Origin of the sequence: Leptospira andrefontaineae (genome assembly GCF_004770105.1) — a bacterium.
Taxonomy (GTDB): Bacteria; Spirochaetota; Leptospiria; order Leptospirales; family Leptospiraceae; genus Leptospira_B; species Leptospira_B andrefontaineae.
On record NZ_RQEY01000012.1, the window covers coordinates 228,291 to 285,961 of the forward strand.

Genomic DNA, 57,671 nt, shown 5'->3' on the forward strand with positions numbered 1-57,671 from the left:
AGATACTTGGAAAGTTTCTTCTAAGGGCGAAACATTCAAAATTTCTTATCTAGTTTATGGGTTCGAGCACACTGTAAGAACCAATTATTTCACCAGTGATTTTATTTTAGTACATCCTCCTGCAACATTCTTATATCCGAAGGATCGTTTAGATCTGGAACCTGAGTTAACTTGGAAGAATCTATCACCTTTTCGTTTTTGTTATACAGGATTAAAGAAGAAGGAAGGTTCCAAACAAACCTGGAAAGCAAAGAACTTCGACGAATTTTTCGACTGTCCGATTCTTCTTACAAATGAAAAGCAGATCAGTTTTAATGTGGAAGGATGTGAATTTGATCTAGTTATCCTGGGAGATATCGAAACAAAAGACAAGAAGAAGATCTCCAAGGACCTGGCTACCATTGTAGAGACCCAGATCAGACTTATGGCCGGAACGGAGAATAAGTATTATTTATTCGTTTTAGACATGAGCGATAATCTATACGGTGGATTGGAACATTTAAACTGCAGTATCAATCAATTCGATCCGAATGGATGGTCTAATCCGGATAATTACAGAACTCTTTTAGAACTTTTATCTCATGAATATTTCCATCACTGGAATGTGAAAAGAATTCGCCCGATCGCACTTGGACCTTTCGATTACCAAAAACCGAACTTAACAAAAGAATTATGGATCGCAGAAGGGGTTACAAGCTTCTTCGATGCATATTTTCTACTTCTTTGCGGGAGCTATTCTCCCCAACAATATTTGAATAAACTTTGGAAAGATATACAAGAGCTGGAAGAATCTTTTGGAGAATCCTGGATGAGTCTGGAAGATTCCAGTTTTACCGCTTGGACCAAATATTATAATCGCCCTTTCGATCCTAATTTTTCAAATACAGGGATCTCTTATTATACAAAGGGTGCGATTCTATCATTAAGTATGCATCTTCATATCCTCAAAGAAACCAAAGGCAAAAAATCCTTGGTGGATATAATGATCGCCTTAAATAAACAGTACCATCAGGAGAAAAAAAGAGGGTTTACCAAGGCAGAATTTTTCCAAACCGCGAAGAAAGCTACCGGCCTGGATCTGAAATTGGAATTCGATCCTTATATTATTGATCCGAAACGTATTCCTATCGAGAAGTATCTACATTTGATCGGAGTAGAAAGAACTGCTTCGAAACCTAAAATAGAATTAGGATTTAGGGTGAAGGAAGAAAGAGGAAGAATGATCGTAAGTAAAATTCTTCTCTCCAAATCCGTAAAAGAAACTGATATCAATCTAGGCGATGAATGGATCGCGATAGGTGATAGAAGAATTCTTCCAGGTAACTTTAAAGAATTATTAAATCAGTACCAGCCTGGAAAAAAAGCAGACCTTCTTCTTTCCAGAAGAGGAAAGATCTTAAAAAGAAAGATCAAATTTGATTCTTCTCCTTCCGGAAATGAACTTTGGATTGATGAAAAAGCAAAAGATTCGGTTAAAGAATTGAGAGAAGTATTTTTGAATTTGGGAAAAGAACCTAAAGTTTCGAAACCTTCTTCTAAGAAGACTAAATCGAAGTAATTCCTCCGTCAACAGTCCAGTTTGCACCATTGATATAACCGGACTCGGAAGAAATTAAAAAAGACACAACTCTTGCAATCTCTTCCGGAGAAGCGATCTTCTTAACAGGTGTCATCTCTATTATCTTTTTGCGATGATCATCTACCTGATCTTCTTGGATCCCCATTTTGGTTTCCATATAACCTGGACTTACTGCGTTAGATGTGATCCCTTTTTCTCCCCATTCAGCAGCGATAGATTTCATAAAACCTATGACCCCATGTTTGGAAGAAGAATAAGCAACAGACAGCGCACTCCCTTGCACAGACAAAGAAGAAGCTATATAAACAAATCTTCCGAATTCTTGTGCGCTGAAAATCGGAAGTAACGATTTTGTAATTTGAAAAGCGGAGCGAAGGTTGATGGAAAAGATCCTGTCCCATTCTTCCAAAGAAACTTCGGTGATTTTATGATAAGGGCCGCCGTAACCCGCGCAATGTATAAATCCTCGGATAGAAGAAGAAGTTTCAGACTTCAGACGATTGCAAGCATTCTCCAATTCATCGGAAGAAGTCAGATCTATTTTTTGGAATATTTCGTTTGGATGAAGTTTGTCCGGAGAAACTAGATCCCAATTTAGGATCTTATATCCAGAATTTCCTAATTCGGAAACAAGAGCGCGGCCAAGGCCCCCACTTCCTCCAGTGATTAAAATTGTAAACATTTCCGAATCGACGTACAAGTGGGGAACGATTTCTCTGTTTGGTATGGAACATTCCTTTGAGAGGGTCAACAATATTCTGGAGGCCCTTCCCTATATTACAAAATACTCCGGGAAAACTGTGGTCATCAAGTATGGTGGAGCCGCAATGGCAAAGGCAGACTTAAAGGAATCCTTCGCAAAAGATATCGTTCTTCTAAAATATGTAGGCATCCATCCAGTCATCGTTCATGGAGGTGGGCCGGAGATTAACAGGCTTCTAGACAGCCTGAATATTCCAACTGAGTTTGTTCATGGTCATAGAGTCACAAACGAAGAGACTATGGACGTGGTGGAGATGGTTCTCACAGGAAAAGTTAATAAACAGATCGTTTCCATGATCAATAAAGAAGGTGGAAATGCTGTCGGGCTTTCTGGAAAAGACGGAAATCTAGCGGTCGCCTCGAAGACAAAAATAGAAATAGATGTAGAAGGAAAAAAATCCGAACTAGTCGATGTAGGTCTTGTGGGTAAGATCGACAAAATAGATCCTACAGTCATTTTATCTCTCCAGGAAAAAGGTTTTATCCCAGTCATTTCTCCTGTGGCTGAATCTGCATCAGGAGAATCTTTAAATATAAACGCGGATACTTTTGCGGGAGAATTGGCGGGCGCTCTCAAAGCAGAGAAGCTGATCCTTCTTACAGATACGAGTGGGATCCTGATAGACGGGAAACTTGTAACAGGTTTGAACCGGGCCTTAGTAAAAGATTATATTCGAAAAGGAGATATCACCGGAGGAATGATCCCTAAAGTAGAATGTTGTCTTTCTGCGATCGATCAAGGAGTGAGAAGGACTCATATTATTGACGGAAGAGTCCCCCATTCTATCTTAATCGAAATCTTTACTGATCAAGGGATCGGTTCCTTGATCGAATAAAAGGAAATTCCGAATCTCCTTGACAGGAGTTGGATTTAGGCTGGAATAAGCCCTCCCGATTTGAAAATCTCTCAAAAAAAGAAGTATTCCCGGACCAAATGAGTTTCAAACAGCTCTCCTTAGCTCTTATTTCAGACATTACCGCCAGGATCAACTCCACCGACGATCTGGAAGAACTTTTGGGAATTATTATAGAGACCACAAAAGATGTACTCAATACGGAAGGATGTTCCCTTCTGCTCTATGATCCAGACGAAGATTGTCTAGTATTCCAAGTCGCCAAAGGTGATAAGGGGGAATCCCTTACCGAATTAAAAGTCCCTAGAGGAAAAGGGATCGCTGGAATGGTGTTAGAAAGTCTGGAACCAGTCATCGTAAACGATGCAGAAAACGATCCTAGAATTTATAGAAACATAGACGACGCAGTTGGATTCACCACAAAGAACCTGATTTGTGTTCCGATGAAGGCACAGGGTGAGATCCAAGGAGTTCTGGAAGCGGTAAACTCTTTAGAAAGGCCTGAATTTACTAATAAAGACATTAAAATATTAGAATATCTTTCTGATCTTGCGGCAATCGCGATCAGGAACAGAAGGTTGATCCGCGACTTAAAAGACCGTGCAAGAGAATTAGATTGTCTTTACCAGATCAGCCAGGCGATTTCTAATATTAGTGAGTTGGATCAGTTCTTAAATCTGACTGTTAACTCAATTTCCGATGTTTTAGGTGCGGAAAGAGTTTCTTTGATCTTCCAAAATCCTAGGACAAAAGCGTTCGAACTTTCTAAATCCATTGGTTTCAGTTTGGAAGAAGAATCCCATTTGGTGGATGAGTCTCGAGGGATTTTAAACGAAATCTTATCCCAAGGAAAAGCAATCTTAGTACAAGGGCAAACGGATATTAATCCGGACCTTCTCACACCGAATCGTTATAAGACTAGATCTTTCGTCTCTGTTCCGATCCGTCAGGATGGTACAATCATAGGTGTCTTGAATGCTGCGGATAAGATGAGTGGAGATAGTTTCTCTCATCAGGATCTTTCTATCTTAAGCACAATTTCCAACCAGATCGCAGAGGCTTATAATAGTCTTTTGGCAAAAAACCAAAAAGAGAAGTTAACCTCTATCCGAAGAGATATGCAAATTGCTTCTCAAATCCAGATCAACTCTCTGCCGAATATTCCTAAGAAGATGCATCTACTGGAGATTGAAACTTCTTACACTGCATCCAAAGAGATCGGTGGGGACTTTTATGATCTGATCTATCATAATCCTGACGAAGTAAGTATCTTAATCGCAGACGTTTCCGGAAAAGGGATCGCGGCTGCTCTATTTATGGAATTTTCCAAGACGATTATCGCCGGTGAAGTGGCACGTAACTCTTCTACAAGCATCAGTCTTATGGGAGCAAATCGGATCATCCAGGAGAAGTCCGGTTATTTTATGTTCGTCACTGTGATGCTCACTCGTATCAATATGCTCAAAAAAAGAATACGTTATTCTAGTGCGGGCCATAACGAGCAGCTATTATATAAAGCTAAGGAGAAGAAGGTACTACTTCTCTCCGGAAAAGGAATGCCTTTAGGTATCAAAGAGTCAGAGATAGAAGAACATGAAGTAGAATACCAGCCTGGTGACCTTCTCGTTCTATACACTGACGGAGTAAGCGAGACTACGAACAAAGACGGAGAAATGTATTCTCTGGAAAATCTCGCAAAATTAATAGAAAGAAACGGGGATATGCCCGTGGAAAATCTAAAAGAGCTGATCTTAGATACTACCGACGCATTCAGAGGAGAAGCAGATCCTCATGACGATTACACTTTAGTAATGGTCCGACTCAATTAGGATTTTATAATCCGATCATCCTGATATCTATTTGATCTCGGAACTTCTCCGACTATAGTACTATTCCGCCACCATATGAGCTGGTTGCCCCGTAGAAGCCAGTAATGTTCTCCATAAAGTACTTTTGGTAGGCTGAAGAACCTTTCTTTCTTGGATAGCTATATCGATCGGAAGATGGGTAAACACATTATTCCACATGCCGATCACTATATCCGTTTTACCTGCCATTGCCGCATGCACTGCATTCTGGGCCAAAAATCCGCAGAATATAGAATCCTCAGGGTTTGCAGGAATCGAACGAATGATATAACTTGGATCTATATATTTCACATTCACTTCTATCTTCTCTGCTTTGAAGAAGTCCTGGATGGAATTTTTGAGATACACTCCAATATCGCCTAATTTTAGATTTCCGGAAGCGTCTCTTTCTTCGTTTTTGCCGAAAAACTTTTGGCCCGCACCTTCTGCCACAATGATCACTGCGTGTTCTCTCGTTAAGATCCTATTTTTTAAAACATCTAAGAAGGAACCTTTTCCTTTCAGATCAAAATCGACTTCAGGGATCAGGCAATAGTTCACGTTTTGAGAAGCCAGAGCTGCGTTCACTGCGATAAAACCGGAATGCCTACCCATCAATTTTACTACACCGATCCCATTTGGTGCACCTTTCGCTTCCACATGAGCACATTCTACAGCTTCCATCGCTTTGGAGAAGGCGGTAGAAAATCCGAATGTTTTTTGAACATAATTGATATCGTTATCTATAGTTTTGGGAACCCCAATGACGGAGATCTCTTCCCCCCTTCTGTCTATCTCACTTACGATCTCTTTGGCTCCTCTTAAGGTTCCATCTCCTCCGATGCAGAATAACATCTTAACTCCATACAAAGAGAGTCTATCTACCATGTCGGAAGGGTCTTGGTTTCCTCTGGAAGATGCGAGAATGGTACCTCCGTCCCTTCCGATATGAGCTACATTTTCCGGATTTAGCTCGATAGGCTTATGATCAAATTTTTTGACAAGGCCTTGGTAACCGTAAGGAAATCCAAGGATACGTTTAACCCCGTATCTATAATTTAATTCCATTACGATGCCTCGGATCACGTCGTTGATCCCTGGACAAAGCCCTCCACAGGTCACGATCCCGGCAGTCACTTCTTTTGGGTCGAAGTAGATCTTCTTTCGAGGACCCGCTTGTTCAAAAAATTCGGCTCCTTCTCCAATATATTCCTTCCAGCTCTCTTCCGTTTCGAATACCGTCTTGAAAACTACCTTGGATTCGTCTCCGGTGTAATATTCATAAGCGGCAGGACTTTCAATTTTGCAAGGTCCGAAATTTCTGATCTTTGTGTTCATTTATACCGATTCCAGGTGAATTATAGAAGGTCTTATTTTTTGGGAAATATGACGGAATTTTCATTGGCAAAGCAGATTATTCCGTCATATATCAATAAATATAGGATGAGAACCGAGAAGATGACATATGATTCCAAATCTCTTCCTAAACGTAAACGCTCGTTCTTTAGAAAGACCTTCCCTTCCCTCTTGCAGGTGATTTTTCCTTTTGTAGCGAGCCTGTCCGTAATATACGGAGAGAACAGTTCTACTTTTTTCTGGGATTCTTTCGACAACTTTTCTAAAAATACGGCCCTATTTTCCCAAAAGGAAATATCTGAAGGCAAAGTCGAGAAGGAAGAACATAAGGTCCAATTTTTCTCTTCTCTTACATTCAAATATCCTTATGAAATGAAAGTGTTTCAGGAATATATACCGACCGAATCTTCATCCGCATCTTTCAATTCTATTCCAGGACTTCCTAATAAATTACCAAACCAACCTAGGATACTTTTACAGAAGAGGGAATTTTTCGCTCTTTATCCTTCTCTAGGAAGAGAAGAAGTTTTTGTAATGGCGATGAGTATGGGCCAAAGCAAGGACAATAAATCCGAGGCTTATGTAGGAGCTAATACTGAAAGAAGAGCGTTCGATTCTCTGACAGACGTGAGAGCCACTTCTTCCGTTATGCCTGGTCTAGGTTCTAACCTTTCTAGAGGTTTGGACAACCAAGCTGGGAATTTACTCTTCGGATATTTACTCGGAAGAGCGGGGATCCAAATGGACTTGGGCTGGAGAATGGCAGGAAATAACGTAGGTTTGGCGATCCCAGAGTCTGCGAAATCTTCCATCGGGATCAGCTATTCCTTGGTCTCGAATTCCAGCAGCTTGAACAAGATGGACTTCTTCCTACAAGTATCCGGGATCAAAAGATTTAACGACAAAAGTCTTTTGCAGATCGATACTCCTCAAGCTTTCAGAGGATGGCAACAAGGTTACGAGTATTATGTGAACCCTGGATTTTCGATCTCTACAAAAAACTTAAGTTTCGAAGGTTTAGTACGTTTACCTCTTCACCAACCATTTCCAAATACGGACGGACTCTTAACACCTGAAATCCAAGGTATGCTCGGGGTAAAATACAAATTCTCGGACAGTTCTCCTAACCTACAAAAATAAAAATTAATTTTTTATAATATAATCTTACCGGTCCCCAGTAAATCTTCCAAAGCCAGGAGAAAGGCCTATGAAAAAAATCAAGTTCCTAATCTTATTCTGCGCCGCAACTGCTATATTCGCCGATGAAGTAGTTTATACCAAAACAGGAAAGAAAATAATCCTTAAAGAAAATTTCACCTGGCAATACGCACCTGAACAAAAAGTAGATCCTTCTAAAAAATTAAATACAGGCAGATCTATCCTGAAGGGCGCCGATCAAACAAGTCTGATCAAAAGTAAATCAGGAGTATATTCCGTTTTTTATAATTCAACTCTTTGGACAAGCGTGACCGAAAATCATGAATTTGCGGAGTTTCATTTCGTAAACCAGGCAAGAACTGGAAACGCAATGGTTATTTATGAAGGATTAGAGATCCCATTAGAATCATTTCCTGAATTAGTTTTATTAAATGTAGTAAAGACAGATCCGGATGCGAGGATCATTAATATTGAAGATTGTTCCGTAAACGGAGTCCCAGGAAAGATCGTCACTTATACCGCTCAAATCAAAGGCCTTAGATTTATTTTTTATTCTTTTCTATCTAGCGGTAATTTCGGTTCCATTCAGTTCTCTACTTTTACTTTGGAAAGCCAATTCGAGAAAGAGAAGGCGAACTTTGAAAAGGTGATCTCTGGGTTTGTTTTGAACTAGGGTTGTAGTAACTTCGACGAGAATTAGAAGCACGCGATCCAATATAGATCGCGGAATTTGAATTCAGGTCTGAATTTTGTCGAAGATACTACAAAATTTGCATTTTCTGAAAGGAAAGCTGTAGATCTAACTTGTTAATTTGCTCTTTCTTTCTGCCAAATCGCAGAAAGGAAGTAGTTTTGCCGGATGTAGTATCTATGACCTCGACCCGAGTCTCCATCACAGGACAGGCAACCTCTTCGCAGCTGATCTCACTCAGCTTTAAGCGTAGATCTTCCCTGCCAAGCTTCTCCCTGATCTTAGATGCCAACCAAGGATGGAATGGAAACTCTGTTCCAGGCTCCGATTCATCCTGGTATTCAGAATGAACCGGATTTGTAGTAACTTCGACAAATCGTTTCATTAAAGATTAGACTCTCGAAACCGCCTCTTGGGGATCATAAGCCAAATTTGGAGAAAGCCATTTTTCTACATCGGAAACGGTCATTCCTTTCCTATTAGCATAATCTTGGATCTGGTCCTTATTGATCTTCGCCACGGCAAAATACTTAGCATCAGAATGAGCAAAGTATAAACCACTTACGGAACTTGCAGGCATCATCGCAAAATGTTCCGTGAGAGTAATACCTGTATTCTTCTCCACTTCTAATAGATCGAATAAGGTCCTCTTCTCGGTATGATCCGGACTTGCAGGATAACCTGCCGCAGGACGAATACCCTGATAACGTTCTCGGATCAATTCTTCGGTAGAAAGATTTTCATTAGCCACATAACCCCAAATTTCTTTTCTGATCTTCAGGTGCATGTATTCAGCAAAAGCTTCTGCGAAACGATCGCCTAAGGCCTTTGCCATGATGGAATTATAATCATCCAAGCGAGAATCGAATATGGATGCAAATGCTTCTACTCCATGGCCAGCAGTGACAGCAAAACCACCAATATAATCAGCGACTCCACTTTCTTTTGGGGCAATATAGTCCGCTAAACAATAGTTAGGTTCGTCTTTTTCTTCTTTGCTGATTTGTTGACGAAGAGTATGAAAAACAGTCTTAATTTTTGTCCTGGTTTCATCTTCGTAGACTTCGATATCGTCGCCGACACTATTCGCAGGGAAGACGCCGATCACTCCTCTGGTCGTATACCTTTTATTAGAAACGATATCTTCTAATAATTTCTGAGCGTCTTTAAATAATTCTTTGGCTTGTTTACCGTAAGTTTCGCTTTCCAGAATAGAAGGATAACGTCCTTTTAACTCCCAAGCCTGGAAAAATGGGGACCAATCTATATAAGGAACAAGTTCCTCTAGAGAGATCTCGTTATCAAAAACTCGAACTCCTACAAAGTTCGGCTTAGTTACCTTGGTTATATTCCAATCCGTAACGTATTTATTTTCTCGGGCATCTTCGATAGAAACAAGTTTACGATCGCTTCTAGTATTAAAATAAATTTCCCTTTGGATCTTTTGTTCTTCTTTAATCTGTTTTATATAATCCGGTTTCAAAGAAGGACTCAAAAGTTTTGAGACTACGTTCACAACTCTGGAAGCATCAATTACGTGGACCACAGGTTGATCATACTTTTCAGAAATTTTTACGGAAGTATGAGCAGAACTTGTAGTAGCACCACCGATCAACAGAGGAATATCGAAACCGGTTCTTTTCATTTCAGAAGCTACGTGAACCATTTCATCCAGAGAAGGAGTGATGAGCCCGGATAAACCGATGATATCTACATTCTCCTTTCTTGCTTCTTCTAAAATTTTCTCACAAGGGACCATTACTCCGAGGTCTATCACTTCGTAATTATTACACGCGAGAACTACTGCCACGATGTTTTTACCAATATCGTGAACATCTCCTTTCACTGTAGCGATCAAGAATTTTTGCTTTTTAGAAGCCTGAGCTTGTTTACGGTTCTCTTCTTCCATAAATGGTAGAAGGTAAGCTACGGACTTTTTCATTACCCTAGCACTCTTGACTACTTGAGGAAGGAACATCTTTCCGGATCCGAATAGATCACCCACGACCCTCATTCCGTCCATCAAAGGACCTTCGATCACTTGTAATGGTTGATCGTATTTGAGTCTTGCTTCTTCCGTATCTTGGTCTATGTATTCTACGATTCCTTTTACTAAAGAATATTCTAATCTTTGCTCTACTGTTCCTTCTCTCCAGGCCTCTTCTTTTTTCTCGACCTTCTCACCTGACTTAAAGGATTCTGCAAATTCTATCAATCTTTCAGTCGCATCAGATCTTCTGTTTAAGAGAACGTCTTCTACTCTCTCCAAAAGATCCTTAGGAATTTCTTCGTAAACTGCTAGCATACCTGCGTTTACAATCGCCATATCCATTCCAGCTTTGATCGCATAGAATAAGAATGCAGAGTGCATTGCTTCCCTTACTGGGTTATTTCCACGGAAAGAGAAGGAAATATTACTTAAACCACCGCTGATTTTCGCACCTGGACAAACAGCTTTGATCTCTTTGATTGCTTCTATAAAATCGACTGCATAATTATTATGTTCTTCTATCCCCGTCCCTACAGTCAGAATGTTCGGATCGAAGATAATATCAAAAGGAGAAAAATCCGCTTTCTCCACTAATAGATCATAAGCTCTTTTGCAAATACGGACCTTATCGTCCTTTGTAGCGGCCTGACCTTGTTCATCGAAAGCCATTACGATCACAGAAGCACCATACATCTTGATCGTTTTTGCCTGTTGTAAAAACTTTTCTTCTCCTTCTTTCAAAGAAATAGAGTTTACGATCGGTTTTCCTTGGATACATTTTAATCCTGTCTCCAAAACAGACCATTTGGAACTATCTACCATGAAAGGAACCTTCGCAATATCAGGTTCTACCGCGATCAAGTTTAAGAATTCTTTCATCGAAGCTTCTCCATCCAAAAGAGCCTCGTCGAAATTTATATCTATTACGTTAGCTCCTGCTTCTACCTGTTGCAACGCAACCGATACCGCTTCTTCAAAGTTTCCTTCTAAGATCAGCTTTTTGAATTTAGGAGAACCGGTTACGTTAGTCCTCTCTCCAATTAAGACAAAACCTGTTGCTTCATCTATATTCAAAGGTTCTAATCCGGATAATCTGGTTTTTCCTTCTATCTCCGGTATGATCCTAGGCTTTTTGCCTTGGACAGCCTTAGCACCTTCTTTAATGTGAGCCGGAGTAGTTCCACAACATCCTCCTGCAATATTCAACCAACCTTGATTGGAAAAATCGTCCAAAAAATTCCCAAATTCTTCCGGAGTTTGGTCATAGCCACCAAATGCGTTAGGCAAACCTGCATTCGGATAACAACTAATATAACAACCTGAGATCCTGGACAATTCTTCTATATAAGGTCTCATCTCTCCTGCGCCCAAGGCACAATTTATCCCTACAGAAAGAGGGTTTGCATGATAGATTGAATTGTAGAATGCCTCGATCGTCTGTCCTGACAAAGTTCTTCCAGAAGCGTCGGTGATCGTAACAGACAGAGATACAGGAATCCGTACATTCAAATCTTTGAATACGTTCTCAATTGCAACGATGATCGCTTTCAGATTTAAAGTATCAATATTCGTTTCGGAAAGAAGAATATCCACTCCCTCTTCCACTAGCGCTCTCACCTGCTCATAAAACGTTTCTACCAATTCGTCAAAGGTTACCGCACGGAATGCAGGATTATTTACATCGGGAGAAAGAGAAGCTGTTCTTGTAGTGGGCCCAATAGATCCTGCAAGGAATAACGGCTGATCCGGATGAGTTTTGGAGAACTTTTCCATTGCAGCGCGGGCAACCTTCACTGCCTTTCTATTCAGCTCATCAACATAAGCTTCTGCATTATAATCTGCTTGAGAAATTCTGTTTGAGCTAAACGTATTCGTTTCTAATATATTCGCTCCTGCTTCCAAAAACTTATAATGTATTTCTTCGATCACTTCCGGTTTAGTAATTACCAGAAGATCGTTATTTCCCTTTAGTGCAGAAGGATGGTCTTTAAGTCTTTCGTCTCGGAAGTCTTCTTCTCCCAAACCATACCTTTGGATCATAGTTCCCATTGCGCCGTCAAGAACCAGTATTCTTTCTTCTAATAACTTTAGAAGTTCTTGTGCTTTTGGGTTTGTATATGTGGGAAATTTATGTTTCATAATTCTTTAATATTGCAGTGTTTGTCTAGAAGAGGTTTTTTAAGATCGTTGATCATTGGTAACGTTTTCGATTCTTTTGCGTTCAAAACGATCCAATCTTTCCATATCACCGGCACCTCATCCTCCGGGAAGATGGCATTCACCGGACATTCTCTCAAACAATCATTACAATTGATACAAATGTCCGGATCTATAACTAAGTAGTCCTTTCCTTCTCGGAAAGCTTCTACAGGACAGGCAGCAGCACAGTAAGTAATTTTGCACCCTACGCAGGGCTCAGTTACTACGTATGCCACCGACCTCTCCTTTATCGATTAATAGCGGTAGTGTTCCGGTTTGAACGGACCTTCTACCGGCACTCCGATATACTCAGCTTGTTTAGCGTTTAATGTGGTTAGGCGAACTCCTAATTGCTCCAAATGTAACGCTGCAACTTTCTCATCTAATTTTTTAGGCAATCTATAGACGCCGATCTCGTACTTATTGTTCCAAAGTTCGATCTGAGCCAATACTTGGTTCGTGAAAGAACAGGACATTACGAAAGATGGGTGACCAGTTGCGCAACCCAAGTTCACCAAACGACCTTCTGCAAGAACGATGATGGATCTAGCATTCTCGAAAGTGTATTTGTCTACTTGAGGTTTGATTTCTTTCTTAACTACGCCCTTTTCAGCGTTCAATCTGGACATTTGGATTTCAGTGTCGAAGTGTCCGATATTGCAAAGAATCGCGCCGTCTTTCATTGCTTTCATGTGTTCAAGGGAAATAATGTCGTCGTTTCCTGTCGCAGTTACTACAATATCCACGAATTCAATCGCATCTTCTACCCTTAGAACTTGGTATCCTTCCATTACTGCCTGAAGAGCGCAGATTGGATCGATTTCAGTAACGATTACTCTAGCGCCGAAATTGCGTAAAGAAGCAGCAGAACCCTTCCCAACGTCTCCGTAACCACAAACAAGAGCAACCTTTCCAGCAAGCATCACGTCAGTTGCACGTTTGATACCGTCTGCTAATGATTCTCTACAACCGTATAAGTTGTCGAATTTAGACTTGGTAACGGAATCGTTCACGTTAATCGCAGGAAGTTTTAACTCGCCTTTTTTGAGAAGTTTTTCGAGGCCTTTTACTCCTGTAGTAGTTTCTTCAGAAACTCCTTTGATCTCTGCAAGAAGTTGAGGATATTTCTCGTGAACATACATGGTGAGATCTCCACCATCGTCCAGGATCATGTTAGGGCCTTTTCCATCTTCGAAGAAAATGGTTTGCTCAACGCACCACCAGTATTCTTCCTCTGTTTCACCTTTCCAAGCGAACACAGGAACTCCGGTTTTTGCGATAGCAGCTGCTGCATGGTCTTGTGTAGAGAAGATATTGCAAGAAGACCAACGAACTTCCGCTCCAAGCTCAGTTAGAGTTTCAATCAGGACTGCAGTTTGGATAGTCATGTGAAGGGAACCCGCAATACGCGCACCTTTCAGAGGCTGCTTCCCTTTATATTCTTTGCGTAAGGACATCAGACCTGGCATTTCTTTTTCTGCCAGAATGATTTCTTCGCGACCCCAGTCCGCGAGAGAAATGTCTTTAACCTTATATTTTAAACCTTTTTCTTGTATTGTAGCGGACATTAAAGTCCTCCTCTTTTCTTAGCTTTAATTATTAATACTTTGAAGTATTTCTGAGATTCTACTTCTTCGATAGATTCAAGACTAAAGCCAGTATGGTTCAGCCAATCTGTGAGAAGTTCCGACTCGAATCCGAGCCATAAATCGGCGAAATTATCGCGCATGATTTCTTGGTTGTGTTTCTTTAAATCTACGATGATGAAAACACCATCGTCTTTTAGAACTTTATGTATTTCTTTCATAGCCTGAGGCGGGTTGGAAAGGTGGTGGAGGACCATCGAAGCTACGACAGAATCTGCCGACTGGCTCAGATTCTCAGGCAAAGTTTCAATCTCAGAAGTAAACAATTGAACTTGAGAATTATTCAAGAAGGAACTTCTTGCCTCTTTAATCATCTTTTCAGAAGAATCGATCCCGATCACTTCCTGGCTCTTCGTCAATAAATAAGGAATTAAGCCGCCAGGACCGCATCCAAGGTCTAAGATCCGACGAGAATGTTCCGGAAGTAGATCAAGGATCTTATTTCTATATAAAACCGGATCCAGAACATCACTTTGGATGCTTTCCCAATTCTGAGCGACATCATCGAAGTATTTTGATCTTTTCAGATCTCTTTGTCTGAGTATATCTTTAGTCTTAGTGAAATCTTGTTCTGAATATGGAAGATTCTTTTCAAAATCCAGAAGAAGTGTATGAAATCTTGCAGAAAAATCTTGTGAATCGTCGTTTGAAACTTTAGGGCTATAATATACCCAAGAACCTTCACGTTGAAATGTCAAAAATCCTGCATCCGCTAATATCTTTAGATGCCTAGAGATCCTGGATTGCCCCATGTCCAAAACTTCCGTTATTTCCTGAACATTGAGAGGAGCAATAGAGAGTATCCGAAGAACTCGAATACGGGTTTCATCTGATAACGCCTTTATCGCGAGTAGAATGTCCCGGTCCTGAAAAGTTCCCTTTCCCGCAGAAAGCGCAACGATTGAATCTGAGTAAGTTTCGACAGATTCTCTTTCTAAGAATGTATCCTTTAGCGACATTTTCAAGGGCCTTCTAACGAGATATCAAGATATCTTGATTTCTTCAAGCAAAAATTGTCTCTTTTTTAAGAGTAATTATGTCTTACCAAATAATCGTTACGATACGAATGCTAATTCCAATCTGGAGATCCCCTTTCCAGGATAAATTTACGAGGCCAACCTACTAATATAATCCGAACCTCTCTTGTTTCTAAATTCAAAACACGGCGAATATCTATGATCCTTGAAGTCGGCGCCTTTCGATTTCGCCAAAAATGAGAAAGAATTCTTTCATCTACTTCAAGTGAGTCCCAATGAATCATTAATACGATTATGTAATTCATTGAAACTCCATGTGCGAGAGCTACATTTCTTAACTCCTGATAATTTTCTTCTTTCGGACGATAACTATGACGGACCAGGCTTTGGCCTTTAGCCTGAAAGGAAGTTCGGAGTGGGTTTCGTCCAATATATCTCTGGGACTGAAGCAACAAGCTATACTTCTCTTGCAAACGCCTCAAATATCTTGGAAAGTTTCGTTTACAATCGACAGGAACTTTTCTCCAAAGCCTTTCCGGAACCAATGCCGTAGACGGATATCGATTCTGAACAATCTTTGCCTTTCGTTTGAGCTTCTCATTTTGGAAAACGGTAGAGATCATACTCTCTTCGTTTCCCAAACTTAAGTTATTGCGTGAGGATTTTTAAATTGTCGAAGTTACTACAGCAGAATAAATTACATATCCTGCTTAGTTTGATTTAATAATTCTTGATTCTGGAGTTTCTGATCTCGAAGAATCTTATAATTTTCTTCCATGATCTTCTTAAAACCATCTAAAATTTTCATTTTCTCGCGCATGAATTCTTCCAAAGGCTGTTTAAGAAGACCTTGAGGAGATACTATAGCTTCTTCATCTCGTTTTAGCGGAAAGTTCTTTCCATTTTCTGTAGTAACTCCGACCTCTCCTTCCTTCACAAAGATTCCGTTTGGCACATCTGAATCTTCATTATCAGGATTTTCTTTGCGTTGAGCTTCGTTTTCTTCGCAAACTACAAACTGCGTGCCTCGAACGCCCGCATTATAAGAAGGTGCAGTGATTGTAAAATCTTCTTTCTTAGACCCCTTATCGACCCGAGCAAAGACTTTGCCAGAAACGAGTTCTAATTTTGATTTATTCGCCTTTTTGTCGGAACTTAGCTCAGCAATTTTCACTTTCGTAAAAGCTGCAATACGAACAACAACGGAAGGACCGATTTGAAGGTCCACTTTTCCTTCTTTCGTTTCAAGTTCATCCTGCTTTTTTAAGATAGAATTCTTTTTAAGACTTATCTTTTTCCCCTCTTGGGTTCCGGAGACATCGCCCACAACAAACAGCACAATTGCAATTTCTTCTTCTGCAAATAAAGAAGAAGGTAAAGCAACTAAAGTAGAAAAAATGACAACGGCAGATACAAGTGCTCGGTATTTCATGTGACGGTTTCCTATAACACTAATTGATTCAATAAAGCTGTAGTAGAATCTACTAGATCCATTAGAATAGCAACAATTTGAAACTTACTTTTTAGAAGAATTTTGTAAATTAAATCTGGAATAGTGGGCTTTCAGGGAGAAATGTCCATTCTCTATCGAAGAATCTACTGATTCGAAAGTCAATTCTGTCTCCTGAGAAGTAATTACTGGAAATCCATAATGCTTATTTTTATGCGAGATCTCTTTCTTTTGCTTCTTCCGATCGGAAATGAAATCCAGATGGCTTTGCAGTCTATTTTGTAGTATCTTCGACGAAACATTCATTGCGCCAAGAAGCCTCTTCCTTGCAATTTCAAGAATCCCCTCATCTACGTCATATCCAACACTATTTCTGCAGGCAAGAAGAGCCGCTAGCGATGCGGTCCCCGTTCCCAAAAAAGGATCCAACACTGTATCCCCCTTTATGGAAAACATGTTAACCAATCGATAGGCGAAATCTAGAGGAAACGCGGCAGTTCTTTCCCGCGAAGCTCCTACATCCTTAAAAATCTGCCTTTCTCCCTTTAAATCCCAAATATCCGAGAACCAGACATTTCTTTCTTCCCAGAAAAAGGCGCTATTTCGTCGGATCTCCGTCTCAGATTTCGAATACTTTCTCAATCCTCCTTTCCGAAGGACAAGAATATACTCATGCTCGTAGGTAACATAGGCCCCTACTGGATACATTCCGGAACCCATAAACTTGGTTGGGGAATTAGTTTGCTTTCTCCAAAGAATATCTGGCAGCGAAGAAAAGCCGAAGTTACGACAAGCCTGTAAAATCCTCGAATGATTCGAAAACAGACTAAATTCACCTCCGATACTACGAGTAGCATCTCCAATGTTTACAAGCAGGATCCCGCCTTCTTTCAAAACTCGGAAACATTCGCTCCAAACTTTATCCAGTTGTAAATGCATTGCCTCGAAGGCTTCATTTCCTAAGTTTTTGGCAAGAGCACTTTTAGTATTTTTGTCCCAGCTTTTGAAGAGATCGTCCCACATTTCTACCATGGGATAAGGGGGGGAAGTTAATACGAGGTTAACGCTTTCATTCGAAAGCTTATCCATTTTTCTCGAATCGGAATTGTATAAGATATGAGAAGTTTCCGGAACGAGTATTTCCTTCATACACGTTCCGCATGTTTCAAGGGTGCCCTAAATTGGCTATTCAAATTTAGAAAGCTAAGATAAGAAGAAAGATACGTCGAAGATCCGACAAAACTCAAACCTGTTATTTCTTCCCATGGATCTTCTTATCGATCAACTCATTCAGAAGATCAGCAAGATCCTGAAACTCATCCCCGCTTCGAATCCGGATCTTGTCTACATCTTTGCCCTCCAGCAGCAATTTTAGGTTCTTCTTAATATTATAGATCGGCCCAGCCATCTTATGCGAATAGACCAAAACAAAGATCGCAGAAAGTAGAAGATATAACATAGAGAATAGTAGAATTCCCTTAAATTGGATCGAAAAAAGATCCAGGCCATGATCGTAATCCGGAAGAGCGAGCTCCTTCTCGACGAACTTGTCCTTCTCCTCTCCATTAACGATCTCAAATCCCTTTTGGTACACTTTAACAGTGTCTTGGCGAAGTCTGAAAACGACACCTTTATCATACTTGGTAGAATGGATCCAAAATAAAAATCCGAGAGTAAGAAGTAACCCGAAGATAAACAATAAAGAGAAGTTTAAGAAGAACCTTAATTGAAAGTCCTTATCGATTAGATAATTGGCAAGATGTCTTTTATAACGAGGGGTCTTTGCGGAGGGGTTTGCAGTTTCTTCAGACATGGGAATTAGCCTTCTTTGGTAGAATTTCTTTAAAATTCTCCACATGTCAAAAATATTTCGATTTTAACGAAGTTGAATCACCTCCATAACTGAATCTCTTTGGATTTTTATTTCCTTCTCTAAAGTTTGCAAATACATAAAATTTTCGTCCATGTCGACGATCACGCCTTCTAGCGTCTCACCGTTGGAAAGTAAGACCCTCTCCAATCGTTGGTATTCATTAAATAGATCATCTTCATTGGAGAAAGATTTTTCAGAACTTCTTGCAATCTCGTCCACATGAAGTTCTGAAAATTTAGCCCCAAGGTCCTTTTGCTCTGCTGAAGAAAGGAAAGTTCGCTGAAAACCCTTCGCCTCCAAGCGGATCTTTTGGCCTGGCTGCAAAACTTGCTCTCCACGGTTTGGTTCGCTGATACTCTTAGCAGCTACCCTGCCTTCTAACACGGAGACTATAGTTCCTTCCTTCAAACTTTCTCGTACTTCGAATTTTGTTCCTCTGACTTCTACCAAACCTGCTTCGGTTAGGATCCTGAACTCATCTTTTTTGAGATTCTTGTGTAGATGAACTAATATACTTCCATTACGAAGTCGGAAAGATTGTTTTCCTTCTTTCATGATCTCGAGCTCTGTGGATTCTTCCAAGATCATACCTTCTCCCTTTGCAATGCTAAGGAAAAGTTTAGATCCTGGTTCGGTCTTTAGAATTTGGCCATAACCTACAGATTCACCTTCGTTTAAGGCTAAAAGTTTTTCGGAATCGGATGAGAATAAGTATCCTTTACCGATAATTTTAGTCACGGATATTCCAAGTTCGTTCTTTATCGGAGCAACTTTAGGATTTTGTAAAATAAGAAATCCGAATGCTCCAATCAGGATTGCGGCTGCGGATGCAATAGTATATAATAGCGGTTTTTTAAAATTAATAACCTTAGAAGCTTGGGCCTTTTCGTAAATTTCTTCGAAAGAAATATTTGAAGGAGGGGAAACCCAAGATTTGGAAAGCATATCGGACAATTTATCGATAGAAGAACTGAATTCATTCTTCTCACCTTCGATCGCCTTCCTTATTTTATGTTCGAAATTTTCGTCCATTCTTCCCTTCAACAGCCTTCTCTGTATTATTCCATCGGCAGAATTTGTTTGTTTTTTGCGATCTCTACGAGCTTTCCGGTAGCTTTCACAACCAATCTGGATGCAGTTGCAATCGAGATCCCCATGATATCCGCAATATCAGCCAATGTGTATTTTTCTATATTCTTTAATACTAAAGCGTATCTTTCTCCTTCTTCTAAGTCGTCTAAACAATCCATCAATCTGGATTCCAAATCGGAAAGTTCCGTTTTTCTCTCGAAACTTTGTCCCTCTTCGCGATATGTTCCCATATCGTCCGTCCCGGATTCTTTCACCGTGGAGAACTTCTTGGCATAGTTAATCGATCGATTTCTTGCGATCGTGTATAACAGCTTTAGAGCTTGCTCTTTGTTTAAGTCGGAATTGGAATACTTCTTAAAAAAATTAAGAAATGTATCCTGCATGAGGTCTGAGGCAGTTTCCGGATTTCCCGTATACTTATACAAGAAATCAAAAATTCTCCCGTTGGATTCCCGATACAGGGTCTCCATAAAATCTTTTCGGGATGCCATTACACAAAGATTCCAACTCGAAACGCTTAATTCAAGTAATTTCCGACGGCTGTTCTAAACTATACCCTTTTCTCCTCTTCGCGAATGGGCTTTGATAGAGATAACATATCGGGTTAGGCTTTTTTACATGCAGGAGAAAAATTTGTAGGAAGGTTTACATTTTTTCGAATTTTCAATTTTAAGAAAGAGAAGAAGAAGCGCTTCGAAAGTAGATCGGCCCGAGATCGAGGGGATTGATTTTTAGAAGTTAGATAAGATTGGAGTTTTGTAGTAACTTCGACAAGAGAAGAGAGAAATCCTAGGTCCGTCGAAGTTACTATCTTAACTTTGATTCGCGATATTTCAATGAGACATAATTTTTGGCCTTCAGGCACTCCAGGTCCTTTTCAATTAGGCCGATAAAGTCTGTATCAACCCGAGAATCCAGTTAGAATGAGTCGAGCCCTTCAAGTCCTAGTCTTTTTTGTAGTAACTTCGACAATCCTCCACCCCTCCCCAGAGGTTTCCTTTCCAAACGAAACTCCTGAATCAAAACCTCTCTTAAGAGTCCTTCCCGCATTCAGAAAAGAGGAATGCGACTGGGCAATTCGCTGGGACGTTTGCCTCAGATGCATTTCGAGTAGATACAGGTATGCTCAAAGGATACATTTTTATCCTTCTGGGTTATATAGGGAACATGGATGTTATTCTGAGGAAAAAGGTTTCTTTTTGATAAAAGAAGATTAAGAGCCGGAAGAAATCCGGCCCTTTATTTATTAGAAATTACTTCTTACAAGTAGCGAGAGCTGCAAGTGATTTAGAAGATTTTAAACAAGTAAGATCGTATTTACCAGTCATACACTCTTTGAGTAGATGAGCGGAAATTTGACCTTGCATAGCTTTCAGTTTATCTGCCTGCTCTGGAGTTTGACCAACAGCAAGGTTGGAAATCAATTCGTTTACAACTGGATCACATTCTGCTTGGCTAACTTTCGCTCCGCCGCAAGAAATAAGACCTGCAAAAATTAGAATCGTAAGGATCGAAAAAAACGTGTTTTTCATGCAAAGACCTCTGCGAATTTTTAATTCTATGTCGCTAATATTAGCCCGAGTCGAATCTCTAACTAGATTAAATCGAAAATTTCCAAAACCTTGGATAATTCCGACAGTTTAACGACGAAGGCCATTCTAATGATTCCCATTCTATAGAAAAGTTATTTTTTAGTCGGGAAAATAGTTATGCCGTAATAGGAAACTGACTTTTCTCCCTTGAAGGTCAGTATTCTTTTTTTAGAGTCGAACTTCCAAGTACCTGCATTTACCAGCACTTCGAAACCTTTTCCGTAATGTATTTCCGGAAGAAAGATCTCTGCTACTGGAATTTCATCTCCTTCTTTTCGGAAGGAATATTTGAACATGGATTTTCCCATATCGAAGCTGATCGCTTCCGGATTTCCTTTGGTGCGGATCGGATAAGGTCTGGAGAATGCTCTGACTGCCCTTCCCCCATCTTCATCTATACTTTTAGGAGTGTCCAAAGAATAGAGAGAAAGATCTTCCTCGTTCCATCTATCTCCTAAACTATGAGTATTATCTGGAGTATAATTCCATAATGTATAATGTACGAAATTTTTCTCGATAGAAGTTATGATACGATCCAGAGAAGCTTCTAAGTGAGAATAATTTTTTGTTCTGAACGCCAGACGTCCATTCATGTCCATTGGGATCCCCGTTTCTCCGATCACTGTAGGACAATTATTCATCTTCTTGATAGAAACTTCTTTGATCATTCTAATCGTGTCTTCGTAAGCTTTCTCTACATTCTTCTTTCCGAATATTGGGATCTGCTTGAAAATATGAACTCCGAACCAAGGAATAAAACGTTTAAACATTAAAACGGAAACATCATACCAATGGGTCGCGTTGATTACGGTTCCTTCCCCTTTTTTTGGTTTTTCGTTCCAGTCCAATTCTAAACTTCCTGGATCCGATTCCACGAATATGGAGAATTTTTTCTGAACGGATTGTATTCTAGTTTTGAATCTTTTGATAAATGGAAGCATGAATTCAGGGTAGAATTCTATCTTTCTTCCTCTATACTTATTAAAATAATCAGGACGAAGTAACATTGGAGCGCCATTCGGGTCGTAATCCCAAACTCCATGCTGTCTCCAAATACAATGTTTTCCTTCCTGCCAAAGAGGAACCGACTTAGTATTTAATTTGGTTTTCCCTAAATTGAATCCTGTAAACCCGAGCATATAAGCATTGTTTGCTCTTACAGTTCTTCCCTCTGACAAAAACATTTCTTGGAAAGGAGAAGTAGTTAGAAGTTTTCCAAAACCAAGCCCGGAAAATTCTCCGATATTCTTTTTACCGATCCATCCAGGAGAAGGTTCATTCAAAGAATCGAATCCTAAAACGTTTTTGTATTTAGCAACCTTCTTCGCTATTTTACACATCGCTTCTATATAATGATCTTGTAAAAAGGTTTCTACATTCTTCCCGCGAATAGAAAGTTTAGGCGCAAATGTTTTTCCTCCGAAAAATAGAGTGAACATTGTAGCACAGGCATATTTCTGATAATTGAGAGGCCAAGACATTCTTCTGTAATTCCTGCCTTGAAAATGATGAACGATCGCAGTATCGGAATCTTTAATATTCTCGATATTCATTCCAACTTCTTCCAAAGTCCAACCTGGTGCTCCATCACCTCCCGTGAATCTAGACCAAACATCTTGGTGAGGATCTATAAAAACGTAGAATCCTTTTTTGTCGGCGAGTGCCACCATTCTTTCAATATAATCTAAATATGCTTGGTCGTATTTGCCTGGACCTAAATGTTCCACTGCTTCCCAAGTAACAAGAAAGCGGAGAAAGTTGAATCCCCACTTTCTCAAACGATCCAAATGTTCGGCAGCTTCCTTTTCTTCTAAAGGCCTTCCGACAAAGGAAACTTTTCTGTGATCATAAAATGTTAAGGACTGGTCGAAATGTGTGGTTCCATCCGGTTTGAATGGAAGTTTGGAACTTCCCGAAAGATTCACTCCTCTTAACTGGAGAATATATCCTTCCGAATCTATAAAATTCCCGTCTTCTACCTTGATTTCCAGCATTAGATCTTAATCTTCCCCGAATTGAATCTTAGCGTCTTCGTATCCGCGGCTGATCAGATAGTCCGCTTGCACTTGAGAGAAATTTAATATACTTCCGAAACCGAGAGAAGTCCTCGGGCCGATCACTCTGATCTTATAATCCGTTTTTTCAGGTTCGGAGAAGGACAATAATGATTTGGTAAAGCCCTTCTTCTTATTATCCTTTTGTTTTTTTTGATATTGCAGATTTGCCATAATAGTCTGAAAGGACCCGATCAAAGAAAGTTCGAACACTCTCTCGAGTCCGTCCCTTCTGTTCCGTGGAAGCCCCATATTCACTCCTCCCACAGGAGACAACAATACTACTACTATCTCTTTTGCGCCTCTTTCTACCGCAGGAAGTATCGGCACATTCGCCATCACTCCCCCATCCCAATGAGGTTTTCCATCCACATATTGCCAAGGAAAGATCAATGGTATGGCAGAAGAAGCCATCACATGTTCTATATCGATATCCTTGTTCCCGAAAAAAACAAGTTCGGCGGTCAGGATATTCACCGCAGTGATTATGATCTCCATTGGATTTTTTCGCATATTACGAAAATCTAATTGAGAATAGAGTAAATACTTTAAGGGGGTCGTGTCTGCAAGTGGCGAGAATCTGCGAAAGATCAGATCCAGGAAATCATTCCAGATGGAATATTTCATCACCTTCTGGATCTCGATGGATTTCCAAAGATCAATGATCCTGGCTGCATCCATCCCACAACCCATTGCGGAGGCGGTGATCGCGCCCACGGAAGTTCCACAGACTACATCCGGTTTGAATCCGATTTCTTCTAAATATTTTAGGACCCCGGCATGATATGCGCCTCGAGCGCCTCCACCGGATAATACCAAAGCCCGCTTCATTCCAAATATGATCCTGCCGGAGTCAGTCTTAGGTTCCTCAGGTAAATTTCAAGACGGAATATTGATTTTGAAGTTTGTAGTATCTTCGACGATTTCATGCGAGTTCGTCTTAACATGGATATCAGTAGCTAATATGAACTTAGGACCAGGATGAAAGAGAGGAGATCTTGGAATTAGCGTCGAAGTTACTACAAATTTCGCATCAGGGTTCCCTGAAACTTCGACAACATCTGGAAAGGAAGAAATTAAAACCTTCTGAGTGTCTGCGTCTAGCTATGCTAAATGCCCGAAAGTGACCAATTCTCGGAACTCAGAAAGGCCAGTGGTCTGATGGTATTGCAATAGGTCCAAGAGGGCCTTTTTGCAGGGGCCTGGGCTATTGCTCAGCCACCTCACAGGTCATTTTCTTGCTGCAACTGTCGCTACTCAACTAAACCACCTCCTTTAACGTGTGGCCAGACCATATTCTGTCGCATTAAAAAGTCAAGAAATGTCCGTATTTTTTTACGGATTTCAGAAACAAGTTTCCTAAACGTAACTTAGGAAACTATTTTCACCTTTCGGGACAGATAGAGAGCGAGAAGATTAAAACCGACCGCAAAGTAACCTACTATATCAAATCTTTCGAAAGTTCCATTCGGCAATTGGATCAGGATTGCTCCCGCAAGAAGTGCCCCAATACCTGTTGCCACACTCTGCAAGCTTGAATTCACAGACATGAAACTTCCCCTGACCTCAGGTCGAATGGCAGAAGTTAACATTGCCATAGAAGGAATAACCCGACCGGATACTAGGACCATAAAAACTGTCGTAACTCCGAGTGCCATGTAAACTGGCAGATCCTTAGGCAAATGAGTAATCGCTAGAATAGGTAGTAAGGCGAGAAGAACTAGGATCAGAAAAACCTTATGTTTCCCGAACTTATCAGACATGAACCCGACAATCCAGGAAGAAACAAAAGTACAGATCCCTCCGATCTCATAGATATGGCTAACCTGAGTCTTGGAGAAGCCCATATTCCTCTCCATAAAAACAGCTATCGAAGTTACGACAGTAAATCCACCCAAGATCACGCTCATAAAAAATGCCAGAGCTACCAAATGATCTCTCTTAGAAAGTACACCGATTAGCTGGCTAAAATCCGCCATCTTCTGCTTTTCCATTTTAGAAGGAAGACTAGGCAAATATAGAATGGCCAGAACCAGGATTGGAAGCCCTAAAACCACGATAAATGCAAACGTATAATTCCAGCCGGAACTCATCGCAATTCGTATGCCTGAAGGAACTCCTAAAACGGAGGCAGCGGAAAATGCGCCCATCACTCCACCCATAGCCTTCCCTCTCTTTTCGATCGGGAAAACATCCCCAATGATGGAAAGAATCACCCCGCTGATCATCCCGCCGAAAATCCCGGCAGTGACCCTTGCAAAAAGAAGAAATGAATACGTATTAGCAACCGCACAAAGCGCAGTTCCTACTAAAAATCCTATATATAAAAAGATAGCAGCAGACTTACGATTAAAACGATCTATAAAGTTAGCTCCGATCAAAGCAGCAATTGCAGCCGCAAATGAATAAGAAGAAAGAACTAAGGAAAACATCGCAGTATCGATCTGGAACTGCTTCAAAAAATAATCCTGAAGCGGAAACATGATCATAAAATCCATGATATTCGTGAATTGAATACTCGCAAGAAGCAGGATCAGAAATAATTCATGACGCACTATTTTGGTTTTAGGAAGTGAAGCTACTGATTCCATATACTTACCAAGATTTTTTATGTGAGTTATAAAGAGATAAATTTTCAAAAGATCCGAATTTTACTCATATAAATTTGTTCTTACAAAGTTTGGAGCCTAAATAAATCCGGACTGATCGTCTAGAACTGAGTTCAAGAAATTTCCAAAATTATAGAAATGAGATTTTGATGGGGATCTGGATGACGAATCGGCACCCGAGTTTATTTCCATGTTAGTAAATAATTTTCAGATTTTTGTTACTCGGATTTTTCACTTACTTTCTTCAAAGCGTATAAACCTAAATCTTCATCCGTCTATCTGAGTATCTGCTATGAAACTCAGAAGATATCTTTCGGAAGACTTTTCTTATTCGAAATCGGGAGAAATCCGCAAACTTCGGACTCTAGATAATGACAAGTCCGTCAGAATACTTAGCATCTTCGCACTTTTAATCTCCTGCATTCTTTTAGCTCAGAATACGCTTTCTCCAGGAACACCTAGCGGTGGACATCTTCAACTTCTATACGGTTTAAGTTTCGGAAGTTCCGCATTATTCTCCAGTTTGATGCTAGCAGTATTAGCCTTAAAGGACATAAAAGGCAGAAAACTTTCCTATTTTGCAATGATAGGTTATGTGGGCATTCTGACTTCCACCACTACATTTGCAACCTTAGTGGATCAATATCACACTTCCGATTATTCCGCTTTTTGTTTTGGGCTACTTCTACTTCCTCTATTCTTAAGAGCAAGTTTTGTGACCTATCTGGCGATCATTTCCATAAATGTTATCTTCTTTTCATTAGGTTATTCTTATATGATAGAAAGAGAACTCAGTTCCGCTGTTCTTACTCCTATCATCGCATTCTCGATTGCAAGTATGGGAGCGGCAATAAATGTAGAAGGTACCAGATTAAAAAGTAATCTTCTACAATTACAATTGGAAGAATCTAATAAAAATCTAAAAGAACTTTCTCATAAAGATTCCTTAACCGGTCTTTTTAACAGAAGACATCTAATGGAATCCTTAAGCACTCTTTTGGCTGCTTCTAAAAGATATGATTTTCCTTTGTCGGTCCTTTTACTCGATTTAGACCATTTCAAAAAGGCAAACGATTCCTTAGGACACCAAGTGGGAGATAAGTTACTCTCAACAATCGGAAGATTATTGTCCGGGTTAGTAAGAGATTGTGATGTAGCTGCACGTTATGGCGGAGAAGAATTCTGCGTAGTACTTTCTAACACGAACGTAGAAGGAGCAAAATTTGTTGCGGAAAGGATCCGAGCTCGGATCGAAACCGAAACTTTCGAAGAAATCCCTTGGACAATCACTGTAAGTATAGGTGTTGCTGGGAGAGAAAATGACGAAAGTCCGGAAGACTTCCTAAAAGCAGCGGACAAAAAATTATACGAATCAAAGGCTGCCGGAAGGAACAGAGTCTCTGCTTAATTCCGGTTCCAATTCAAATAAAGAAATCTTAATATATTTTCCTAAGTATTGTCCCAAAAAGCTAACACCCAAAGCTGGAATAGTTGGCGGTAACCATTCCGGCCCGAAAAATTTCAGACCTAACCAAACGATCATCCCAGAGAACATAGCATAAACCGCACCGGTTGCATTCGCCTCTTTCCAGAAAATGGAAGCAATCAAAGGGACGAAAAGAGAAACTAGACTAATGGAAGAAGAATCGGCAACCAACTGATAAATATTCGTTTCACTCAATGCCATTCCGGTAGAAACAATCGTCACGATCAATACGGAAGAACGCATCACTCTCAACAACAGTTTCTCAGAAGGATTTTTCAAAGTAGGACGGATCAAATTCTCTCCTAAAACGGAAGCAGGGGCCAAAATCGCACCGGAAGCTGTGCTTAAGATTGCGGAAAGTAAAGCTCCGAAAAATAAGATCTGTATAAATAAAGTAGAATGTAATAACACTACATGCGGAAGTATCATCTGATTATCACCCGCTGCGATCTCGGGATAAACTCTTCTCGCAAAATATCCTGCAAGCAAAGGAAGAAATGCAACAGTTAGATACATTCCTCCGCCCAAAAAAGAAGAATATACGGCAACCTTTTCAGATTTGGAGGACATCACCCTCTGGAAAATATCTTGTTGAGGAATAGAACCCAACCCTATTGTCATCCAAGCCGCAATATAAGCAAGAACCGCTTCCGTTTTTAATGGAGGGAAAAAGGAAAAAAATCCAGGTTTTGCAGTTGCGATGACAGTCTGAAATCCACCTGCCTTTCCTTGAAGATCCCAAACCAAAACTAAAAGCCCGACTACGATCAATATAGTCTGTAAGAAATCCGTAATGGAGATTGCCCACATCCCTCCTATATACGTATAGATCAATACTACAACAGATGCTAAAAGTATTCCCACATACATATCGAATCCGAATAAAGAATGGATAACTATTCCCATTGCAACTAACTGAGCTGCAATCCATCCGAAATAAGAAGGAATCATAAATAATGCGGATAAAAATTCTACCTTGCGCCCGAAACGATTTTTATATAAGTCACCGAAGGTGAGGATATTCATCCTATATAGTGGCTTAGCAAAGAATATACCGACTAAAAAAAGACAAAGTGCTGCTCCGAAAGGGTCTTCGATCACAGCTAAGATCCCACCATCTACAAACTTGGATGAAGCTCCCATCAGAGTCTCCGATCCGAACCAAGTGGCAAATAAAGCGGAAGACGCAAGCACAAGAGGAAGTCTTCTTCCTGCTAATACATAATCTTGGGAACTATTAATATATCTAGACGCAAATGCCCCGATCAGAATGGTAACAAAGATATATAGAATAACAAAAAGACCGAGCAATTCAGAGTGTCCTGTTAAAAAACGTCTTAATTGTGAATTTGAAATTTAGAGAATCAAAACGCAAGCGATAATAAGGAAGAGATCAATCTATATCTAAGATCAAAAGAGTAATATCATCCTGGATCGAACTTTTAGAAATGAAGTTTTGTAGATCGGAAAGTATTCTTTCCGCTTGGATCTGAGGTTCGAACTGAGCATTCGTGCGTATAGAATGCACAAATCTTTCTTCTCCGTACTCTAATTTATCCTCATCAAATTGTTCATAGATCCCATCCGAAAAGAGAAAGATCCGGTCTCCCGATTCTATTTTATATTCTTCTGTTCTATATGGATAATCTTTTACAAATCCTAAAATGGCACCTGTCTTAGGCATCTCTTCCGTTTGATAAGAACGTACTAAAAATTGGGAGATATGACCTGCAGAGGCAAAATATACTTTTTTCTCGGATAGATCCACATCGCAGATCGCTCCAGTAAAATAGAGTGTTTTATATTTATTTAAAATAGAATTATTTAATCCGGAAAGTATTTCTCCCGGTTTCTCCAAAGAAGATTTCAAACTTTCATATTCGCCCTTAATTGCCATGGTGACTAGCGCAGCTTGGACCCCATGACCTGTCGCATCGGCCAAGAAAAATCTATATCTTCCATTACTTAATTTGCATATGTCGTAGAAGTCCCCTCCCACTTCGTCCATTGGGAGATAATTTACGGAATATCTAAGCCCGGGAATATTTTTAAGCTCAGGAAGGATACTTCTCTGGATTTTTTGAGAATACAACATATCCTTTCTGATAATAGAAAGAGATCTAGCTAATTCTTCCGTCCTTTCATTTACTTTTCTTTCCAGTTCGGAGTTCATACGAGTAATATCTTCATATAATTTCGCATTCTCTAACGAAATAGCCGCCTGTGCCGAAAGTATTTCTAAAATTTCTAATCTATGCTCGTCGAAAATCCCTGCGGTAAGTCGATTTTCTAAATAAAGAACACATAATGTTCTTCCTTGTTTTGTGATCGGCATACATAACAAAGATTTAGGCTTACTTCTTTTAATATAAGGATTTACAGAATAAAAAGAATCCTTTGCTGCATCTGAGATCAAAACCTTCTGTCCGGAACGAAAACAGAAATATACCACTTCTAACGGAAGAAGATGTCCTGCCTCATCCAATGAGATAGGCTTAGGTAAAAATCCAGGCTCTTCTATATCCGAACCTGCCATCAGAAATAATTCTTTGTTTTGAGGAAGAATTAAGAAACCTCTAGTTGCTGCGGCATTCTCCATGATCGTACGGATAAGCTGTCTGAGTAATTCTCCCAGTTCGATCACACCTGAAATACTTTGAGAGGCTTTAAGTACGGTTCTTAAATCCAAATTGAAAGATGTGGAAAGCATAGAATCTGCCAGAATTTTTTCTACAGAACGTTTAGGAGCTCCTTGAGGACGAAGTAATTCTCCGTATTCATCCCTGAGCAAGTTCACAATGGATTTAGCGCCCCAAGATCCGTAAAGCCTGACCGCATTCTGCATTAAAAACTTTCCGTAGGAGGTCCTACCCTGCTTTATACTCCATTCAGCGATATGTTGGTATATCACAGCCTTTCTGAAATCATTTGGTTCTGATTCTATCTGCTGCATCGCCATATCGAAGAACTCGGACGCATTCTCCTTTCTCCCGGCGTAATCTTCGTAAAGTCCAGCCAACACAAAATAGAATAATTGGAAACTAGGCGGATAGATCTTTGACCAAAGTTTAAATAAATATAATGAATATCTAAAGAAGAATTTTTCGGTCAGTTTTAACTTCTTTTTACGTAATTTCAAAAGTCCCAAGGATCTATAAAATCTATATTCAGAATAGATAAACATGATCCTCGATTTTTCCAGATCCGGATGATATTTTTTGAAAATTCTCTCCGCTTCCAAATAGTAACCTGATAAATATGCGAGAGATCCGAATAAGGTCGCGTACCAAGAATTAGCAGTCCCATTTCCTGCTGACTCCAGAATCTTAGATTCGAATTCCTGATCGGTGTATAAATTGTCCTTATATCGGACAGTTTCAGTGGATTTTCCCTCTAAACGATCCAAATAAGAATCGGAAGAATGTAACATGATCATCAGAATATCGTAATTTAGCTTGGAACCCCTTTCTAAATTTTCTCTGATCTTCTCTCTATAGGAAATCGAGTTTTCTGCGGAATATAATTGGTTTGTATTTTGAGAAAAAAGTGCGAATGCAGCCCAGAGATAATCCCCATACTGCATACATTTGTGAAATGCCTCTTCCGTGTAATCCACTATGGAACGGAAAGGATACATGAAATAATCCAGAAGAATTGTCCGACCGAACACAAATCTTCCGTAAAGTTCATCCGATTTAAATTTTTTTAATATCTTTTCGGCAAGAGTCCAATACCTCATAGACTGCTGGAAATTTCCGTTAATGGAGAGAAGAATAGAACCGAATCCTGCGTAACCGAAAAAGCTGAACGGTGCATTTCCTTCTTTTAAAGTAAGGTTGATAAGCTTTAAATAAATATAAGCCATCACCTTCATATCCATATGTTTTCCATAGTTTAGAAGGTTGACTAATATGTTTAATGCTTCCGCTTTATAAGGATCTTTACTATCTTTTGCGTTTACTAATTTTTCAGGAGATCTTCCTCTACTGTAAAAGACCATCTTCAGTACTTCACCGAATACGGCTAAAAATCCTGGCTTCTCCTTGAAACCTATCCCGAGTGATTGTAACGCCTTGATCCCGATCTTAGATGCAGAATCTAAATCGTTAAAAACGTTCATCACTTCCAATTGCATTAGATAAACGTCCGCCTTTTCAGATGGGCTATTGAGTTTAGAAAGTAGATTAGATACGATCTTCTCCGCTTCTTCCCTTCTGGAAAGATAGTACGCCGATTCTGCAAGAGACTTTAATATATGGATCGCATTCTTTCGATCCTTCTGCCAATAAGAGTCCTTGAGTTGAGAAGCAAGCAGACTGAAAAATGAATAAGAAGATTCGTAAGCAGCTCCGGATTTCGCGGAATTTCCAGCGAGTATTGTGTAATGAAAGAAGTCTTCATTCTCCTGTCCGTTTGTATACAATTCCCTAGATCTCAAAAGATGATTTGCAATATCCAGGATCTGTTCGGACCCACCTGAAGTTTTTTCGCGGTCTATTAATAATTTCGCAAGTGTATTATGGATCCTGGCTTTTTCTGCGGAATCAGTTGCATCCAAAATACTTTGGATCATTCTATCATGAGAAAAGTGGAACTGCACATTCGAAAGAGAAGAATACATTCCGGATTCTTCTATCTTCCTTTGAGAGATATACTGAAGAGCCGGGAACAACATATTTCCAGATTCTCTATAGAATACGATCCCTTCTCTAATCGCTTCTCGAATTCCTCTAGACAAGACCCCGGGCCTTGTTTTGAAAAAATCATACATATCTTTCAGATCGAATTTTGCACCGATACAGGCTCCTACCCTTAAAACCTCAAGAGTTTCATCCGGAAGTTTGCCCACCTTATCCAAAAATAGATCCAGAACGTTATCCGTAACCGCTCTTTGTAAAAGTGTGTCCCAGTCCACTCTGTGATAAGCGGTCTTTGGATCAAAGCTCAGGCAACCTTCTTCATATAAGGATCTTAGGAACTGGTGTAAAAATAAAGGGTTCCCTCCCGTTTTGGAGACAAGAACTTCTGCCAATCGATTCGCATCCTCTGCAGAAACATGAATACTATCTGAAATATATTTAAAAACGCTATGCTCGTTTAGAGGAGTGAGTCGTATCTCTCTCAAATCCAATCCTATAGAGCTTTGTTTTACATTTATATTCGGGAAGAAGTCCGCATCTTCTGAACGACTTGTGAGAACGAATAATAATCCTTCCCAGTCTTCACTATTCAAAATGAATTCGAGCAAAGCAAGAGAAGCAGAATCTGCCCATTGAAGATCATCCACAAGAATGATTGCGGGATTTTTTCGATCAAAACAAAGAGTTAGGAATTTAAGAGCGACTGCAAATAGGATCTTTTCATCCTTCTGCCTCTTATTTGTTTTTACAGGTATCTCGATCCCTAATGTTTTTCCCAAATCGGGCAAGAATTGGGTCAAGATCTCGATATTATCTCCAAGCGTTTCCTTTATAAAATTCTTAAGTAGAATGATCTCTTCTTCTTTTTTCTGAAGGATCCTTCTTAAAAGATCATCCATGATCTGTCGAAATGCGTAATATGGGATTTCTTTTTTATCTTCTTCAAACTTACCACGCAATAGAACTACTGAATAAATATCCAGATAAGTGATCGCGTCTTCTACTAGAGCGGTTTTTCCTGTGCCTGACTTTCCTCCGATGAAGATCGCGGACCTTTTTCCGTTAGTTACATTTACTATTCCGGATTCGATCTCTTTTCTTTCTCTATCCCTATCATAGATACGGGGAGAATCCCTAAAACCTACTTTTCTTTCATAAACTCCCGGCACAAACTCGGATAATTTACGTTTGGACTTTAAGGAATCTTTAATACTCTTCAGATCATATATCAGATTTTCCAAAGAGAAATATCTCTCTTCCGGCATCTTAGAAAGTAATTTGTCCACTAAGGTAGAGATTGCAGTAGGAACATCTTCCCTCTTCTTCACTAAAGAAACCGGCGATCTTGCGATATGATAATGAACCATCTCCAAAGGATCTTCCGTTTCAAACGGAGGAGTCCCGGAAATCATCTTATAGAATAATGCACCTAAAGAATATGCATCTGAACGAAAATCAACGGGGCGATTCAGTCTACCTGTATTTTCAGGAGAACAATAAGGTAGAATATCGAATGTATATCTAAGAGGCGCATAACTTCCTTTTTCGGAAAGAAGAAGAGAGGCTCCTCCCAACCAAGCAAGTTTTGTCTCTCCAGTATCCGGATTATAGAAAAATGCTCGTGGAGAAATTTGATTATGAACAATTCCGAAAGAATGTAATTTTGCAAGATTCTCCGTGATCGCTAATGCTATTTCTAAAAAAGTTTCTAGAGAAATAGATCCTGCCAAACTTTGATGAAGAAGTTTAGAAGGAATATTTTCGTACACCAAACAGATACCGTCCGAATTTTCGAACATATCTTCCGGTTTGAGAATACCAGGATCGTTAACCAGTTTTCCCAATTCGAATTCATTCAAGAAATACATCGAAGAGGTTTCCTTCCCCTCCGGTTTTTGTACTCGAATGATCTTTGGTTCTCTGGTCCTACCGAATTTCCCTCTATACGTTTGAGAAAAATTGTCCTCGTACAATAATTCCCCTAATTCATAAGGAACTCTGTCTGTGGACAAATCCTGAGTAGTTTCCAATTTTATCTTTTTCGAAACCTATGCGGTCCCGAAACCTCACCCGACTAAATTTTAAAGTTCACACTTTAGAGGGCGAATACTTTTGGCGTGTAAAGATCCAAACATAATAAATGTCGGCTATCGTTCCGAGCCCGCTCAATACTTGAACAAAGTACTTATCCGGAAAGTATAGAAAGATGAAGATCGTAAAGAATCCGTTACCTAAAAACTTTGCCCAAGAAACAGAATAGGAGAACATGTTCGGATCTCCGGTTTTTAAGAAAAGGATCGGATACATTACCGAAATGATCAGACTCAAGATATAAGCCGAATTAGATCCGGTAAATAGATCATAACCTCCCTTATAGAAAGTATAGATCAATAATCCCCAAGACACCACCAAAATGCCCAAAAGAAATTTATATCCCTTGTCCGTCATTGGCAAGGAAATTTGTTTTTTACCGAATCGGATTACTTGATAGAAAATCACTATATCCAATACGAATCCAAGTCTATAGCCCCAAAGTAATATCGCACCCATTGGCTCTTTAAAGCAAAAACCCCATAATAATTCCCAAATAATGTTCCCGCAGGCGATAAAAACGGGCATCTCAACGAATTTTTTCTTGAAGGGTTCTATTAGAAGAACTGCATACATATAGGCCCAAAAAACGACACCTAGTAGCAGGAAAATATTCTCAATAAGCGTATAACGTCCGAAATACTCCGGATCCGTTGCTAAAGTCTGCCAAAAACTCATCCTTTATAGTCTCCAATTCTCTCTTAATGAAGGCGGGATCCAGAATCTTGCTTTTTTTCCGCCGTAATAAAAATGATCCATAGAAAAAAGAAGTTTGGAAGCAAAATAAGCGACTAACTTTCCGAAGCCCTCATCATCGTCTACATGGGAATCTACATCCTTAAAGATCCTTTCCATAAAATAACCCAAAGGATTTTTAGGAGGCCACCCTAACCCAAGCACCTCACTTGTTTTTTGTCCCATATACGTTTGCAGAAAAAATAATGGAAGACTATCGAATAAATTTCCGGGAAGCATGTATTCCATAAAGTCCAACAGAGATTTTGCAAGTATCTTGCCGGCATCCGAAGGTTTTTGTTGGTCATTAAATATGGACTCACCTAAAGAATATGCGACATCATATCCCTCGGGACAAAGTTCGGGTTTTACTCCAATAAAATGCCCCACTACTCTCCATAGATGAATGTATGCGTCTTTTTCTTCCTGACTAAGTTTTAAAGAGGATTGTCCTAGACCTTCAACCACTAGACTCGAGAACGATTGTAAAGTACCGGCCATATCTTCTTGATTAATTGGCTGTCCCCAAGCAGGGTCCCAGTCTTTTCCTTTCCCAAGAAAATAACGTATGGAAGCATGCATTAATCTTACTTTTTGAGCGGTGCGTATCCCTTTACCTTGAGGTCCCAATCCATTTTCCTGAGCGACAGAGATCACAAACTGAGTCGTTTCCATTAGCCTTCGATTGACTCCGTCTATTACACCATTCTGTTCTATTAATCTTCCAGTTTTGTAAAGTACCTGCGCCCCATCCCCACAAGAATATGCCATAGGAAGAGACTTAACACAAAGCATCATTAAGATCTGAGGACCATAAGTGGAGAATAATTGCTCTCCTTTTGCGATCTTATTCTTATCCGCCCAAGAAGGAAGATCTTCCGTCTCATAAAAATATTTTTCAAGATAGTCAGGTAGGCCGGCAGGGATCGGATCCGAGTTCTTGGAAAGTGCATCGAAAAAGAGCATCGTTTTTTCTCTATCAAAAGCGGATTCAGTAAAATATTTTGTGACTATTTCATCCGCCAATGGATCAGTTTCTTTTCGTAATGCACGTAACTCGCTCGAATTCATTCTAAAATCCAACCTCGTTTTAGGAATGCGCCAGTTTTATATTTTGAATTTTAAAAAGAAAGCACTTGTAAAAAAAACCGTAACGAATTCCTTGAAGCATGCTTTTTGGATCTAGAGTTCGTAAAAAATTCTCCCTATTTTCCTTGGCTATAATTTCTTTCCTAACACCCAAGTTAGAGGCTGTTGGACTTTTTCAACCTTCACATAATGCGAGATATGGCGGCATGGGAGGAGTAAATTTAGCGATAGGCGGATCTCCAATGGACATAGGGACCAATCCGGCTAACTTAAGTCTCAAAAATCGAAAAGAGTTGGAGTTTGGAATTTCCTTACCGTACATTCGCACAGTATACAAAGACAAGTTTTCAGATCCGGACCCAAATCTTTATTATGAAAACTCTGAATCCTATAACGTGCTCGCTCCACTTCCCTATTTCGCGATCAGAATTCCAATCAGCGAAAAATGGACTTACGGAGGAGGGATTTATATACCAGGAGGCGGGAATGGAGAAGTTTCCGGACTCACTAGGATCACACCTAACGGCCAAAGTTTGAACGATTGGTCAGGGATGAAACTTCCAAGTCCGATAGGAGATTCTAAAAGAATACAGGAAAGTTACTCTTCAACTTTTTATCTGGTTAAATCCACTCATGCACTTTCTTATAAGATCGGTGGACTTTCTATCGCGTTAGGAGTAGAAGGAATTTATTCCAGACAGATCGCTTACCAAAAGTTCCATGATATTACAGGGAATATCGAAGTTCCGGGCCAAGGTTTTGATTACAAAAGCAAAAATGCATATGCACTCGGCGGCATTTTCGGAACTACTTATCAGATCACAGATACATTAAAAATTGCTTATTCTTACCAAACTTCTGCAAAAATCCCTTTGGATGGAAGTATGCAAGTTGGTCCTTATCCGAGCCGCACCGGAGTTTCCGCTACATTTGCGGTTCCGGAAAGATATGGTTTAGGTTTTTCTTATGGAACAGATACATTCAAGATCGGAGTAGATGCATTATATTATAATTATGCTTCTTATACATCTACTTATAAACAAACATTAGCGGCTCCGGTTTTCCCGACCGCATTCGGACAAACGAATGTGATCCCTCAGAATTTAGCATATCATGATTCTTGGGCCTTAGGAATCGGAGGAGAATGGATCGTAAACGATTGGACCTACAGATTAGGCGCAAGGCATAACTCTGGAGTTTTAAGATCAGAAGGAACGAATGCATTACAAGCAGGTATCATGGTCCAAGATCTGGTATCCGGAGGATTCGGATATTCAACGGGAAAATGGAAATTCGATTTTACTCTTCTATATTATCTTCCGGTAAAAGTTTATAACGGAGGTTCTGCAGATTGGAACTTCAATCATGCTGCATTCTCCAAAGAAGATATCCGAGTGAATGAATTCAAACATTCATTAAGATCGGATATCCCTGCAATATTATTAGGGGCCAGCTATTCTTTTGATTAAGATTTTTGCATAGAATCGTCTTTAGCAATAAGAACGGAACTTACTAAAAGACAAAATGCAATCAAGTCAAAGCTGAATGCTCCTACTTGGCCGAATTGCCATGCAGATCTAATACTATTCCAATGTTCCGGAATTGTATGAGTAATCGTCCATTCTTTGATTTGAGAAGAAGCGGGTGCCACAAATAAGAACCAAACTCCTAAAGAAAAAATGAAGGAGAAGGCACTCAAAATTGTATAACGAAATGACTTTGTTCCTTTAGAAAGATAAGCGATCGTAAAGATAAGAAAAATAGAACCTATCTGTACTATAGGACCTATGATCGCAAAATATTTATACAAACTAGTTTGAACTTGAAAATAGAGTTCAGCTTCCCAATGTAATTTAGGTGCTGCTTCCATCACATGTGCAAATCTCATCCCAAGAGTTAGTGCAGCTAAAATTAAAGCAAAAAATCGGATCTTAGATAACATAGCGGGCTCCTTTCTGTTCTTTTAGTTTCCACTCCGAACCAAAAAGGTTACCAAATTTCCGTAAAAAATAATCCATTTTCATTTGAATTTTTAAAAATAAACCTTATTAAACCTTCACATGGATTATAAACATCTGAGTCTGGAAAACCGAAACGGATTGCTGATCGTACTTCTAAACCGTCCGGAATCCAATAATGCTTTAAACATAAGGATACGAGACGAATTAGAATCTGTTTTTTCAGAATCCAAAAAAGATCCTAAGATCAGAGGAATACTTTTAGGAGCAAATGGTAAAAACTTCTGCAGCGGTTATGATCTGGAAGAAGTAGTCGAGACAAAACTAGGATCGTTCCGTCACCGTATTTTAGAATATCATTATGAACTTTACTCTTTTCCAAAACCTTTAGTATGTGTACTAAAAGGTTTTTGTTCTGCAGGAGGTTTTGATCTAGCACTTTCCGGAGATTATATTCTTGCAGAAAAGAAAACATTCTTATTCAGACCTGAGATTCGTTTTGGTGGTCCTCCTTTGATCACTACTTTAGCTCGAAAAGTAGGCCCAACAAAAGCATTAACTCTAACATTACTCGGAGATCCTCTTCGTTCCCAAGAAGCATTAGAATTAGGGATTATAGACGAAGTCGTTACAGAAGGTGATTCAATCACAAAAGGCCTAAAAGTATTGGAGAAACTTTCCCAATGGGATCCGCAAATTATCCGCGCAGAAAAAGAGATTTCGAATAATTTTTTCCAAGGAAACCTTTACGAAAATTTAAAAAAGGAATTCGATCTATTCAAAGAATTTTTAGAAAACCCGGACTTTCTAAAAATTGTTTCAGAATATGCAAAATCTATAAAACAGAAAGTTTGACTAAGGATTATTTTGGATAAATTCAGAAAGAAGGTCCGCGAGTAGTTCTCCCTTCTCTTCTTGCAAAAAATGTCCAGCTCCTTGGATCACTGTATGTTTTTGTCCTTTCGCACCTGGGATAGTCCTTCTAAAAAATATATCCCCACCTTTAGTGATCGGATCTGAATCACTGAACATAGTGATAAAAGGTTTTTTGAAATTTTTATAAAACATCCAAGCCTGGCGATTTCTTTCCGTTTCAGGATTATCAGGAGAGATTGGGACCAGAGTAGGAAATTTTCTAGCTCCTGCTTTATAGGATTCGTCCGGATAAGGAGAATCATAAGCGTGAATAATATCCGGACTTAATTTGCTTACACATCCGTTTTGGATGATCTTTCCAACAGGAAGTTTACTCACTTCTTGGGAAAAACGAAGCCATTTCAAAAAATCTTCCTTAGGAGGAATATCTCCAGTAGGTAAAAAAGTATTCGCAGCACATACTCTTGCAAAACGAGAATCCAATTCTGCTACTGCTCTTAAACCTAATAGCCCTCCCCAATCTTGGCAAAATAGTGTGATATTTTTTAAATCCAGACCGGTAATCAGATTTTTCAGCCAGTCCACATGATTCTTATATGTATACGTTTTTAGATCTGTCGGTTTATCCGATTTTCCAAAACCGATCAGATCCGGTGCGATTACTCTATAACCTTTTTCTGATAAAGGAAAGATCATCTTTCTATAAAGATAAGACCAACTTGGCTCTCCATGTAATAATAAAACCGTTTCCTTTGCATCCTTAGGACCCTCATCCACATAATGCATTTTGAATTCTCCTACAGAGATATAATTAGGAGAAAAAGGATAATCCTTTAGACTAGAAAAACATTCGGAGGGAGTTTCTAAATAAGTTTGCATACCAAATCTACCAGAACGGATGTACTTTATATAAAGGCTTAGATCATAGATTCTCCGAAAATCTTGTCAAACTACTTCCCAAAAAAGTCGGCTAACTAAATTTTCTGATTTTAAAAACTTTGAAAATAAGATCTTGTAGGACCTCCCACAAGAGAGTTTTATGTTCGGAAAAAAAGCACAGAAAGTTACGATTTATACTTCTTTCGTTCTATTTGGTTTATTCTTATTGGTTTTATGCCAAACAGCTTGTTTGAGTTCCTTTGGAGGAAATCCGAGCGGCCCTAGATTGGAAAAAATGAAAACATCCAAGATGTTTCACGACGGAAAGTTTGAAAATGATCCTTTCGTTCCTATGATGAGTTCTGGAGATTATATCGGGGTCTTAAAAAGGCAATTTTTCGGTTCGGAACTGAGAACCCCTCCTTCTCCAATCCCAGTTCAAAAACCCGACTTAAAAACTTTTTCGGATCCTGTATCACCTGGACTCAGAGCGATTTGGTTTGGACATTCTTCCGTATTGGTTGAAATAGACGGGATACGCATATTCACCGATCCGGTTTTTTCTAAGAAAGTTTCTCCTTTTGAAAGTATAGGTCCCGGGAGGCTTTTTCCTTTGCCGTTGGAATTATCAGAACTTCCTAATATAGATGCAGTTGTGATCTCTCACGATCATTACGATCATCTGGACATGATAACAGCCCAATTTTTAGCGAAGAAGGGTACAAAATATTTTGTGCCATTAGGCATTGGTGCTCATTTAGAATCCTGGGGAATTCCGGAAAATCAGATTATAGAGTTGGATTGGTGGCAAAAAGGAAACATTAAGAATATTGAAATTATCTGCACACCTGCGGTCCATTATTCAGGAAGAGGATTATTCAATGGTAAGTCTACTCTTTGGTCTTCTTGGAGTTTAATCGGACCCAAACATAAATTTTTCCATAGTGGAGATACAGGTTATTCTTCTCATTTTACGGAGATAGGTAAAAAATTGGGGCCTTTCGATCTGACTTCTATAAAGGTAGGAGCATACGATTGGACCTGGGAAGGAATTCATATGAATCCTGAAAGTGCTGTCCAAGCTCATTTAGATCTGAAAGGTAAAACTATGCTCCCTGTACATTGGGCAACTTTCAATCTGGCGATTCATTCTTGGGACGAACCTATTTTAAGAACAAAACAAGGAGCGGATCAAAATGGAGTTCGTTTGGCTACTCCTAAACCGGGTGAATGGTTAGATCTACAAAAAGATCTGATTCCTGAACCTTGGTGGGAGAAGGTAAAATAGTTTAAGAGAATTTTCTCACTAATTCCAATCTGGAATTCACATGCAGCTTTCTGAATATACTTTTGATCTGTACTCTTACAGTTCCTTCTTTAGTACCTAGGGAAGTCGCGATTTCCTTTGTTCTTTTACCGTCCACGATCATATCCAGCACTTTCTTTTCTCGATTGGACAGTATTTCCACTTCCTTTTTAGAAGTTTTACGGAAAGATTGGATGACTCTGGCGGCAAGTCCCGGAGAAAGTATCCCTCCCCCTTCCAAAAGTATCTCGACTTTTTCTTGGATATCTCCCACATCTTTTTTTAATATATAACCTATCGCTCCTGCTTTTAGAGCCTTGAATAAAGCCTCTTCGGATTCAAATGCAGATAATATTGCATAGTTTGTTTTAGAATCAGCCGAATACCTTTCTGAAATAAAATCCAAACCACTTTTACCGGGAAGATCTATATCCACGAATACTAAGTCATAAGGAAGATCTTTTTCTTTAGGAAATTCCTCGGCAGAATTATAAACTTCTACCTTAGTAACTCTATTCATTTTTTTTAATCTTTCTTTACACTGGCTCGCGAATGCAGGATCATCTTCTAAGATTGCAATTTTGTATAATTTCACGAATCAAATTCTCCGTAATTGACGGATCGGGATCTCCAGAAATCCTTTGAAGTCCCGATTTTCTAGATTTTCTTTCCATTCTCCATTGATAGCAGATGTTCTGAATTGGATGGTTTTATTTCCTTTCGAGCCTATTCTCATTTCCTGGAAATTTGTACGGGTTCGAATAGATATCTCGATAGAATCTTTTTTAGGAGAGAAGATCCAATGAGAAGTCCCAGAACCATATTTTAGATCGTTGGAACAAATCTCCGTTACGATCCCTAAAATTTGTTCCGCCTTTTCGGTATCTATATGGAAATCTTCTTCTCCTTCTCGAGTGAATCTCACTTTTCTTCCCGCGTTACCGTACCTTCTTAATAATAATACTCTTATTCCACTCCAGACATCTTCTGAGATCAGCTTAACATCCGCAATACTTGCAGTGATCTCTCTGATTCCTTTAAAAATATCTTCGGATAATTTTTCCAACTGAATGAGGGCATCCGTATCTCCATTTTTATAACCCTGGATCGAACGAACTAAAAGATTTAGATCGGTTACTTTTGCTCCCAGATAATCATGAAGGTCTCTAGTGATTGCTTCTCTTTCGTCATACAATCTTTCTTGAAGTTTTTTGGTCTTCTTAAGATGTTCTATCCTAAATCCGTACCACCAAGTATTACATAAACAGATAAACAATTGGAGTGCACTCATATTGCTGATCTGCACCCACAAAGTCCTGTCGGAAAAATATCCACTTCCTTCCGGAAAGATCCTAAGAATATAAAATGCGACTACTGAAAATGAATAGATAGTATAGAAGATCGGCCTTCCGTTAAAGAATAAGCTCACCAGAAAGAGGATCACTTGGTTGGTGATCCACATATTATTATCGTAAAAATAATATTCGTTGTCGTGGAACTGCGTCTCTACTTCCAAGACCAACAAGATAAAAAGTCCGCCGAATACGATCAGATTCTTTCTGAAATAATTTTTGGAGTAAAATCGGATCACTCCGAGGCTAAACAAACAGATAAAAGCAGAGATCAGATCCAAATATAATAAAAGAAAATTGGATCTAACATATTCTAAAATCGCACCCCATATGGTGATCGCGCATACGATCCCGAAAAAATAGGAGGCTATCCTGTAATTTTGGGAATAGAATTCTTCCCTTGCAAATCTAGCTATTTCCTTTTCTTTCACACTTTCCATATTCGCTTTGGGTCAACGTGCAGACATCTTTTGGCATATAGTATCCATCGGATATTAAAACTCTATTCGAATATTTCGCTCTTTTAGGGTTTTAGCGACATATAACCCAGTTCCAGTTTTGATTCTTTTCGGCCCGGAACGAAAAACCTTAATCGTCCACGAACAGCTCGTCACAAAACGGGCTGTCTTTCGTGATCCTACTTTCCAGAAGATTGAATGCAACTCTTCTGAAATAAGGACGAATTAGTTTTTCATAATACTTTTTGGATCTTTGGTGGGCATACGGATCCGAAAAGTATATCTCCTTCTTCATTCTTGTATAATCGTTTTTGGTAGGGACCGTAAAATAGAGATAATTTGTGATCTTATGTAGTTTTTCAAAAACCTTAGGAAGATGTTTATCTTCTATATACTGAACCACTGAGTTGCATATACCAAGAGTGAATGGAGGCATATGAATATGTTTTAGTTCGAGGTCTTGGATCGTGGAATGTAAAAATGAAAGATTATAAGAACGGATCCATTTTTGCTTTGCGATCGCATCTATCATGTCTTCGGAAGGATCGACGGCAAACACACGATTCGGTTGGAATATTTTTACGAATTCTTTTAATAGAAGCGCCTTACCGAAACCGAAATCCGCAATACTTCTGGGATGGACCTGCATCAGATCAAAAACTGACTTTATATATTTTGCATGTTCTTTCGCATTGAAAGAAGCATCTACGTCCTTCCCGCTTCCATAGATCTCGTCCCAGTAGGAAGTTTCGAATGGTAGACCGTTAGCTCCGTAAGCGATATAATCGGAGTCTTGCGGTTTTTTACTCATACATCGGGAGCCTTGGAAGAAGAAAGCCAAGATATGAAGAACGCTTTCAGATCATCATAACCTTTTTGATCGGAAAGTTCGGACTTGGCTTCGATAGATCTGGTCTTTAGAGTTTTTAAACTAGGATCCGTTTGTATTCTTTTCCATAAGAATCCATTGATCAACACTCTTTCTCCGGATAAAAACAGATACGGAGTATTTTTGGCTTTTACTTCTCTTTGTAAAAGTTTTCTATCAACTGCCCAAACTTCAGATAAAAGAATATAATCTTTTTCTCTTATTTCAGGATAAGAAGTAAAATGGGTCTTTTGTTTAGAAATGAAATACAGATAAGCTGAAGTTTCAGGAGAAACATAGATCCTTTCATCCTGATCTACGATCAATCTTCCTTTTAAAGATGTTACATCCTTAGCAAGAGAGTTTAATTTTATCTTATCCACACCTAAAATAGGGCGGATCGTAAAATATCCGGAGATAGCAATCAAAGCGAATATCCCGATAGAAGCAGGAAGAGAATTTAATTCCCTTTCGGAACGAAGTAAAAAATTAGCTACAAAAAGGATTAAAATAAACGATCCGAAGCCTAAAAGATATTTCCAAACCGCTTGGCCCATAAATCCAAAAGAATGGGCTCCGTAAAAATTAAGATTTCCTAATAGAATAATTCCGAGCACAAGAACGGAAAGATATCCGAATAAGAAAAGTTTAGGAAGATTTCTTCTCTTGAAGAATACGGATTGCTGCTTCTTCTTCTCTCTAATACCTACAGTTCCTGCCTTGATCACGAAAATAGTAAATCCGATCAGGAAAAAGGTGAAATGAGAGAAAAATCCAAGAACAGTGCAGGAAACTAAGATCAAAAGATCTACAACTGTTTCCATTCTGAAAGAAAGAAATAGAACTAATAAAAACGAAAAGCTAACTAATTCTCCCAACATATTCAAAGGAACTAGATAAGAGAATGGATTGATCGCAGCTAGATAACAAAACAGATAATGATTTAGTTTCCAAGTCTCCCTTTCCATTATGTAAGCACAAAGATGGATCCCCAAACTTAGGAAAAACGCTCCGAAAGAGAGATAAGCAGGTATATAATTCAGGGCGAAGACGGATTTCCAAAAGGATAAAAGCAAAAATGGAAGAGGTTCACGGAATGAGAAAAATTTTCCATCTTCCGAAAGAGAACGTAATTCTGCCAATGTCCGGAAACTTTCTCCGTTGGACGGGTCACCATGCCAAGAATAGAGAAGGGTCAGAAGACCGGTGAGAAACAGCGTCGAGAGTGAAATGAGCGCGGGGTTTGCTTTTCTGTTTCTTTCCAAGTCCATGCGGCGGAATTCTTCTCCTACGGATTTCGGAGCTACGTTAAAAATTTAGGTGAAATTATACCAACACATTTTGAACTAAACTAAGAGGCATATTCCGAGGGCAAGAAGATGGAAAAAAAAGACCATATCCTTTACGATAAGACCGGAAATCCTAGCAAAGAGCCGGCTTGGATTTTCAGAACTTACGCGGGTCATACAAACGCAAAGGAGTCCAACGAACTCTTTAGAAAAAACCTGGCAAAGGGTCAAACAGGCCTTTCCATCGCCTTTGATCTTCCCACACAATGCGGTTATAGCTCAGATCACGCAATCGCAAAGCCGGAAATCGGAAAAGTAGGAGTTCCAATCAACACATTGGAGGACTTCCGGATCCTATTCGATCAGATTCCGATCGAAGAAATGAACACTTCCATGACCATCAATGGTACTTCCATGTGGTTACTTTCGCTATACGTGGCTTTGGCGGAAGAAAGAGGAGAAGACGTTTCCAAACTCCAAGGAACCACTCAAAACGACATAATTAAAGAATATCTGGCTCGCGGGACTTACATTTTCCCTCCTGAACATTCTATCCGTATCATCGTGGATATGTATGAATATTGTTTGAAAAGAATCCCGAAATGGAACCCATCCAATATTTGTTCTTACCATTTACAAGAAGCAGGAGCAACTCCAGTCCAGGAGCTAGCATTCGCACTCGCAACAGGAATGGCCATCCTTGATGCAGTGAAAGAAAGAAACTGTTTCACTCACGAAGAATTCGAGCAGTGCGTTGGTAGGATCTCCTTCTTCGTAAACGCAGGTATCCGATTCATCGAAGAAATGTGTAAGATGCGTGCCTTCTCCGATATGTGGGAAGAGATCACAAAAGGAATTTATCAGGTAAAAAGTGAGAAATTCCGCCGATTCCGTTACGGAGTCCAAGTAAACTCGCTCGGGTTAACGGAAGAACAACCTGAAAACAACGCATGGAGAATTTTGATCGAAGCTTTAGGAGTCACCTTAAGTAGAGATGCAAGATGTAGAGCTCTCCAACTTCCAGCTTGGAACGAAGCACTTTCACTTCCTCGCCCTTGGGACCAACAATGGTCACTTCGTTTACAACAAGTTCTCGCTTACGAAACCGATCTACTTGAATATCCGGACCTATTCGAAGGCTCCAGAGTTGTAGAAAGTAAAGTAAAAGATCTGGTCGAGAATGCAAACAAAGAGATCCAAAAGATCAAAGAGATGGGTGGAGCGATCAAAGCGATCGAGAACGGTTACATGAAAGCCCAACTTGTAAAATCCCAAGCGGAAAGACTCGCTAAGATCAATAACGACGAACTTATCATCGTAGGAAAAAACAAATGGAAAGACGGTATCCCATCCCCTCTTACCAACGATCCTGACGGAGGAATTTTCAAAGTAGATCCTAAATCCGCAGAACAAACTCTCAAAGTACTCTCCGATGTTAAAGCAAGAAGAGATGCGAAGAAGGTAGCAGAAACTTTAGCAAGATTAGAAGACGATGCTAAAAACGGAAAGAACCTTATGTTCGCTTCCGTAGAATGTGCCAAGGCTCTTGTGACTACAGGAGAATGGGCAGATACACTCAGAAAAATATTCGGAGAATATCGTCCATCCACCGGAGTTGAAGGACAAAAACTCAATTTGGAATCCGACAAAGTATCTAATGTCAGAACTAAGGTTGAGAAGTTCCAAAAAGCAACAGGCGCAAGACCTAAAATAGTAGTCGGTAAACCTGGATTAGACGGACATTCGAATGGTGCCGAGATGATCGCAGTATCTGCAAAACATGCAGGATTCGATGTGATCTACTCCGGGATCAGACTCACTCCGGAAGAAATCGTACAATCAGCTGTGGAAGAGAACGCAAACGTGATCGGAGTATCCATACTTTCCGGATCTCATGTGGAACTTGCAGAACAAATATTCGCAGAATTAAAACATTATAAAGCGGATATTCCTGTTGTTTTCGGAGGAATTATCCCTCAGCCTGATTTCGAAAAACTACATTCCATCGGAGTGAAAGCAATCTTTACTCCAAAAGATTATGATCTAATGGATGTAATGGACCGAATCATAGATATCGTATCCGAAAAGATCCCAGCTTCCGTTTAAGGCATGACCGTACGGTTTGCAGAAAAGGAACTAAAAGAACTGATCCAAGAAGCTTCCCAAGGGGAAAAATATCCTCTTGCGAAGCTGATCAGCGAACTGGAAAAACCGGATTCATTCGAATTTCGTAAAGTTCTATTCAAAGAATTAGAAAATTCAGGCTTCAATGGAGACAAATCAGTCACCATCGGATTTACGGGAACTCCCGGAGCAGGAAAATCCTCTCTTTTAGGAGAGATCTCCACAAACTTCTTACAAAATGTCCCAGACAAAAAAATGGCAGTAGTCGCCATAGATCCTTCCAGTCATATCAGTGGAGGTTCTTTACTTGGAGATAGGACCAGACTTTCGCTGCCGGTAAGAGAAAAGAGGATATTTTTCAGATCTCAACCGAGCCAATTAGAGCTGGGAGGTTTAAATCCTTATACTTACCATGTAATCCGATTACTTCGCTGCTTCTTCGATTTTATATTCGTAGAAACAGTTGGGATCGGCCAAAATGAAATAGAAGTTTCCAAACTAGCGGATCTATCCTTTTTAGTCATGGTGCCTTTAGGTGGAGACCAGATCCAATTCATGAAAAGTGGGATCATGGAAGTCCCGGATGCATTTATATTAAATAAATGTGATGAAGAAAATCTTGCAAGAGCAAGTTATCACACTCTTTCCACTACTCTTGAATTCCTAAGAGATATTGTTCCTGGAGGAAGTATCCCTCCTATTTTCCTAACCAGTGTAAAAACTAAAAAAGGGATCCAAGAACTCTTAGATTTCGTTCTGAAAAGTAAACCTCATCCCAAAAGATCTTCAGAAACCAAGGTCCAGATCGAAAAATGGATCAAAACCGAGTATGGGAATTTCGGGCTTTCCTTCTCCGAAAAATTAGGAAATAATACACAAAAGAATTACGAAGAATGGGAAAATTTCTTTAATTCCGAAATCCGCTCCAAATTAAAATAAATTATTGATTGATAAAAACGGAAATTTTTGTCCAATCATTGGATGAAATTTTCGTCCGGTTTATTCTTCTCAAGCCTCCTTGTCTTATTCTCCTTCGGTTCTTCTTTCTCTGAAGAAATTAAATTTGTTCATCCTACCAATGCAGTTGGTGGAACATTTTCCGGGATCAAAAAAAGAGCAGAACTTCCTTCCCCTACTGTTTCGGGTTCAGGTTTAAAAGCAGTAGCAATCGTCGGTGAAGTAGATGGGAACGAAGGCCCAAAAACCCGAGAATATGTAAATAATATCAAAGGTCTTGTAAAAGTTTTAAAAGACAGAGGAGTTACTGTCAGCGAATTTTATCCTCCTAATAATCCTTGGGCGGGGATCAAAGAAGCATCACAAAATGCGAATATAGTTTTATACGCCGGGCATGGTGTAGGAACCAATTTGGATCAACCTCCTTATGACCAAAGATCAGTAGGTGGATTTTATTTAGGAAAAGAATTCGTTTCTAATGAACAAATTTCCTCGGGATTAAAACCTGCGCCTGGTGCAATCGTCCTGTTTTTAGGAGCTTGTTTTACTGCAGGAAATATGGCTTACGATATGGGAGTGATCCGGGATGAAGAAACTAAAAAGAGAATCTCCATGTATTCTTCTCCATTTTTGGAGACCGGATTCAAAGGTTATTATGCAACCTGGGCACCATGGACGGCTCAAACAATTCTAGCATTATTATTTACGAATAAGAATTATGGGGATGTTTATTTCAGCCAAACAAATCCTCAAGAGGTAACGAAAATTTCCCACCCTCGTTCTTCCGGATCTTCTTTATATTATCATACGAAACCTCCTACTTCTAAACCTGTTTATGATTATGCGTTCGCAGGAGATCCTTCTAATGTTTTGAGATCCGAGAATTCAAACACGGATACTGAAACTAAAATTACGGAAGAGGAGAGACTAAAACAAAATCGTATCTTAATTTCCAGTTTATATGATAAGAATGAGAACAAATCCTTGGAGTCTTTAGAAAAAGGTGCGGATCCAAATGCCGATTATCTAGGTTGGAAACCTATCCATCTTGCGATCGTATTCGATCTTCCGAATGTAGTGAAAGAATTAGTTCGTAAAAAAGCTTCCATCAATGCTCAGGCGGAAGGATATACTCCTTTGTCCATGGCTCTTGCTTATGAGCGTAAAGAGATTGCTGAGTTTTTAGAAAAGGAAGGCGGAACCAGAAGTAGAGCCGCATTTAAAAAACCGAATATTCCGAATTTGAAAAAGTAGAATAATAAGCTCTAAAACCTTAATAATCTATAGATCAAATTCCGGAGAAAACTCCAAAGATACCCCAGTAACATTTGTTTTCCCGCCTGGGCATATATTTGGCCTTGGCTTGGTATTCCGGAAGATCTAGAATTGGATCCGTCTGCAGAAGGTACATTTGCATATGCATCTAGATACTGTTGTTTCTGTTCCGGAGTGAGTAATTTCCAAGATTCTGGCGGAAAACCGGGAGGGATTTTTTCTTCTTCCATAGGCAGGAGAAGATAAGCCGACTCTATGGGTTGGTCAAGAAATTCTTTCCTATTTTTCTAATATAGATTTATACTAAAAAATTAAGGATCAGGCAAATTCTGTGCTTGGATGTACCCGTCCCTTAAGACATAAGCGGCAAATAAATTTCTCCGAAATCCTGGCCTTTTTTAATGGGAAGCCTTCTAAAGAGACCATAATCGCCAATATTTACCCATTCCCCCCTCACATTTTTTGCAACCTACCCTCCCAAATTGACTCATATCATTTAGAAAAAAAGGGAGCCCTCCATGGCAATCATTCTAAGTTTTTTTGCGGCACACTGGATTTTAGCCGCTTTCGTTCAATCGTTCTATTTACATCGTTATTCTGCTCACCAGATGTTCAAACTGAACCGTTTCTGGGAAAAGTTCTTCTATTTCTTTACTTTTGTTGTGCAAGGTTCTTCCTTTTTGAACCCAAGAGCGTATGCAATTCTTCACAGAAGACACCATGCTTACAGCGACACCGCAAAGGATCCTCATTCTCCTGTAGCTTCTAAAGGATTTTTCGATATGATGTGGACCACCGCAGTCGTTTACGAAAATATTTTAGATCGTAAAGAAGTAGTGGAGAAAGAGTTCAAAGGAAATTATCCAGAGATCCCTTGGTTCGACCGTTTTGCTGATTCTTGGTATATCCGTTTGTTCTTCGGAACCGGCTATACATTATTCTATATGGCATTCGTTCCTGCAGATGCAGTTTGGTTATATGCTCTATTACCAATCCATTATCTAATGGGACCAACTCATGGTGCAGTTGTAAACTGGTGTGGACATATGTATGGTTACCGCAACCACGCAAAAAATCCGGACAATTCCAAAAACACTCTTCCAGTGGACTTCTTGATCATGGGGGAATTGTACCAAAACAACCACCACGCTCACCCGAACTCTCCGAACTTCGCGTTCCGTTGGTTCGAGTTGGATCTTACTTACCAAATGATGAAGGTACTACATTTTATGGGAATCATCACCATCCAGAGAGCTGTGTGGACCGAGAAAGGAAGAAAAGAACTTTCTGGAACGGCACCTTCTCCTTTGGCTGATGTTGCTTAAGATTTTTTAACTTAGTAAGTTTTTGTAAGCCGCTTGGGAACAAGCGGCTTTTTTATTCTTCTCGGATCCTGTCCAAGTCCCCTCTCATCTCTTTATCGTATTCTTCCATTAAGAGAGGATAAAATTCCGGGCTTAATTCTATTTTCCCGTTCAATACTAATTGGAATAAGGAACGGACCAATTCTTCTTTTTCAAATCCTGTGCAGATCCACTCCAGAAGTTCCAATGCCAGATCCAATCTACCTTCCACCTGGATTGTTTTGCGGAAGATGTCTAAGACTTCTTTTTCTTTTCCCGCTTCCAGGAAACTTCTGAGTTCCACCGGCATACTTTGTAGCAGAAGTTGTTTCTTTGCGTTCGGAGTAAAAAGGAATTCGGACTGTCCCGCTCGTAGATGAGATAAAATGGCCTTATCCACTTCTTCTTTAGAATGTCCTAATTTGACTAAGGTCCGACCAAGGACTTCTCCTAATACGAAGTCCTCTAGTGGGTGAAACGGAAATCCCTGTTTCTTAGGTTCCTGATCTTCCATCTTGTTAGGGTCTCCACCGACCGTATTCCGGTCAAGTCTTAGGAAAGAGACACAGAGGTAGAAAAAGCCGCAAAGCTATTTTCACGCAGAGGCGCGAAGCCGCAGAGTTTAGGTTATATAGAATATTTTGAAAGTCGTTCCTTAAAATTCACACAAACCCTGCCCCCTCTGTGTTCTTTGTGCTCTCCGTGCGAACCAAAAACAAGAAAACAAGCTTCGCACAGAGGTCACGGATCACACAGAGATAGGATTGTAAGTCTGGAATATGATGTAGGAGTTCCAACATGCAGTTCAAAGGATTGTAGGAATTCTACATTGACAAACAAGTTAAACTCTCCGTGGCTCTGTGTCTCTGTGTGACCAAATCTCTGTTACTCTCTTAAACTCTGTGCCTCTAAGCCCGACTAACTACTTATTAGGCGGAACATTTTTGTAACCTGAATTTCACGAAACCTTAGTACGAATGGGATCTTCTCAGTGTAAGTTTTGGGTCTCTTTTTCAAAGAAGAGAAAAGGCTAAAAATACAAAGTGCGCCTTCCCGATCTAGGGAGATTCCATTTCCGGAACAATTTATGAGTTTTAGACAAAAAATTTTTCTCATTCTGGGAGCCAGTCAGCTTCTATTAGTACTCATTCTTGCGATCACATTCATCCAAATGATCGACCAAGTTAAAAATGAACCTCAGGACAAAAGAGCATTAGACCGCTCCCTGGAGTTCAGGAAGGAACTCAAACATAAGGAAGAAGTTATCCGACTTCTTCTCAAAGAAATAGAAAGAAACCAAAAGACTCTTTCTATTTTAGAAAACGGTTTGGGGAACAGAGGTATCCTGCAAGGCAACCTGGAATATATCAAAGGGATCATGTCCCAGTATGGTCTTTCCATCTTCGAGATCCACGATAAGACAGGACATGTTTATTTTAGATTTCATAGACCGGCGGATTTTGGAGACGATAAGTCAGGTCAGAAGATCGTACAAGAAGCTCTGCAAGGCAGGATTGCTTCTACCCTAGAGATAGGCCATAGCGGTCTTGGACTTAGGGTGACTGCCCCACTCAAGAACGGTGGGATCATGATGGTGGGTCAGGTGGTGGATGATAAATTTATCCAAACTATCACAGGTTCGGAAGACGTTCATCTTGCCATTTACGAAAAAGAAAAACTGATCTCCTTTTCCGACGTTACGATCTCCAAATATTTAGGAGATAGAAAACCTAAGGATCTTGCGGGAATTTCCAGATTCACTTTGGAAGGCAGGCATTATTATCTCACTCAGGTCCCTTACGAAAACCAAGGATTAAGCAATCTTAAACTAGATTTTGTTCTTTTGATAGATGAAACCGAACTTTACGAATCTACCAGAAATCTTTGGTTGTATTGTGGACTGATCGCTCTTGCAGTATTCGGCGGGATCTTATTCGCATCTTATAGATTCTCCAGAGATATCATAGACGCAGTTAAGGCACTCAACTTCGCGATGCAAAACCCAAATGAGGACGAATCCAAAATTGTGGACTTAAATCGTTCCGACGAATTGGGAGAAATGGCAGAAGTATTCATCGAAATGAAGAAGGATCTTTTAGACCATCAAATGTTCTTGGAAAAGAAAGTAGAAGAGAAAACCAAAGAATTGCAGGAAACCCTGGATGATCTTCGCACACTAAAAGAGAAACAAGACGGGGATTATTACCTGACTTCCCTACTACTTCGTCCGCTTGCCACTACTAGATATGAAAGTACTAATACTAAGATCAGTGGTATCTTAAGACAAAAGAAAACTTTCGTATTTAGAAAAAGAGAAGCGGATATCGGTGGAGACTTAGTTTCCATCAGCGAGGTCACATTATACGGTAAAAAATACCTGAGCATAATGAACTCGGATGCAATGGGTAAATCCATACAAGGAGCGGGCGGTGCACTTGTGATGGGAACCGTATTCAAAGCAATCGTAACAAGGACCCAACTTTCCAGAAGTAACCAAAAGAAAACCCCTGAAAAATGGCTGAAAGACTGTTATACGGAATTACAAAACGTATTCGTTACATTCGATGGAACGATGCTTGTTTCAGCATTACTCTGTCTTCTGGATGAAGAAACTGGAGCATTATATTCTATTAATGCAGAACATCCTAATATGGTGCTGTATAGAGATGCAAAAGCAGGATTCCTGGATTCTGACTTCCCTATCCGCAAACTAGGTTTCTCTGAGAATACAACAGAACCTTTGGTAAGAGTGGATAAATTGGAAGCGGGAGATAAGATCTTTCTAGGATCCGACGGAAGAGATGATATTCTTCTTTATGATCCGAATTCTCCCGAGCCTGTGATGAACGAGGATGAAAATTTATTCTTAAGATTTGTAGAACTTTCCGGTGGAAATTTAGAAGATCTAGAAAGATTGATCAACGCGGCCGGAGAAATTTCAGACGATCTAAGTCTTTTGAGTATAGGTTATAAAGAAGCGGAAGTTTCTTCTTCTCGCACAAAAGCGATTTCGGAAGAATACAACAGACTACTTCAGATCGGTATCAAAGAATATAAAAAAGGAAATACCGAAAAGACTAAGGAAGTTTTTGCACAAGCATTATTGATAGACGATTCTGATCCTGCTCTTTATAAACAAATGGCTAGAATTTGTATCAACGCGAAAGAATTTGAAGAAGGTGCAAAGTATACAGAAGCTTATCTTTCCAAGATCCCTTTCGACAACGAGTATATCTTCTATCTTTCCTATTGTCTAAGAAAGACAAAGGATTATTGGAAGTCTTTGGAATTCGCTGAAAAACTCAGATCCAGAGAACCTGAAAATATTCGAAATCTAAAACATTTGGTGGCTTTGTATAGACTTACAGGAAATCGAATGAAGTTCAGAGCCACTATGTCCGTTCTAAAATTGGTCCTGGCGGACTCGGATCCTAAGGCAAATAATTCTTCAGAACCCGCATTGGTTTGATTTTTTTCGTTTTCTAGGAGGCATAGATCCGTCCAAATTGGTAATCCATGTCGACGGAAAAGCGAAAAAAAATCGAATCTGTTCTGGTAGTTATCAAAAGAACAAAGTACGAATTAGATCTGGAGAGTTACGGCTCTCTGGATGAATTCAAAAGAGTAGCAGAGATCCAAAACGATTCATTCTCTCGGATCTATAATTCCCATCTCAGACAGATCCAAAGTAGAGAAGAATTAAAACTTACTTTCCCTAATGGAAAGTTTATCTTCCGAGAAGAATTAGAAAATATAGATATTTCGATCTACGATCTTGTGATTGCGTTAGGTGGAGACAATCATTTCACCTATGTTGCACATCATGCTCTGGATAATCTAGTTCTGGGTTGTAATTCGGATCCTGAAACTTCTGTAGGGGCCCTTCTATCCTTTCATACCTCCGATATCTCAAATGCAGTTTCCCGTAATTGGGAAAATATAATCATAGAAGAATGGCCCAGGATCAATGTTAGGATCGAATATCCAAACGGCAAAGCGATTGAGACATTTCAAGGGATCAGCGAAATCTCTATCCGTAATAATAGCCCAGACTTAACTAGCAGATTTCTAATCTCTCATGAGAAAGTCTCTGAAGAGCAGAAATGTTCGGGCCTTCTGGTATATACCGGAGCGGGTTCTACTGGTTGGGTTATGTCTTGCGAAAATAAAGACGTAAGCTTTGACAAGCAGGAGCCGTATTTCAAAGTGTACTGTAGAGAGTTACGTAAAAAGGAAAGTTTCCAGTACAAGCTGGATCACTTCACAGTTCGCAATTCTTTCCGTCTAATATCCGAAATGCGCGGGGGGATCTCAATCGATTCCTTGGCGGAACGTATTTACGATTTCCCTCCCGGGGCCAAAGCGGACTTTTCCGTTTCTCCGGAAAGATTGCGGGTGGTGGTGCAAAAACATGGATAGTTTGAAAATTCTAGAACAGGATGCCGGGAAAGAGATCAGAGTGTATTTGGTTTCGGGCAGACTAGACGAATCCACCTTTCCTCTATTTAAAGAAAAAGTATTGGATGTAAGTCATGCAAACAATACTGTTCTGAACTTATCCGATCTTAAGTATGTTTCCAGTTCTGGAATTCGTGCAATCTTCGAATTAAAGAACAGACTTACTGGAGAAGGTAAAAAACTTCTTCTTACTGAAGCCGGAGAGAAGGTCATTCAGATCTTCAATCTATTAGGTCTTTGGAAACCTTTTGCTCATTTCGAAAAAGAAGAAGACGCAATCGCTGCTTGTCTTAAAAACTAAGCCCTGACCGCTCCTCGAGTTTAGAACTTGCCCATTTCACCTTAAATTCCCTTTCAGGGAATATCTAATCCTAAAAAATATTACCCAAGATGCACGTTATGAGACATGGGCATCGGAAATTATATTGACAAACAGAAAATAATAATATTATAAATTACGTTCCGAAACCTTCTTCTCAAAATATTGACCAAGGACCTTTCAGTAGTTAACTAATGAAAATCAAAAAGTTTTTTACATGGCAGTTTATACTGATCTGCCTATTCTACTCCATGACAGTAGGCGCTCAGCCCGCTCCCTATAAATTAACAAATCCTGTTTTAATTCGACCATTCGGCGATTCAATTACATACGGAATCGGATTTACAGACGACTGGCAATGTTTGATGTATACCATCTCGCAAAATATATGTATGCCTCCCGGATTCAAAGGTGGTGGTTACCGCGGATGGATGACCCTGCTATCATTAAACGGAGACGGAATTATCTTTACTACTGAAGGCTATCAAAGCGGAGGCTCTTATTTTCAACAATGGTTAGTGAACACTCAAACCCACGATGGTTATCCTGGATGGACAGTGGAAGATCTGACGCCGATTGCCGGTAGAGTTAGTTTTTCCAATATCACTTTGGTTCATGCAGGAACAAACGATATGTGGCCTATATTAAAAATCCAAAATCCAACTGACGCTCAAATCGAGCAGCTTGCTAACACTACGGGTCAAAATTTGTTCAACATGTTAAATGTTTTACTCACTAGCAATCCGAAGACGTATATATTTGTAGCCCAAATTATTAAGGTAGCGCCTCCATTTGCCGGCTATGAAACCGTTAATAAAGTTATCTCAAAATACAATAGTTATATAGCAAATAATTGGCCGAATCTTCCTCCTTCCAGCCAAGCCAGAATGACTCTTGTAGACATGCACAACACTTTACAACCTGGAGCAGATTATTTTACGGACGGGATTCATCCAAGCGCAAATGGACATCTAAAAATTGCATGCTCTTGGATTCGGGCGATCAAAGCTCAACCGGCAAATCAACAAAATCCTTGTGACGGCATCACAACCGGAAAAGCGGTAAAACAATTAACCCCTTCCGAAGAAGAAACCAAACAAATGACTCCGCCTAAAGAAACACTAGAGCGAATACTTAAGCGAAAGTTTTGATCAAACTAAGCTCTTCTAATCGCAACTACTCCTGGTCTAGGAATATCTCCCTTCGTTTTTCTAGGCCAGCGACTTGTAGGAACATCATAATCCTTGGTATCTTCTCCCGGATGTTGCACGGATAAGAATAAAAACTCTTCATCAGGAGTAAACCAAGGGCCGGTAAGTTCTGCACCGATCGGAGCGGAAGCAAATTGGAAAGCTTTTCCTGCATCTTCTCCGCTTGTAGGAATAAAGAACATACCGTTGTTCCCGAATTTTTTGAAGATGGATTTTCCGAGTAAACGAGTAGTCATATCGGTTACCATCCAAAGATTTCCCGAAGAATCGAAAGCCAAATTATCAGGAGAAGAGAATCCACTCTTCCCTCCCCCGGCAACAAACACTTCGAATTCGAAACGGACCGATTCTGCATCCGAATTTTCTTCTTTGATACGAACTATCTGTCCGTAAAAATTTCCATGAGAATCGTTATTGGTAAAAGATACAAAAACAGATTTATCTAATGGATGTACTTCCAGATCTTCCGGTCTATCCATTGGGGTTCCACCCGCTGTTTTTGCCGCATCTCTACATGATACCAATATATCCGCTTGGGCCTTAAATTTTGGATTTCCTTCTTTATCTTTTGCATTTTTAAGATTTGGATTTTTTTCCAGATCCAATGGGATCCATACACATTTCTCAAAATTGCCTACGTATAAAGTCCCTTCATCCAAAAGTTCCGAGTTTAATTTCCCTTTTTTAGGATCATAATTTTTTGCAGAGACAAATTTATAAACGCATTGGTCCTTGGAATCATCTCCCATATACACGACTAACTTTCCGGAAGGAGAAATAGTTAACGCAGCGTTCTCATGTGAAAATCTTCCGAGTGCAGTATGTTTTACTGGAGTGGAAGATGGATCAAAAGGATCAACTTCTATGATCCAACCGTATTCCTTAGAGTCTTCCAGTTTGCAATCTTCTACTACCATTTCGTAGTTTTCTTCGCAAGAGAGGACGGTATTCCATAATGTTTGTCCTCCAGAACAGTTTGCAAATGTTCCGTACACTTTTGTTTTACCCGAGATTGTTTCAGAGCCCGCCACTGGGCCTTTGAGTTGGAATTCCGACCTACCATTTATCCTTCTTCCATATTTAGATTCAGGATCTAGTACCCATACCCCTTTAGATTTTCGCAAACCGATCACTGAACCGCCTAATGAGTATAGATATTTTTCGATCTGTTCAGGCGTTCTATTATTTGGGCCTTTTTGGTTATAGTCATAACCGGTTACATAATATT

At 39.7% G+C, this 57,671-nt stretch carries 48 protein-coding genes (2 of these 48 cut by a window edge); 18 read left to right on the forward strand and 30 right to left on the reverse strand.

The window, feature by feature from the left end; genetic code table 11:
- Positions 1 to 1,558, forward strand: partial view of a M61 family metallopeptidase gene (locus EHO65_RS08020; protein WP_135773599.1) — the 3' portion only. 209 nt of this gene lie to the left of the window's left edge; only the last 1,558 of its 1,767 coding nucleotides appear in the window; its start codon lies off the left edge, out of view; it ends in the stop codon at positions 1,556 to 1,558.
- Here EHO65_RS08020 and EHO65_RS08025 read toward each other — a convergent pair.
- Entirely contained in the window at positions 1,545 to 2,261 is a 717-nt protein-coding gene (locus tag EHO65_RS08025) for an SDR family NAD(P)-dependent oxidoreductase (RefSeq protein ID WP_135773600.1), read from the reverse strand. The genes EHO65_RS08020 and EHO65_RS08025 overlap by 14 nt on opposite strands.
- Positions 2,262 to 2,304: 43 nt before the next feature.
- On the opposite strand from EHO65_RS08025, the gene argB reads away from it, so the two are divergent.
- The gene (gene argB, locus EHO65_RS08030) at positions 2,305 to 3,177 is read left to right on the forward strand and encodes an acetylglutamate kinase (protein WP_135773601.1); all 873 of its coding nucleotides are present in this window, start codon (positions 2,305 to 2,307) and stop codon (positions 3,175 to 3,177) included.
- A 98-nt stretch (positions 3,178 to 3,275) separates the two neighbouring features.
- Positions 3,276 to 5,024 (forward strand): GAF domain-containing SpoIIE family protein phosphatase, encoded by a 1,749-nt coding sequence (locus EHO65_RS08035; RefSeq protein WP_135773602.1) that lies wholly within the window; start codon positions 3,276 to 3,278, stop codon positions 5,022 to 5,024.
- 60 nt (positions 5,025 to 5,084) lie between these two features.
- On the opposite strand, the gene EHO65_RS08040 is transcribed toward EHO65_RS08035, so the two are convergent.
- The gene (locus EHO65_RS08040; protein ID WP_135773603.1) at positions 5,085 to 6,380 is read right to left on the reverse strand and encodes an ATP-dependent 6-phosphofructokinase; all 1,296 of its coding nucleotides are present in this window, start codon (positions 6,378 to 6,380) and stop codon (positions 5,085 to 5,087) included.
- A gap of 48 nt (positions 6,381 to 6,428) precedes the next feature.
- On the opposite strand from EHO65_RS08040, the gene EHO65_RS08045 reads away from it, so the two are divergent.
- Both EHO65_RS08045 and EHO65_RS08050 read left to right on the forward strand, forming a co-directional pair.
- Complete coding sequence (locus tag EHO65_RS08045; protein ID WP_244243478.1) at positions 6,429 to 7,538, forward strand: LIC_20087 family outer membrane protein; 1,110 nt, start codon at positions 6,429 to 6,431, stop codon at positions 7,536 to 7,538.
- Between the two features lie 67 nt (positions 7,539 to 7,605).
- Entirely contained in the window at positions 7,606 to 8,229 is a 624-nt protein-coding gene (locus EHO65_RS08050; protein WP_135773604.1) for a hypothetical protein, read from the forward strand.
- Between the two features lie 88 nt (positions 8,230 to 8,317).
- Here EHO65_RS08050 and EHO65_RS08055 read toward each other — a convergent pair whose 3' ends face one another.
- The 11 genes from EHO65_RS08055 to EHO65_RS08105 all read right to left on the reverse strand — a co-directional run bounded on the left by EHO65_RS08055 (position 8,318) and on the right by EHO65_RS08105 (position 19,965).
- A complete protein-coding gene (locus EHO65_RS08055; RefSeq protein WP_135773605.1) occupies positions 8,318 to 8,632 on the reverse strand; it encodes a hypothetical protein in 315 nt (104 codons plus the stop codon).
- Between the two features lie 6 nt (positions 8,633 to 8,638).
- Complete coding sequence (gene metH, locus EHO65_RS08060; protein ID WP_135773606.1) at positions 8,639 to 12,376, reverse strand: methionine synthase; 3,738 nt, start codon at positions 12,374 to 12,376, stop codon at positions 8,639 to 8,641.
- On the reverse strand, positions 12,373 to 12,672 hold the full coding sequence (locus EHO65_RS08065; RefSeq protein ID WP_135756606.1) for a DUF362 domain-containing protein: 300 nt from the start codon (positions 12,670 to 12,672) through the stop codon (positions 12,373 to 12,375). The genes metH and EHO65_RS08065 overlap by 4 nt, the downstream gene beginning before the upstream one ends.
- 18 nt (positions 12,673 to 12,690) lie before the next feature.
- Entirely contained in the window at positions 12,691 to 14,004 is a 1,314-nt protein-coding gene (gene ahcY, locus EHO65_RS08070; RefSeq protein ID WP_135773607.1) for an adenosylhomocysteinase, read from the reverse strand.
- On the reverse strand, positions 14,004 to 15,041 hold the full coding sequence (locus EHO65_RS08075; RefSeq protein WP_135773608.1) for an ArsR/SmtB family transcription factor: 1,038 nt from the start codon (positions 15,039 to 15,041) through the stop codon (positions 14,004 to 14,006). The genes ahcY and EHO65_RS08075 overlap by 1 nt, the downstream gene beginning before the upstream one ends.
- Positions 15,042 to 15,151: 110 nt before the next feature.
- The gene (locus EHO65_RS08080; RefSeq protein WP_135773609.1) at positions 15,152 to 15,682 is read right to left on the reverse strand and encodes a DUF1564 family protein; all 531 of its coding nucleotides are present in this window, start codon (positions 15,680 to 15,682) and stop codon (positions 15,152 to 15,154) included.
- A 74-nt stretch (positions 15,683 to 15,756) separates the two neighbouring features.
- The gene (locus EHO65_RS08085) at positions 15,757 to 16,491 is read right to left on the reverse strand and encodes a FecR family protein (RefSeq protein ID WP_135773610.1); all 735 of its coding nucleotides are present in this window, start codon (positions 16,489 to 16,491) and stop codon (positions 15,757 to 15,759) included.
- A gap of 84 nt (positions 16,492 to 16,575) precedes the next feature.
- Complete coding sequence (locus tag EHO65_RS08090) at positions 16,576 to 17,658, reverse strand: DNA-methyltransferase (RefSeq protein WP_135773611.1); 1,083 nt, start codon at positions 17,656 to 17,658, stop codon at positions 16,576 to 16,578.
- Positions 17,659 to 17,761: 103 nt separating this feature from the next.
- Positions 17,762 to 18,322 carry a hypothetical protein gene (locus EHO65_RS08095; RefSeq protein ID WP_135773612.1) on the reverse strand — a complete coding sequence of 187 codons (561 nt, stop codon included), beginning with the start codon at positions 18,320 to 18,322 and terminating at the stop codon, positions 17,762 to 17,764.
- 63 nt (positions 18,323 to 18,385) lie between these two features.
- A complete protein-coding gene (locus tag EHO65_RS08100; protein WP_208744020.1) occupies positions 18,386 to 19,414 on the reverse strand; it encodes a FecR domain-containing protein in 1,029 nt (342 codons plus the stop codon).
- Positions 19,415 to 19,440: 26 nt separating this feature from the next.
- Positions 19,441 to 19,965, reverse strand: a complete 525-nt coding sequence (locus EHO65_RS08105) for an RNA polymerase sigma factor (protein ID WP_008588970.1) — start codon at positions 19,963 to 19,965, stop codon at positions 19,441 to 19,443.
- A 432-nt stretch (positions 19,966 to 20,397) separates the two neighbouring features.
- Between EHO65_RS08105 and EHO65_RS08110 the strand changes: the two genes are divergently transcribed.
- Entirely contained in the window at positions 20,398 to 20,691 is a 294-nt protein-coding gene (locus EHO65_RS08110) for a hypothetical protein (RefSeq protein ID WP_135773614.1), read from the forward strand.
- A 36-nt stretch (positions 20,692 to 20,727) separates the two neighbouring features.
- Here the strand turns inward: EHO65_RS08110 and EHO65_RS08115 are convergent, their stop codons facing one another.
- The 4 genes from EHO65_RS08115 to EHO65_RS08130 all read right to left on the reverse strand — a co-directional run bounded on the left by EHO65_RS08115 (position 20,728) and on the right by EHO65_RS08130 (position 25,711).
- The gene (locus EHO65_RS08115; RefSeq protein ID WP_086445779.1) at positions 20,728 to 21,006 is read right to left on the reverse strand and encodes a TIGR04454 family lipoprotein; all 279 of its coding nucleotides are present in this window, start codon (positions 21,004 to 21,006) and stop codon (positions 20,728 to 20,730) included.
- A 152-nt stretch (positions 21,007 to 21,158) separates the two neighbouring features.
- The gene (locus EHO65_RS08120) at positions 21,159 to 23,060 is read right to left on the reverse strand and encodes a glycoside hydrolase family 5 protein (RefSeq protein WP_135773615.1); all 1,902 of its coding nucleotides are present in this window, start codon (positions 23,058 to 23,060) and stop codon (positions 21,159 to 21,161) included.
- Between the two features lie 6 nt (positions 23,061 to 23,066).
- On the reverse strand, positions 23,067 to 23,951 hold the full coding sequence (locus EHO65_RS08125) for a patatin-like phospholipase family protein (protein WP_135773616.1): 885 nt from the start codon (positions 23,949 to 23,951) through the stop codon (positions 23,067 to 23,069).
- Positions 23,952 to 24,490: 539 nt separating this feature from the next.
- Positions 24,491 to 25,711: an MFS transporter gene (locus tag EHO65_RS08130; RefSeq protein ID WP_135773617.1), complete on the reverse strand. Its 1,221-nt coding sequence runs from the start codon at positions 25,709 to 25,711 to the stop codon at positions 24,491 to 24,493.
- A 310-nt stretch (positions 25,712 to 26,021) separates the two neighbouring features.
- Here EHO65_RS08130 and EHO65_RS08135 point away from each other — a divergent pair, with 310 nt between their 5' ends.
- A complete protein-coding gene (locus EHO65_RS08135) occupies positions 26,022 to 27,137 on the forward strand; it encodes a GGDEF domain-containing protein (RefSeq protein ID WP_135773618.1) in 1,116 nt (371 codons plus the stop codon).
- On the opposite strand, the gene EHO65_RS08140 is transcribed toward EHO65_RS08135, so the two are convergent.
- The 4 genes from EHO65_RS08140 to EHO65_RS08155 all read right to left on the reverse strand — a co-directional run bounded on the left by EHO65_RS08140 (position 27,102) and on the right by EHO65_RS08155 (position 35,752).
- A complete protein-coding gene (locus tag EHO65_RS08140; RefSeq protein WP_135773619.1) occupies positions 27,102 to 28,526 on the reverse strand; it encodes a high affinity choline transporter 1 in 1,425 nt (474 codons plus the stop codon). The genes EHO65_RS08135 and EHO65_RS08140 overlap by 36 nt on opposite strands.
- An 82-nt stretch (positions 28,527 to 28,608) precedes the next feature.
- Complete coding sequence (locus tag EHO65_RS08145) at positions 28,609 to 33,885, reverse strand: trifunctional serine/threonine-protein kinase/ATP-binding protein/SpoIIE family protein phosphatase (RefSeq protein ID WP_135773620.1); 5,277 nt, start codon at positions 33,883 to 33,885, stop codon at positions 28,609 to 28,611.
- Between the two features lie 58 nt (positions 33,886 to 33,943).
- A complete protein-coding gene (locus tag EHO65_RS08150) occupies positions 33,944 to 34,624 on the reverse strand; it encodes a transmembrane-type terpene cyclase (protein WP_135773621.1) in 681 nt (226 codons plus the stop codon).
- Between the two features lie 3 nt (positions 34,625 to 34,627).
- On the reverse strand, positions 34,628 to 35,752 hold the full coding sequence (locus EHO65_RS08155) for an oxygenase MpaB family protein (protein WP_135773622.1): 1,125 nt from the start codon (positions 35,750 to 35,752) through the stop codon (positions 34,628 to 34,630).
- Between the two features lie 98 nt (positions 35,753 to 35,850).
- Between EHO65_RS08155 and EHO65_RS08160 the strand changes: the two genes are divergently transcribed.
- On the forward strand, positions 35,851 to 37,239 hold the full coding sequence (locus tag EHO65_RS08160; RefSeq protein WP_135773623.1) for an OmpP1/FadL family transporter: 1,389 nt from the start codon (positions 35,851 to 35,853) through the stop codon (positions 37,237 to 37,239).
- On the opposite strand, the gene EHO65_RS08165 is transcribed toward EHO65_RS08160, so the two are convergent.
- The gene (locus EHO65_RS08165) at positions 37,236 to 37,712 is read right to left on the reverse strand and encodes a hypothetical protein (protein ID WP_135773624.1); all 477 of its coding nucleotides are present in this window, start codon (positions 37,710 to 37,712) and stop codon (positions 37,236 to 37,238) included. The two genes, EHO65_RS08160 and EHO65_RS08165, sit on opposite strands and share 4 nt — an antisense overlap.
- Before the next feature lie 118 nt (positions 37,713 to 37,830).
- Between EHO65_RS08165 and EHO65_RS08170 the strand changes: the two genes are divergently transcribed.
- The gene (locus EHO65_RS08170; RefSeq protein WP_135773625.1) at positions 37,831 to 38,583 is read left to right on the forward strand and encodes an enoyl-CoA hydratase/isomerase family protein; all 753 of its coding nucleotides are present in this window, start codon (positions 37,831 to 37,833) and stop codon (positions 38,581 to 38,583) included.
- Here EHO65_RS08170 and EHO65_RS08175 read toward each other — a convergent pair whose 3' ends face one another.
- The gene (locus tag EHO65_RS08175) at positions 38,584 to 39,483 is read right to left on the reverse strand and encodes a haloalkane dehalogenase (RefSeq protein ID WP_135773626.1); all 900 of its coding nucleotides are present in this window, start codon (positions 39,481 to 39,483) and stop codon (positions 38,584 to 38,586) included.
- Between the two features lie 160 nt (positions 39,484 to 39,643).
- On the opposite strand from EHO65_RS08175, the gene EHO65_RS08180 reads away from it, so the two are divergent.
- A complete protein-coding gene (locus EHO65_RS08180) occupies positions 39,644 to 40,771 on the forward strand; it encodes an MBL fold metallo-hydrolase (RefSeq protein WP_135773627.1) in 1,128 nt (375 codons plus the stop codon).
- 1 nt (position 40,772) lies between these two features.
- On the opposite strand, the gene EHO65_RS08185 is transcribed toward EHO65_RS08180, so the two are convergent.
- The 4 genes from EHO65_RS08185 to EHO65_RS08200 all read right to left on the reverse strand — a co-directional run bounded on the left by EHO65_RS08185 (position 40,773) and on the right by EHO65_RS08200 (position 44,738).
- Positions 40,773 to 41,384, reverse strand: coding sequence for a LuxR C-terminal-related transcriptional regulator (locus tag EHO65_RS08185; protein ID WP_135773628.1), 612 nt, complete (start codon positions 41,382 to 41,384; stop codon positions 40,773 to 40,775).
- A 3-nt stretch (positions 41,385 to 41,387) separates the two neighbouring features.
- On the reverse strand, positions 41,388 to 42,581 hold the full coding sequence (locus tag EHO65_RS08190) for a sensor histidine kinase (RefSeq protein ID WP_135773629.1): 1,194 nt from the start codon (positions 42,579 to 42,581) through the stop codon (positions 41,388 to 41,390).
- Between the two features lie 148 nt (positions 42,582 to 42,729).
- Positions 42,730 to 43,410 carry a class I SAM-dependent methyltransferase gene (locus EHO65_RS08195; protein WP_135773630.1) on the reverse strand — a complete coding sequence of 227 codons (681 nt, stop codon included), beginning with the start codon at positions 43,408 to 43,410 and terminating at the stop codon, positions 42,730 to 42,732.
- Complete coding sequence (locus EHO65_RS08200) at positions 43,407 to 44,738, reverse strand: hypothetical protein (RefSeq protein ID WP_135773631.1); 1,332 nt, start codon at positions 44,736 to 44,738, stop codon at positions 43,407 to 43,409. The genes EHO65_RS08195 and EHO65_RS08200 overlap by 4 nt, the downstream gene beginning before the upstream one ends.
- 108 nt (positions 44,739 to 44,846) lie before the next feature.
- Here EHO65_RS08200 and EHO65_RS08205 point away from each other — a divergent pair, with 108 nt between their 5' ends.
- From EHO65_RS08205 to EHO65_RS08215, 3 genes are read left to right on the forward strand one after another with little or no spacing between them, the layout of a single operon-like run.
- The gene (locus tag EHO65_RS08205; protein ID WP_135773632.1) at positions 44,847 to 46,862 is read left to right on the forward strand and encodes a protein meaA; all 2,016 of its coding nucleotides are present in this window, start codon (positions 44,847 to 44,849) and stop codon (positions 46,860 to 46,862) included.
- Between the two features lie 3 nt (positions 46,863 to 46,865).
- Positions 46,866 to 47,819 (forward strand): P-loop NTPase family protein, encoded by a 954-nt coding sequence (locus EHO65_RS08210; protein WP_135773633.1) that lies wholly within the window; start codon positions 46,866 to 46,868, stop codon positions 47,817 to 47,819.
- Positions 47,820 to 47,861: 42 nt separating this feature from the next.
- Positions 47,862 to 49,091, forward strand: coding sequence for an ankyrin repeat domain-containing protein (locus EHO65_RS08215; RefSeq protein WP_135773763.1), 1,230 nt, complete (start codon positions 47,862 to 47,864; stop codon positions 49,089 to 49,091).
- Between the two features lie 11 nt (positions 49,092 to 49,102).
- Here the strand turns inward: EHO65_RS08215 and EHO65_RS08220 are convergent, their stop codons facing one another.
- Positions 49,103 to 49,342, reverse strand: coding sequence for a hypothetical protein (locus EHO65_RS08220; RefSeq protein ID WP_244243479.1), 240 nt, complete (start codon positions 49,340 to 49,342; stop codon positions 49,103 to 49,105).
- A gap of 288 nt (positions 49,343 to 49,630) precedes the next feature.
- On the opposite strand from EHO65_RS08220, the gene EHO65_RS08225 reads away from it, so the two are divergent.
- On the forward strand, positions 49,631 to 50,437 hold the full coding sequence (locus tag EHO65_RS08225) for an acyl-CoA desaturase (RefSeq protein WP_135773635.1): 807 nt from the start codon (positions 49,631 to 49,633) through the stop codon (positions 50,435 to 50,437).
- Positions 50,438 to 50,489: 52 nt separating this feature from the next.
- Here the strand turns inward: EHO65_RS08225 and EHO65_RS08230 are convergent, their stop codons facing one another.
- On the reverse strand, positions 50,490 to 50,969 hold the full coding sequence (locus tag EHO65_RS08230; RefSeq protein WP_135773636.1) for a hypothetical protein: 480 nt from the start codon (positions 50,967 to 50,969) through the stop codon (positions 50,490 to 50,492).
- Between the two features lie 573 nt (positions 50,970 to 51,542).
- Between EHO65_RS08230 and EHO65_RS08235 the strand changes: the two genes are divergently transcribed.
- From EHO65_RS08235 to EHO65_RS08250, 4 genes are all read left to right on the forward strand, one after another.
- Positions 51,543 to 53,924: a SpoIIE family protein phosphatase gene (locus EHO65_RS08235; RefSeq protein ID WP_135773637.1), complete on the forward strand. Its 2,382-nt coding sequence runs from the start codon at positions 51,543 to 51,545 to the stop codon at positions 53,922 to 53,924.
- A gap of 47 nt (positions 53,925 to 53,971) precedes the next feature.
- A complete protein-coding gene (locus EHO65_RS08240; RefSeq protein ID WP_135773638.1) occupies positions 53,972 to 54,874 on the forward strand; it encodes a diacylglycerol kinase catalytic domain-containing protein in 903 nt (300 codons plus the stop codon).
- Positions 54,867 to 55,214, forward strand: coding sequence for an STAS domain-containing protein (locus tag EHO65_RS08245; RefSeq protein ID WP_008588781.1), 348 nt, complete (start codon positions 54,867 to 54,869; stop codon positions 55,212 to 55,214). Before EHO65_RS08240 ends, EHO65_RS08245 begins: the two co-directional genes overlap by 8 nt.
- Before the next feature lie 212 nt (positions 55,215 to 55,426).
- Positions 55,427 to 56,383: a GDSL-type esterase/lipase family protein gene (locus tag EHO65_RS08250; RefSeq protein WP_135773639.1), complete on the forward strand. Its 957-nt coding sequence runs from the start codon at positions 55,427 to 55,429 to the stop codon at positions 56,381 to 56,383.
- A gap of 5 nt (positions 56,384 to 56,388) precedes the next feature.
- On the opposite strand, the gene EHO65_RS08255 is transcribed toward EHO65_RS08250, so the two are convergent.
- Positions 56,389 to 57,671: the 3' portion of a PhoX family protein gene (locus EHO65_RS08255; protein WP_135773640.1), read on the reverse strand. 388 nt of this gene lie beyond the right edge of the window; only the last 1,283 of its 1,671 coding nucleotides appear in the window; its start codon lies beyond the right edge, outside the window — the gene reads right to left on this strand; its stop codon occupies positions 56,389 to 56,391.

What these genes read in the sequence shown, in the direction of transcription:
- EHO65_RS08025 (WP_135773600.1), bottom strand. Translation starts at nt 2,261, where the DNA reads ATGTTTACAATTTTAATCACTGGAGGAAGTGGGGGCCTTGGCCGCGCT.
- argB (WP_135773601.1), top strand. Translation starts at nt 2,305, where the DNA reads ATGGAACATTCCTTTGAGAGGGTCAACAATATTCTGGAGGCCCTTCCC.
- EHO65_RS08035 (WP_135773602.1), top strand. Translation starts at nt 3,276, where the DNA reads ATGAGTTTCAAACAGCTCTCCTTAGCTCTTATTTCAGACATTACCGCC.
- EHO65_RS08040 (WP_135773603.1), bottom strand. Translation starts at nt 6,380, where the DNA reads ATGAACACAAAGATCAGAAATTTCGGACCTTGCAAAATTGAAAGTCCT.
- EHO65_RS08045 (WP_244243478.1), top strand. Translation starts at nt 6,429, where the DNA reads ATGACGGAATTTTCATTGGCAAAGCAGATTATTCCGTCATATATCAAT.
- EHO65_RS08050 (WP_135773604.1), top strand. Translation starts at nt 7,606, where the DNA reads ATGAAAAAAATCAAGTTCCTAATCTTATTCTGCGCCGCAACTGCTATA.
- EHO65_RS08055 (WP_135773605.1), bottom strand. Translation starts at nt 8,632, where the DNA reads ATGAAACGATTTGTCGAAGTTACTACAAATCCGGTTCATTCTGAATAC.
- metH (WP_135773606.1), bottom strand. Translation starts at nt 12,376, where the DNA reads ATGAAACATAAATTTCCCACATATACAAACCCAAAAGCACAAGAACTT.
- ahcY (WP_135773607.1), bottom strand. Translation starts at nt 14,004, where the DNA reads ATGTCCGCTACAATACAAGAAAAAGGTTTAAAATATAAGGTTAAAGAC.
- EHO65_RS08075 (WP_135773608.1), bottom strand. Translation starts at nt 15,041, where the DNA reads ATGTCGCTAAAGGATACATTCTTAGAAAGAGAATCTGTCGAAACTTAC.
- EHO65_RS08080 (WP_135773609.1), bottom strand. Translation starts at nt 15,682, where the DNA reads ATGATCTCTACCGTTTTCCAAAATGAGAAGCTCAAACGAAAGGCAAAG.
- EHO65_RS08085 (WP_135773610.1), bottom strand. Translation starts at nt 16,491, where the DNA reads ATGAAATACCGAGCACTTGTATCTGCCGTTGTCATTTTTTCTACTTTA.
- EHO65_RS08090 (WP_135773611.1), bottom strand. Translation starts at nt 17,658, where the DNA reads ATGAAGGAAATACTCGTTCCGGAAACTTCTCATATCTTATACAATTCC.
- EHO65_RS08095 (WP_135773612.1), bottom strand. Translation starts at nt 18,322, where the DNA reads ATGTCTGAAGAAACTGCAAACCCCTCCGCAAAGACCCCTCGTTATAAA.
- EHO65_RS08100 (WP_208744020.1), bottom strand. Translation starts at nt 19,414, where the DNA reads ATGGACGAAAATTTCGAACATAAAATAAGGAAGGCGATCGAAGGTGAG.
- EHO65_RS08105 (WP_008588970.1), bottom strand. Translation starts at nt 19,965, where the DNA reads ATGGCATCCCGAAAAGATTTTATGGAGACCCTGTATCGGGAATCCAAC.
- EHO65_RS08110 (WP_135773614.1), top strand. Translation starts at nt 20,398, where the DNA reads ATGAGTCGAGCCCTTCAAGTCCTAGTCTTTTTTGTAGTAACTTCGACA.
- EHO65_RS08115 (WP_086445779.1), bottom strand. Translation starts at nt 21,006, where the DNA reads ATGAAAAACACGTTTTTTTCGATCCTTACGATTCTAATTTTTGCAGGT.
- EHO65_RS08120 (WP_135773615.1), bottom strand. Translation starts at nt 23,060, where the DNA reads ATGCTGGAAATCAAGGTAGAAGACGGGAATTTTATAGATTCGGAAGGA.
- EHO65_RS08125 (WP_135773616.1), bottom strand. Translation starts at nt 23,951, where the DNA reads ATGAAGCGGGCTTTGGTATTATCCGGTGGAGGCGCTCGAGGCGCATAT.
- EHO65_RS08130 (WP_135773617.1), bottom strand. Translation starts at nt 25,711, where the DNA reads ATGGAATCAGTAGCTTCACTTCCTAAAACCAAAATAGTGCGTCATGAA.
- EHO65_RS08135 (WP_135773618.1), top strand. Translation starts at nt 26,022, where the DNA reads ATGAAACTCAGAAGATATCTTTCGGAAGACTTTTCTTATTCGAAATCG.
- EHO65_RS08150 (WP_135773621.1), bottom strand. Translation starts at nt 34,624, where the DNA reads ATGAGTTTTTGGCAGACTTTAGCAACGGATCCGGAGTATTTCGGACGT.
- EHO65_RS08155 (WP_135773622.1), bottom strand. Translation starts at nt 35,752, where the DNA reads ATGAATTCGAGCGAGTTACGTGCATTACGAAAAGAAACTGATCCATTG.
- EHO65_RS08160 (WP_135773623.1), top strand. Translation starts at nt 35,851, where the DNA reads ATGCTTTTTGGATCTAGAGTTCGTAAAAAATTCTCCCTATTTTCCTTG.
- EHO65_RS08165 (WP_135773624.1), bottom strand. Translation starts at nt 37,712, where the DNA reads ATGTTATCTAAGATCCGATTTTTTGCTTTAATTTTAGCTGCACTAACT.
- EHO65_RS08170 (WP_135773625.1), top strand. Translation starts at nt 37,831, where the DNA reads ATGGATTATAAACATCTGAGTCTGGAAAACCGAAACGGATTGCTGATC.
- EHO65_RS08175 (WP_135773626.1), bottom strand. Translation starts at nt 39,483, where the DNA reads ATGCAAACTTATTTAGAAACTCCCTCCGAATGTTTTTCTAGTCTAAAG.
- EHO65_RS08180 (WP_135773627.1), top strand. Translation starts at nt 39,644, where the DNA reads ATGTTCGGAAAAAAAGCACAGAAAGTTACGATTTATACTTCTTTCGTT.
- EHO65_RS08190 (WP_135773629.1), bottom strand. Translation starts at nt 42,581, where the DNA reads ATGGAAAGTGTGAAAGAAAAGGAAATAGCTAGATTTGCAAGGGAAGAA.
- EHO65_RS08195 (WP_135773630.1), bottom strand. Translation starts at nt 43,410, where the DNA reads ATGAGTAAAAAACCGCAAGACTCCGATTATATCGCTTACGGAGCTAAC.
- EHO65_RS08200 (WP_135773631.1), bottom strand. Translation starts at nt 44,738, where the DNA reads ATGGACTTGGAAAGAAACAGAAAAGCAAACCCCGCGCTCATTTCACTC.
- EHO65_RS08205 (WP_135773632.1), top strand. Translation starts at nt 44,847, where the DNA reads ATGGAAAAAAAAGACCATATCCTTTACGATAAGACCGGAAATCCTAGC.
- EHO65_RS08210 (WP_135773633.1), top strand. Translation starts at nt 46,866, where the DNA reads ATGACCGTACGGTTTGCAGAAAAGGAACTAAAAGAACTGATCCAAGAA.
- EHO65_RS08215 (WP_135773763.1), top strand. Translation starts at nt 47,862, where the DNA reads ATGAAATTTTCGTCCGGTTTATTCTTCTCAAGCCTCCTTGTCTTATTC.
- EHO65_RS08220 (WP_244243479.1), bottom strand. Translation starts at nt 49,342, where the DNA reads ATGGAAGAAGAAAAAATCCCTCCCGGTTTTCCGCCAGAATCTTGGAAA.
- EHO65_RS08225 (WP_135773635.1), top strand. Translation starts at nt 49,631, where the DNA reads ATGGCAATCATTCTAAGTTTTTTTGCGGCACACTGGATTTTAGCCGCT.
- EHO65_RS08230 (WP_135773636.1), bottom strand. Translation starts at nt 50,969, where the DNA reads ATGGAAGATCAGGAACCTAAGAAACAGGGATTTCCGTTTCACCCACTA.
- EHO65_RS08235 (WP_135773637.1), top strand. Translation starts at nt 51,543, where the DNA reads ATGAGTTTTAGACAAAAAATTTTTCTCATTCTGGGAGCCAGTCAGCTT.
- EHO65_RS08240 (WP_135773638.1), top strand. Translation starts at nt 53,972, where the DNA reads ATGTCGACGGAAAAGCGAAAAAAAATCGAATCTGTTCTGGTAGTTATC.
- EHO65_RS08245 (WP_008588781.1), top strand. Translation starts at nt 54,867, where the DNA reads ATGGATAGTTTGAAAATTCTAGAACAGGATGCCGGGAAAGAGATCAGA.
- EHO65_RS08250 (WP_135773639.1), top strand. Translation starts at nt 55,427, where the DNA reads ATGAAAATCAAAAAGTTTTTTACATGGCAGTTTATACTGATCTGCCTA.